The 57,671-nt window shown below is 47.0% G+C and carries 53 protein-coding genes, 5 tRNA genes, 2 rRNA genes, 1 other RNA gene and 3 other annotated features (1 of these 64 running past the window's edge); of the genes, 4 read left to right on the top strand and 57 right to left on the bottom strand.

What is annotated here, in order from left to right; all coding sequences use genetic code 11:
• From A0126_RS15865 to metG, 24 genes are all read right to left on the bottom strand, one after another.
• A protein-coding gene (locus A0126_RS15865) for a type III pantothenate kinase (RefSeq protein ID WP_088835982.1) crosses the window boundary here: on the bottom strand, positions 1-175 show its 5' end (the start). It extends 587 nt beyond the left edge of the window; the window shows 175 of its 762 coding nt (coding positions 1-175); the start codon lies at positions 173-175; the stop codon falls past the left edge of the window.
• A gap of 161 nt (positions 176-336) precedes the next feature.
• Positions 337-2,343 (bottom strand): ATP-dependent zinc metalloprotease FtsH, encoded by a 2,007-nt coding sequence (gene ftsH, locus A0126_RS15860; RefSeq protein WP_088835981.1) that lies wholly within the window; start codon positions 2,341-2,343, stop codon positions 337-339.
• Positions 2,344-2,463: 120 nt separating this feature from the next.
• Entirely contained in the window at positions 2,464-3,009 is a 546-nt protein-coding gene (hpt, locus tag A0126_RS15855; RefSeq protein WP_012368964.1) for a hypoxanthine phosphoribosyltransferase, read from the bottom strand.
• Positions 3,010-3,042: 33 nt separating this feature from the next.
• Positions 3,043-4,287, bottom strand: a complete 1,245-nt coding sequence (gene tilS, locus A0126_RS15850; protein WP_088835980.1) for a tRNA lysidine(34) synthetase TilS — start codon at positions 4,285-4,287, stop codon at positions 3,043-3,045.
• Positions 4,288-4,363: 76 nt separating this feature from the next.
• Positions 4,364-4,435, bottom strand: a tRNA-Glu gene (locus A0126_RS15845).
• Between the two features lie 9 nt (positions 4,436-4,444).
• A tRNA-Met gene (locus A0126_RS15840) sits at positions 4,445-4,521 on the bottom strand.
• Positions 4,522-4,674: 153 nt separating this feature from the next.
• Entirely contained in the window at positions 4,675-5,199 is a 525-nt protein-coding gene (locus A0126_RS15835) for a S1 domain-containing RNA-binding protein (protein ID WP_088835979.1), read from the bottom strand.
• Between the two features lie 83 nt (positions 5,200-5,282).
• Positions 5,283-5,663: an FtsB family cell division protein gene (locus A0126_RS15830; RefSeq protein ID WP_088835978.1), complete on the bottom strand. Its 381-nt coding sequence runs from the start codon at positions 5,661-5,663 to the stop codon at positions 5,283-5,285.
• 65 nt (positions 5,664-5,728) lie between these two features.
• Positions 5,729-6,001 carry an RNA-binding S4 domain-containing protein gene (locus A0126_RS15825; protein WP_088835977.1) on the bottom strand — a complete coding sequence of 91 codons (273 nt, stop codon included), beginning with the start codon at positions 5,999-6,001 and terminating at the stop codon, positions 5,729-5,731.
• Entirely contained in the window at positions 5,998-7,428 is a 1,431-nt protein-coding gene (mazG, locus tag A0126_RS15820) for a bifunctional methyltransferase/pyrophosphohydrolase YabN (RefSeq protein ID WP_088835976.1), read from the bottom strand. The genes A0126_RS15825 and mazG overlap by 4 nt, the downstream gene beginning before the upstream one ends.
• Entirely contained in the window at positions 7,425-8,975 is a 1,551-nt protein-coding gene (locus A0126_RS15815; protein WP_088835975.1) for a polysaccharide biosynthesis protein, read from the bottom strand. The genes mazG and A0126_RS15815 overlap by 4 nt, the downstream gene beginning before the upstream one ends.
• On the bottom strand, positions 8,972-12,490 hold the full coding sequence (gene mfd, locus A0126_RS15810) for a transcription-repair coupling factor (protein ID WP_088835974.1): 3,519 nt from the start codon (positions 12,488-12,490) through the stop codon (positions 8,972-8,974). Before mfd ends, A0126_RS15815 begins: the two co-directional genes overlap by 4 nt.
• 55 nt (positions 12,491-12,545) lie before the next feature.
• On the bottom strand, positions 12,546-13,103 hold the full coding sequence (gene pth / locus A0126_RS15805) for an aminoacyl-tRNA hydrolase (RefSeq protein ID WP_088835973.1): 558 nt from the start codon (positions 13,101-13,103) through the stop codon (positions 12,546-12,548).
• A gap of 100 nt (positions 13,104-13,203) precedes the next feature.
• Positions 13,204-14,160 (bottom strand): ribose-phosphate diphosphokinase, encoded by a 957-nt coding sequence (locus A0126_RS15800; RefSeq protein WP_029332210.1) that lies wholly within the window; start codon positions 14,158-14,160, stop codon positions 13,204-13,206.
• A 69-nt stretch (positions 14,161-14,229) separates the two neighbouring features.
• The gene (gene glmU / locus A0126_RS15795) at positions 14,230-15,579 is read right to left on the bottom strand and encodes a bifunctional UDP-N-acetylglucosamine diphosphorylase/glucosamine-1-phosphate N-acetyltransferase GlmU (protein ID WP_088835972.1); all 1,350 of its coding nucleotides are present in this window, start codon (positions 15,577-15,579) and stop codon (positions 14,230-14,232) included.
• A gap of 326 nt (positions 15,580-15,905) precedes the next feature.
• Positions 15,906-16,217 (bottom strand): septation regulator SpoVG, encoded by a 312-nt coding sequence (spoVG, locus tag A0126_RS15790; protein ID WP_088835971.1) that lies wholly within the window; start codon positions 16,215-16,217, stop codon positions 15,906-15,908.
• Between the two features lie 162 nt (positions 16,218-16,379).
• Positions 16,380-17,219: a pur operon repressor gene (gene purR, locus A0126_RS15785; RefSeq protein ID WP_029332207.1), complete on the bottom strand. Its 840-nt coding sequence runs from the start codon at positions 17,217-17,219 to the stop codon at positions 16,380-16,382.
• A gap of 69 nt (positions 17,220-17,288) precedes the next feature.
• Entirely contained in the window at positions 17,289-18,149 is an 861-nt protein-coding gene (gene ispE, locus A0126_RS15780; protein ID WP_088835970.1) for a 4-(cytidine 5'-diphospho)-2-C-methyl-D-erythritol kinase, read from the bottom strand.
• 96 nt (positions 18,150-18,245) lie between these two features.
• Positions 18,246-18,485, bottom strand: a complete 240-nt coding sequence (locus A0126_RS15775) for a Veg family protein (RefSeq protein ID WP_012368950.1) — start codon at positions 18,483-18,485, stop codon at positions 18,246-18,248.
• 84 nt (positions 18,486-18,569) lie between these two features.
• Entirely contained in the window at positions 18,570-19,448 is an 879-nt protein-coding gene (rsmA, locus tag A0126_RS15770) for a 16S rRNA (adenine(1518)-N(6)/adenine(1519)-N(6))-dimethyltransferase RsmA (RefSeq protein WP_029332205.1), read from the bottom strand.
• Positions 19,445-20,002, bottom strand: a complete 558-nt coding sequence (gene rnmV / locus A0126_RS15765) for a ribonuclease M5 (RefSeq protein ID WP_088838386.1) — start codon at positions 20,000-20,002, stop codon at positions 19,445-19,447. Before rnmV ends, rsmA begins: the two co-directional genes overlap by 4 nt.
• A gap of 69 nt (positions 20,003-20,071) precedes the next feature.
• Entirely contained in the window at positions 20,072-21,352 is a 1,281-nt protein-coding gene (locus A0126_RS19780) for a 3D domain-containing protein (RefSeq protein ID WP_088835969.1), read from the bottom strand.
• Entirely contained in the window at positions 21,349-22,116 is a 768-nt protein-coding gene (locus A0126_RS15755) for a TatD family hydrolase (RefSeq protein ID WP_088835968.1), read from the bottom strand. Before A0126_RS15755 ends, A0126_RS19780 begins: the two co-directional genes overlap by 4 nt.
• Positions 22,117-22,174: 58 nt before the next feature.
• Complete coding sequence (gene metG, locus A0126_RS15750) at positions 22,175-24,127, bottom strand: methionine--tRNA ligase (protein ID WP_088835967.1); 1,953 nt, start codon at positions 24,125-24,127, stop codon at positions 22,175-22,177.
• Positions 24,128-24,468: 341 nt separating this feature from the next.
• On the opposite strand from metG, the gene A0126_RS15745 reads away from it, so the two are divergent.
• On the top strand, positions 24,469-24,765 hold the full coding sequence (locus tag A0126_RS15745; RefSeq protein WP_012368944.1) for a transition state genes transcriptional regulator AbrB: 297 nt from the start codon (positions 24,469-24,471) through the stop codon (positions 24,763-24,765).
• A 41-nt stretch (positions 24,766-24,806) separates the two neighbouring features.
• On the opposite strand, the gene rsmI is transcribed toward A0126_RS15745, so the two are convergent.
• From rsmI to tadA, 16 genes are all read right to left on the bottom strand, one after another.
• On the bottom strand, positions 24,807-25,664 hold the full coding sequence (gene rsmI / locus A0126_RS15740) for a 16S rRNA (cytidine(1402)-2'-O)-methyltransferase (protein WP_088835966.1): 858 nt from the start codon (positions 25,662-25,664) through the stop codon (positions 24,807-24,809).
• Positions 25,661-25,915 carry a GIY-YIG nuclease family protein gene (locus tag A0126_RS15735; protein ID WP_088835965.1) on the bottom strand — a complete coding sequence of 85 codons (255 nt, stop codon included), beginning with the start codon at positions 25,913-25,915 and terminating at the stop codon, positions 25,661-25,663. The genes rsmI and A0126_RS15735 overlap by 4 nt, the downstream gene beginning before the upstream one ends.
• Entirely contained in the window at positions 25,908-26,645 is a 738-nt protein-coding gene (locus tag A0126_RS15730; RefSeq protein WP_088835964.1) for a tRNA1(Val) (adenine(37)-N6)-methyltransferase, read from the bottom strand. Before A0126_RS15730 ends, A0126_RS15735 begins: the two co-directional genes overlap by 8 nt.
• A gap of 49 nt (positions 26,646-26,694) precedes the next feature.
• Complete coding sequence (gene yabA / locus A0126_RS15725) at positions 26,695-27,057, bottom strand: DNA replication initiation control protein YabA (RefSeq protein WP_029332197.1); 363 nt, start codon at positions 27,055-27,057, stop codon at positions 26,695-26,697.
• The gene (locus A0126_RS15720) at positions 27,054-27,884 is read right to left on the bottom strand and encodes a PSP1 domain-containing protein (RefSeq protein ID WP_029332196.1); all 831 of its coding nucleotides are present in this window, start codon (positions 27,882-27,884) and stop codon (positions 27,054-27,056) included. The genes yabA and A0126_RS15720 overlap by 4 nt, the downstream gene beginning before the upstream one ends.
• Before the next feature lie 6 nt (positions 27,885-27,890).
• The gene (locus A0126_RS15715; RefSeq protein ID WP_088835963.1) at positions 27,891-28,883 is read right to left on the bottom strand and encodes a DNA polymerase III subunit delta'; all 993 of its coding nucleotides are present in this window, start codon (positions 28,881-28,883) and stop codon (positions 27,891-27,893) included.
• Positions 28,883-29,212: a cyclic-di-AMP receptor gene (locus A0126_RS15710; protein ID WP_029332194.1), complete on the bottom strand. Its 330-nt coding sequence runs from the start codon at positions 29,210-29,212 to the stop codon at positions 28,883-28,885. The genes A0126_RS15715 and A0126_RS15710 overlap by 1 nt, the downstream gene beginning before the upstream one ends.
• Positions 29,209-29,847 (bottom strand): dTMP kinase, encoded by a 639-nt coding sequence (tmk, locus tag A0126_RS15705; RefSeq protein WP_088835962.1) that lies wholly within the window; start codon positions 29,845-29,847, stop codon positions 29,209-29,211. The genes A0126_RS15710 and tmk overlap by 4 nt, the downstream gene beginning before the upstream one ends.
• Entirely contained in the window at positions 29,844-31,265 is a 1,422-nt protein-coding gene (locus A0126_RS15700; RefSeq protein ID WP_088835961.1) for an aminotransferase class I/II-fold pyridoxal phosphate-dependent enzyme, read from the bottom strand. The genes tmk and A0126_RS15700 overlap by 4 nt, the downstream gene beginning before the upstream one ends.
• 68 nt (positions 31,266-31,333) lie before the next feature.
• Positions 31,334-31,449, bottom strand: a 5S ribosomal RNA gene (gene rrf, locus A0126_RS15695).
• A 56-nt stretch (positions 31,450-31,505) separates the two neighbouring features.
• Positions 31,506-31,802 (bottom strand) — a sequence feature (most likely nonfunctional fraction of RNA operon).
• Positions 31,803-32,197: 395 nt separating this feature from the next.
• Positions 32,198-32,416 (bottom strand): YaaL family protein, encoded by a 219-nt coding sequence (locus tag A0126_RS15690; protein WP_029332191.1) that lies wholly within the window; start codon positions 32,414-32,416, stop codon positions 32,198-32,200.
• Complete coding sequence (gene recR / locus A0126_RS15685) at positions 32,413-33,012, bottom strand: recombination mediator RecR (protein ID WP_029332190.1); 600 nt, start codon at positions 33,010-33,012, stop codon at positions 32,413-32,415. Before recR ends, A0126_RS15690 begins: the two co-directional genes overlap by 4 nt.
• An 18-nt stretch (positions 33,013-33,030) precedes the next feature.
• Positions 33,031-33,351: a YbaB/EbfC family nucleoid-associated protein gene (locus A0126_RS15680; protein WP_012368932.1), complete on the bottom strand. Its 321-nt coding sequence runs from the start codon at positions 33,349-33,351 to the stop codon at positions 33,031-33,033.
• 22 nt (positions 33,352-33,373) lie between these two features.
• A complete protein-coding gene (gene dnaX, locus A0126_RS15675; RefSeq protein WP_088835960.1) occupies positions 33,374-35,056 on the bottom strand; it encodes a DNA polymerase III subunit gamma/tau in 1,683 nt (560 codons plus the stop codon).
• Positions 35,057-35,153: 97 nt separating this feature from the next.
• Positions 35,154-35,420: signal recognition particle sRNA large type (ffs, locus tag A0126_RS15670), an RNA gene on the bottom strand.
• Positions 35,421-35,467: 47 nt separating this feature from the next.
• Positions 35,468-35,974: a tRNA adenosine(34) deaminase TadA gene (tadA, locus tag A0126_RS15665; RefSeq protein WP_088835959.1), complete on the bottom strand. Its 507-nt coding sequence runs from the start codon at positions 35,972-35,974 to the stop codon at positions 35,468-35,470.
• A 110-nt stretch (positions 35,975-36,084) separates the two neighbouring features.
• Here tadA and A0126_RS15660 point away from each other — a divergent pair, with 110 nt between their 5' ends.
• Positions 36,085-36,714: a deoxynucleoside kinase gene (locus A0126_RS15660; RefSeq protein WP_088835958.1), complete on the top strand. Its 630-nt coding sequence runs from the start codon at positions 36,085-36,087 to the stop codon at positions 36,712-36,714.
• Positions 36,711-37,388 carry a deoxynucleoside kinase gene (locus tag A0126_RS15655; RefSeq protein ID WP_029332186.1) on the top strand — a complete coding sequence of 226 codons (678 nt, stop codon included), beginning with the start codon at positions 36,711-36,713 and terminating at the stop codon, positions 37,386-37,388. The genes A0126_RS15660 and A0126_RS15655 overlap by 4 nt, the downstream gene beginning before the upstream one ends.
• A gap of 464 nt (positions 37,389-37,852) precedes the next feature.
• Here the strand turns inward: A0126_RS15655 and A0126_RS15650 are convergent, their stop codons facing one another.
• The 8 genes from A0126_RS15650 to pdxS all read right to left on the bottom strand — a co-directional run bounded on the left by A0126_RS15650 (position 37,853) and on the right by pdxS (position 43,254).
• Entirely contained in the window at positions 37,853-38,317 is a 465-nt protein-coding gene (locus tag A0126_RS15650; RefSeq protein WP_157898458.1) for a DinB family protein, read from the bottom strand.
• A gap of 105 nt (positions 38,318-38,422) precedes the next feature.
• Positions 38,423-38,512: transfer RNA gene (locus A0126_RS15645), tRNA-Ser, on the bottom strand.
• A gap of 34 nt (positions 38,513-38,546) precedes the next feature.
• Positions 38,547-38,637 (bottom strand) — tRNA-Ser (locus A0126_RS15640).
• Between the two features lie 35 nt (positions 38,638-38,672).
• Positions 38,673-38,763: transfer RNA gene (locus A0126_RS15635), tRNA-Ser, on the bottom strand.
• A gap of 137 nt (positions 38,764-38,900) precedes the next feature.
• On the bottom strand, positions 38,901-40,178 hold the full coding sequence (gene serS / locus A0126_RS15630) for a serine--tRNA ligase (RefSeq protein ID WP_088835956.1): 1,278 nt from the start codon (positions 40,176-40,178) through the stop codon (positions 38,901-38,903).
• A 61-nt stretch (positions 40,179-40,239) separates the two neighbouring features.
• Positions 40,240-40,447: a binding site (T-box leader), on the bottom strand.
• 12 nt (positions 40,448-40,459) lie between these two features.
• Positions 40,460-41,704 (bottom strand): D-alanyl-D-alanine carboxypeptidase family protein, encoded by a 1,245-nt coding sequence (locus A0126_RS15625; protein WP_088835955.1) that lies wholly within the window; start codon positions 41,702-41,704, stop codon positions 40,460-40,462.
• Between the two features lie 87 nt (positions 41,705-41,791).
• Positions 41,792-42,373 (bottom strand): pyridoxal 5'-phosphate synthase glutaminase subunit PdxT, encoded by a 582-nt coding sequence (gene pdxT / locus A0126_RS15620; protein WP_088835954.1) that lies wholly within the window; start codon positions 42,371-42,373, stop codon positions 41,792-41,794.
• Positions 42,367-43,254 carry a pyridoxal 5'-phosphate synthase lyase subunit PdxS gene (gene pdxS / locus A0126_RS15615; protein WP_369834776.1) on the bottom strand — a complete coding sequence of 296 codons (888 nt, stop codon included), beginning with the start codon at positions 43,252-43,254 and terminating at the stop codon, positions 42,367-42,369. The genes pdxT and pdxS overlap by 7 nt, the downstream gene beginning before the upstream one ends.
• Before the next feature lie 129 nt (positions 43,255-43,383).
• Here pdxS and A0126_RS15610 point away from each other — a divergent pair, with 129 nt between their 5' ends.
• Positions 43,384-44,775: a MocR-like pyridoxine biosynthesis transcription factor PdxR gene (locus A0126_RS15610; protein WP_088835952.1), complete on the top strand. Its 1,392-nt coding sequence runs from the start codon at positions 43,384-43,386 to the stop codon at positions 44,773-44,775.
• A gap of 144 nt (positions 44,776-44,919) precedes the next feature.
• Here the strand turns inward: A0126_RS15610 and guaB are convergent, their stop codons facing one another.
• From guaB to dnaA, 9 genes are all read right to left on the bottom strand, one after another.
• Entirely contained in the window at positions 44,920-46,386 is a 1,467-nt protein-coding gene (guaB, locus tag A0126_RS15605; RefSeq protein WP_029332179.1) for an IMP dehydrogenase, read from the bottom strand.
• A 158-nt stretch (positions 46,387-46,544) separates the two neighbouring features.
• Positions 46,545-46,660 (bottom strand): 5S ribosomal RNA (gene rrf, locus A0126_RS15600).
• A 58-nt stretch (positions 46,661-46,718) separates the two neighbouring features.
• Positions 46,719-46,817, bottom strand: a sequence feature (23S ribosomal RNA rRNA prediction is too short).
• A 644-nt stretch (positions 46,818-47,461) separates the two neighbouring features.
• On the bottom strand, positions 47,462-48,508 hold the full coding sequence (locus tag A0126_RS15595; RefSeq protein WP_088838309.1) for an HD-GYP domain-containing protein: 1,047 nt from the start codon (positions 48,506-48,508) through the stop codon (positions 47,462-47,464).
• Positions 48,509-48,610: 102 nt separating this feature from the next.
• Positions 48,611-51,259: a DNA gyrase subunit A gene (gene gyrA / locus A0126_RS15590; RefSeq protein WP_088838308.1), complete on the bottom strand. Its 2,649-nt coding sequence runs from the start codon at positions 51,257-51,259 to the stop codon at positions 48,611-48,613.
• 27 nt (positions 51,260-51,286) lie between these two features.
• Entirely contained in the window at positions 51,287-53,200 is a 1,914-nt protein-coding gene (gyrB, locus tag A0126_RS15585) for a DNA topoisomerase (ATP-hydrolyzing) subunit B (RefSeq protein WP_204251446.1), read from the bottom strand.
• 10 nt (positions 53,201-53,210) lie between these two features.
• The gene (gene recF / locus A0126_RS15580) at positions 53,211-54,365 is read right to left on the bottom strand and encodes a DNA replication/repair protein RecF (RefSeq protein WP_029332175.1); all 1,155 of its coding nucleotides are present in this window, start codon (positions 54,363-54,365) and stop codon (positions 53,211-53,213) included.
• A 1-nt stretch (position 54,366) separates the two neighbouring features.
• Positions 54,367-54,588: a S4 domain-containing protein YaaA gene (gene yaaA / locus A0126_RS15575; RefSeq protein WP_029332174.1), complete on the bottom strand. Its 222-nt coding sequence runs from the start codon at positions 54,586-54,588 to the stop codon at positions 54,367-54,369.
• 141 nt (positions 54,589-54,729) lie between these two features.
• Positions 54,730-55,863 (bottom strand): DNA polymerase III subunit beta, encoded by a 1,134-nt coding sequence (gene dnaN / locus A0126_RS15570; protein WP_029332173.1) that lies wholly within the window; start codon positions 55,861-55,863, stop codon positions 54,730-54,732.
• Between the two features lie 186 nt (positions 55,864-56,049).
• A complete protein-coding gene (gene dnaA / locus A0126_RS15565; protein WP_088838306.1) occupies positions 56,050-57,447 on the bottom strand; it encodes a chromosomal replication initiator protein DnaA in 1,398 nt (465 codons plus the stop codon).
• Positions 57,448-57,671 lie beyond the last annotated feature (224 nt).

Raw genomic sequence — 57,671 nt, 5'->3', positions numbered from 1 at the left:
CCTCGATTTCTTCCACGTTTAACTCTGCATCCCGGAACAAGGCTTTGACGAGCATCCCGTACTCATCGGTCGTCCGTGTCCGATCGGTTGCGATCCGCCAATGCTCGACCAATGTCTCGCCAGCATAGACACCCAGTACGATATTCGTATTTCCAACATCAATTACTAAGATCATTTGACTGATTCCCCACTTTTCTATACGATACCTGCAATATACGTTGTGATTATACCACGTCGTCTAAGCTTCACCTACCGAAGTGCGCAAGCATCACGGCATATAAAAACAGGACCAGCACCCGCATAGCGGGTACTGATCCTGTCTCGTTGTGTCAGCGATTAAATTTGATCATCACGGCGTGGTTGATCAGGCTTTTCTACATCCACATTTTGACCTTCGTCGATGACTGAACCACGTTGTGTCGGAGATTCTGTCGGTTCATCGATGACAGGAGTCGTCGATTCCGGTTTTTTCTCGTCTTCTGTTTGTTCAGCTACCACTTCTGGCTCGTTCTTTTTGTATTCACCTGTCTCAATGAGGTGGTGAATTTGTTTTTGATCCAGCGTTTCAACTTCAAGTAACGTTGTCGCAATCAAATCAAGCTGATCACGTTTTTCCGTTAAGATCGTTTTCGCTTTTTGGTAACAGCGGTTGATGATCGCTTGGATTTCTGTATCAATCTCATGCGCAATCGCGTCCGAATAGTTTTGTTCATTTTGGAAGTCACGTCCTAAGAAGACATTTCCGCCTTGACCTGAACCGAACTGAAGCGGTCCGAGTTTTTCACTCATCCCGAACTCCATCACCATCTTCCGGGCGAGTCCTGTCGCACGTTGGAAGTCGTTGCTTGCCCCAGTCGATACTTCACCAAAGACGATATCTTCCGCGACACGACCACCAAGCAATCCGGTAATTTTATCTTCAAGTTCTGGTTTTGTCATGAAGTAACGATCTTCTTTCGGAAGCATGACGACGTAACCGCCGGCATTCCCACGAGGAACGATTGTTACTTTATGCACTTCATCCGCATCATCAAGTGTGACACCGATGATCGTATGACCTGCTTCATGCCACGCAACGATTTTTTTCTCTTTCGGCGAAATGATCCGGCTCTTCTTCGCTGGTCCAGCGATAACGCGGTCAATCGCTTCTTCTAGATCGACAATGGAAATCTTATCCCGGTCGGTACGCGCTGCAACGAGTGCTGCTTCGTTCAACAGGTTTTCAAGATCAGCACCAGAGAATCCTGGTGTCCGCTGTGCGATTGCTTTCAAATCGACTGTTGAGTCGAGTGGTTTATTTCGTGCATGTACCTTAAGAACTGCTTCACGACCGACGACATCTGGACGCTCAACCGTAATTTGACGGTCAAAACGACCTGGACGAAGCAAGGCTGGGTCCAAGATATCAGCGCGGTTCGTTGCTGCGATCATGATGATGCCTTCATTTTCACTGAATCCGTCCATCTCAACGAGAAGTTGGTTCAATGTTTGTTCACGTTCATCATGTCCGCCACCGAGACCTGCGCCACGTTGACGACCGACTGCATCGATTTCATCGATGAAGATGATACACGGTGCATTTTTCTTTGCATTTTCGAAGAGATCACGTACACGTGACGCCCCGACACCAACGAACATCTCAACGAAGTCAGAACCTGAAATCGAGAAGAATGGAACGCCAGCCTCACCTGCTGCTGCACGTGCAAGTAACGTTTTACCTGTACCTGGAGGACCGACAAGAAGGACCCCTTTAGGGATACGTGCACCGAGACGTGCAAATTTACGTGGGTCTTTCAAGAATTCGACAACTTCGACGAGTTCTTGCTTCTCTTCGTCTGCACCAGCGACATCTTCAAACGTAATTTTCTTTTTCTCCGTATCATAGAGGCGCGCTTTTGATTTACCGAAGTTCATCACACGGCCACCGCCGCCGCCACCTTGTGCTTGATTAATTAAGAAGAAGAAGAGAATGAATATGATGATGAACGGGACGATCGTCGTCAGTAACGCGATCCAACCGCCATTCGTCTCTGCTGCTTTAAAGTCCATATTGACACCTTGACTGCGCAATTGTGTATAAAGATCCGTTAACTCCGTATCAACAGCTGGAACAACCGTTTCATACGTCGAATCCTTTTCACGTAAATCACCAGTCACATTATACGTCTGTCCTTCGTACTGGAAGGTAGCCGTCTTAATTTCACCTTTTTCAACCGACTCGACAAACTGTGTGTAATTGATTTCTTTGCTTTTGTTCACTGGACTCTGCAAGTATTGCAGAAACAAGATCAAAGCTAGAAAAATGACCCCAAACACGAGGGTATTCTTCACTGCTCGGTTCATCTTATGCCTCCTCTCCGCACCAACTGACATACCTTCATCAACTGATACGAATCCTGACGCGGCAAAGCGCGCTTTGTAATTGGTTTCATCTTATCATGTGACAGTCAAGATTAAAAATAATTAGCCACCGTAGACTGCCGGCTTCAACACACCAACATATGGAAGGTTACGATATTTCTCTTCATAGTCGAGACCGTAACCGACGACAAACTCGTGTGGAATCACAAATCCACTATAATCCGCGTGAAGATCATTTTTGCGACCTGACGGCTTATCGAGCAATGTCACGATTTTGACAGATTTTGCTTTACGGTACTTGAAGAGATCAACCAAGTATCCAAGCGTCAATCCACTGTCAATGATATCTTCGACAATCAGGATGTCACGTCCTTCTACAGATGTGTTCAAATCCTTTTCGATTTTAACTTCGCCTGTCGATGTCGTTCCACCGTGGTATGTCGAAACATCCATGAAATCCATCTCAAGGTGCATGTCCATCTTTTTGACGAGATCAGACATGAACGGCATTGCGCCTTTTAAGACACAGACGAGCAGTGGAAAACGATCACCATAATCTGCTGTCAGTTCACCCGCGAGTTCACCGACTTTATGTTGGATCTCTTCTTCCGAAATCAGTACTTTCTCCATATCATTCATTAAGGTCATGCTAGGTATTCCTCCTCCATTTTAAACACTACATTACCATTCTATCATTAAATAAGACCGTGCGAGGAGTTCAAATGACCCGAATTTTGCAATTCGATGTCCGACGACCGCTAAAACTTGACCCGTGGCGTCGACGACGACCGGAACTTCTGCCCGAAGATAACGTGGTACTTTCGCATCAATTAGAATCCGGCTTACTTTTTTCGTTCCGATTTCTAGCTGTATCCGGTCCCCTGGCAACTGACTTCGTACCGTCAGCGGGAAAGTAACTTCCGCTAACGGAATCCCTGCATCCCCGTATGAAAACGTCACATCTCGTTCACCATAACGGTATGTTCCCAAATCAGCCCCTACTTGAAACGATTCAAGTGCAGAATCTGTCGTATCTTTCTCGATACAGGTCAAGTATCCGTACGCGCGGCGAATCCTCCAGTTTCCATAATACACTTCGCTCGAGGGCATATCTACTCGGAGCCATGCTAAAAAGCGATCGAAATCCTCTGATGTCAACCGGACATCCGGTAAGAGCACTTGTAAAGCGAGTCGTCTCAAATCTGTCGGCAGCTGGTTGATCTCATCGATTACTATCCCATCCTCCGTCGTATGTCGCGCTACTAATGCTTCGACGTACGCTAAGTGCTCGTCCTGTATCGTTTGACGAAGCCGTGCGGCACGGACCGCCGCTTCTTCGAACCCCGGGCGCACTTGAGCGAGCCTTGGTAAAATATCGTGCCGGATTTGATTTCTTAAGTACTTCGTTTCCGCATTTGTCGCATCCTCACGCCACTCGATTTGTTGACGCGTCGCATAAGCCGTCAGTTCCTGTTTCGTCCAGTTCACCAGCGGACGATGCAACTGACCGGGACCGAACGGGCGATGAATCGGAATCCCGTCGATTGTCGCTTCACCCCGCAACAACTGAATCAATAACGTCTCGAGTTGATCATCACGATGATGTGCTAAGACTAAGTGACTCCGGTTCGTCTCTTCCATTAAATCTTCAAAAAACTGATACCGTTTCTCGCGACAACGGGCTTGACTCACCCGTTGTCCACCCCATTCTAAACGGGTCGTCCGGAACGGGAGATTACGTTCAAAAGCCCAGTTTTCGACAAACGCGGCTTCTTCATCCGATGCTGCACGAAGACCATGGTGGACATGGGCAATTAAAAGATCAAACTTCGCCTCGTGCAACAGATGCGCGAGCACCATCGAGTCGCAGCCTCCGGATACGCCGACGATGAGCGGTTCATTCGGAACAGGAGCAATCGTTTCCATGATGTACGCATCCCCTTTTCGAATCTACTATACTAAAAAAAGCCACCTCTATATAATAGAGATAGCTTTTAAAGAATGACCCGTACGGGAATCGAACCCGTGTTACCGCCGTGAAAGGGCGGTGTCTTAACCGCTTGACCAACGGGCCAAAAAAATATGGTAGCGGCGGAGGGAGTCGAACCCACGACCTCACGGGTATGAACCGTACGCTCTAGCCAGCTGAGCTACACCGCCATATTTTTAACTTGTGCGTCTTAAGCACATTTTCTATAATACGGTGGAGTCAAATGAAAGTCAACGCTTTTTATAAAAATAATTTCAAAAAAATAAAAGATGGAATGAACAGCGTCATTCCATCTCTATTCTTATAAAGAACAGGTCAGCAAGTTATTGACGTTTAGCACCGCGTCCGCCACGTTTTGAATCCGTTTGGCGTTTGAGTGTCGCAAGACGATCTTCACTGTCTTTGAGGAAACTCGTCATCAACGTATCGAACGTTTGCTCTTTACGTGGAGCAGGTGCTCCGCGACCACCTTTGTTGAATCCTCCACGATTTCCACCACCGCCGCCACTGCGCGGTCCTTTGTTATCAAACGGACGTGGTCCGCGATCTTGACCGGCCGGGCGTGGGCCACGGTCGAATTGACGTGCAGGACGAGGACGTTCGCCTTCAGGGCGGTCAACAGCCTTCTTGATTGAAAGACCGATTTTACCATCGTTTTCTACACTCAAGACTTTAACTGTGATTTCCTGTCCAACCGTCAAGACATCATTGATATCTTTAACGTAAGAATCTGCCACTTCGCTGATGTGAACGAGACCGGTTTTCCCAGTCGGTAATTCTACGAACGCTCCGAAATTAGTGATGCCTGTAACTTTCCCTTGCACTTTGCTGCCTACTTCAATCGACATAAATTGTATTGCTCCTTTTTAGTTGATTCATTTCTTATTATACGAGTGATTACATATTTTTTCAATCAATCGGCAACCATCGGTTAATCTTCAGGTGAGAAATAGAAAATTGTTTCGCCTTTTTTCGAGTACAACAACTCACTTCTCGCTAAGTTCGCAACATATTCTTTATCGTTCAGCCGTTCGATTTCCTCTTTCAGGCGTGCCGACTCTTTTTTCGCTTTTGTTTGCTCTTGTTGAGCGACCTGGAACGATTGATTTTGTTCAGCAATCAATTGTTTCTTTTCGATGTATGACCACCCCATGAGAGAAAGGACGATGAGAAAGATTGACATACAAATCAAGAAACGCTTTTTTAAGCGCGATCGGTTCTCAATCGCATTTTGGCTTAATTGCTTTTTACGATCATTGAGCGGTTTAATCTTTGGTGGTGTTTGACGACCTGATTCTAACGGTGCCGGCATATCATCCCTCCTTATCCGAGTGGTCATCTCTGACACTCTTTAGTATACTTCCTTTTTCAGGTAAATTACATTGATTCTTCAGAATTCACTTTTTCTTCACGAATAATCTTATACATGTCCGTCGCTTCTTCTTTTTTCGCATGCTCTTTAATGCCGTCGATTTGAACGGTGACGATTTTGTTTCCGAATCGAATCGTCATCTCATCTCCGACTGCGACGGTACTGCTTGCTTTTGCGACGAGACCGTTAATCGTAATCCGACCTTGGTCTGCTACCTCTTTTGCGAGTGTCCGTCGTTTAATCAAACGGGATACCTTTAAAAATTTATCGAGTCTCATGACTGTTCCTCCTGCTTCGCTTGATTCCATAACTGATCTTGTTCGTCGAGCGACAACTCTTCAATTGGTCGCTTTGCGAGTTGTTCCACCCGCGTAAAACGGCGAATGAACTTATCGTTCGTCAGCTGCAACGCTTCTTCTCCCGATAATCCCATATATTTTCCGACAAGTGCTAACGAAAATAAGAGATCTCCGAATTCAGCAAGTTGTTCTTTTGGCGCTGCTTCTTGTAGTTCACGTATTTCTTCTTGTACCTTTTCAAGCGCACCACTGACTGTGTCCCACTCAAAGCCGACTTTTGCGACTTTTTTCTGAATCTGTTCAGCACGCATCAAGGCAGGTGCCCCTTTTGTGACACCGTCGAGCAGATATTTCCGCTCTGGTTTCTCCTGCGACTTGATCGTTTGCCAGTTCGCAACGACGTCTGCCGCCGAATCAACCGTCTTCTCTGCAAAGACGTGTGGATGACGACGAATCATCTTATCGCTGACACTGCCGATGACGTCCCGGATATCAAAGTACCCTTCATCGAGACCGATTTGTGCATGTAACATGACTTGAAGTAAGACATCCCCTAATTCCTCTATCATTAAGTTATCGTCCTGAAGGTCGATTGCTTCCAGTAATTCGTAAGATTCTTCGATTAAATGTTTTTTGAGCGATTCATGCGTCTGTTCTTGATCCCATGGACACCCTCCTTCACCACGTAAACGGGCGATGATGTCCTTGAGCGTCGCAAAATCCCGATTCAGCGCCTTTTCCTCCGTCACCGGCGGCACATAGACCGTCGTCAAATTACTGAGCATCGTCACACGATCCAGTTCATAGAGCGGAACTGTCATGACGTGTTGCTTGCTCGTCCCCGCTGCTGTGACGAGCGTCACCGGGTGTTCATCCGGATAACGTTCCATCAACATGACTTTCAAGTCACCTGCGACAAACGCATCGTACACTTGTCCGATCAGTACGTGTTGACGAATTTGCGCTTCATCAACACGGAAGGCCGTTGCGTCAAGCAATTGAAATCCTTCAATCGGATCTACCCCGACCGCTGCGAACATCGGATCAAGAAAACTTTGTCCACCGACGATGTCGATGTCAGTCGCACGCGCAAGTAGTTGTTGAACGGTACTTTCTGCTACAAGCGGGTGTCCCGGTACCGCATAGATGATTGGCGTTTGTGTCGCCTGATCAAGCAGTGTTTCGACGATGTCCGTATAGACCGCTTCAAAACGGTCGTGCCGCTCATAAATCGAATCAAACGATGTAAATTTCATTCCCTCTGTCGCCAGTTCTGAAACGACGGGATGATCTGCTGTCCGTAAATAAACAGGTTGTGTTGTTTCTTTCAATAACTTATAAACGCCAAACGGCAATTGCTCTAGTTCGCCAACACCTAAGCCGACGACTGTAATACGGTGTGTCATATGATTTTCCTCCGATGATGAATTCGATAAAGTTTGTCTCCGAACGGCAATAAAGACCACTCCCGCTCTGTCAGGACCCGCCTGCGCAGTGCAAATATACAAAAGATCAATGCACCACCGATGACGAGTAGACCCACTTCAAACATCGCTCCAATCCGCGTCTCGAAACCTGCCCATTGAAACAGACGTTCGACCACGTACAAAAACAACGCCATCGGGATGATTGCTTGGAGCAATCGGACGTAGAAAATTCGTCCTGCTGTTACACGTCCGAATTTCCGATTCAATAAGATGAGTTGTGCTGATGCCATCATCGCGAATCCGCCGAATGTCGCCATTCCCGCCCCGATCATACCATAACGGGGCAACAAGTAGATGTTTAATAACAGCTTGACGACCAGTCCGAGCACGACGCCTGCAAAGGCATATTTTTCAGCATCGACGGACTGGAGACAAGAGATGATAATCATCGAGAGCGATGCCGTAAAGGCCGTCGCAGCAAGCCAACTGAGCGCAATCGTCCCTTTATCATCTTGATAGAGCGCGATGTTGAGTGGACGCATGACACTAAACAATCCGACCGTCGCAGCTGCCGCGACCAATAGACCAGAACGAAGGAGTGTTTCAAGGTGCAACCGTGTCGCCGCGTCATTTTGTTTACGATACTCCGTCAGCAACGTCGGAACACTGGCCAGACTGATTGACGTCGCAAATAAAATTGCGAACTGCAACAATGGATAACCACGATCAAAAATCCCCTTCTCGATTTTCGTCTCCATCGTATCCCCGAGCAAGTTGACGAACGTCAATCCATCAATCAACTGCATCAACAGTAAAGCAAGCGACGCGATACTGACCGCCATCCCACTCGTCAATAAGACTTTCCCGACACGTTTTAAATGACGCTTCGAGACGACCGGGCGACCAATCCGCCCTTTCGCGAAGCGAAGGAGCAACAACAATGAAGCGACGCTGCCACCGAGCGCCGTCACGTGTGCCGCAGCACCGATTTGATAAGGATTCGCTCCGATCGAGACACCATAATACGTCACGAGTAACAATAGACAGACACGCACGGCATTTTCCGTAATTTGTGAAAAGGCGGTCGGTCGCATCTCAAGGTCTGCTTGAAACATTCCTCGTAACACGGCAATGACCGGCAATAAATAAAACGTCAACGTCACAGCACGTAACGGAAGGACGAGCTTCGGATCTCCGAACAGTAAAGCAAGTTCTGGTGCGATGATCCAGCCGAGCAGACCGAACACTAACGAAAGACTCGCAAGGACAAAGAAAATCGACCAGAGAACCTCTCGTTTTTCTTCCGGGTGATGCAACGTCAACTTTGCGACGATGACGGGTAGCGCATAAATCCCCAGTGCTGCCGCAATCGCGAATAATGGATAGACCGTCTGATAGACGTACAATCCAAAATCCCCTGCCATGTTTTGATACGGAATCCTATAAAAAAAGCTCAGCAGCTTTGAGACGTAACTCGAGATCGCCAGGAGCGCTGCCCCTTGCGCAATCGTTCGCCGTTGACTCATCGCATCGAGATCCGGCGGTCAAGTTCAGCGAGCAACCGCTCTGCTTGTTCCGTTGTTTGTTGAACGGTTTGTTTGCCACGGTTCAACGTCAAAACAAGTTTTCCTTCTTGTTGTCCCATGCCGAGTCCGCGACCAATCGGTACCGTCCACTTGACGAAATCCGCAACATCGAGCGTCTGAGTCGTTTGTTCGGATAAGACGATCTCGATTTTCGGGTCCGTTTGTTTGACCCGCTCAATCCGAGCCCGTTCAGCAAAAATCCGCATCCGCGTCAACTGAATCAATCGTGCGACTTCATTCGGGAATTCACCGAAGCGCTCCAGCATCTCTCCTTCGAGTGCATCAAGACTTTCTGTCGTATCAACATACTTCAAGCGTTTATAGAACTCAATTTTCAGTTCAGAATCCGACATATAATGACTCGGAATATACGCATCGAGACTGAACGTAAAGTCTGGTACGAATTTTTGGACACGTTGTTTCCCTTTCATCCGTTCCTTCCGTTCTTCGACGGCTTCCGATAACATTTGTGAATACAAATCGAACCCGACTGAATCGATAAAACCGGATTGTTGGGATCCGAGCAGATTCCCGGCACCGCGAATCGACAAGTCACGCATGGCAATCTTGAAGCCACTTCCAAGCTCCGTAAATTCCTTGATCGCCTGAAGACGACTCTCGGCGACTTCGGTCAACCGTTTTTGCGGACGGTACGTAAAGTAGGAATACGCGACACGACTTGAACGTCCGACACGACCACGCAGTTGGTAGAGCTGTGATAGACCCATTTGATCGGCATCATTGACGATCAATGTATTGACGTTCGGAATATCGATCCCCGTTTCAATGATTGTCGTACTGACAAGAACATCGGCATCCCCCTCGAAGAAGGCAATCAATTGACTTTCAAGTTCCGTCTCCGTCATCCGACCATGTGCCGTGACGACACGTGCTTCCGGAACGAGCGCCCGGATTTCCTCCGCCTTCCGTTCAATCCCTTCAACGCGATTGTAGAGGAAAAAGGCTTGCCCCCCTCGACCAAGTTCACGTTCAAGTGCTTCACGCATGATGATTCCGTCGTACTCCATCACGTACGTTTGGACAGGATAGCGGTTTTCAGGCGGTGTCTCGAGGACCGACAAATCACGAATCCCGATCATCGACATGTGTAAGGTCCGTGGAATCGGTGTCGCCGTCAACGTCAAGACATCGACATTCGTTTTGAGTTGTTTCAATCGTTCTTTATGTTTAACACCGAAGCGTTGCTCTTCATCGATGATCAACAGACCAATGTCAGCGAACTGAACATCTTTTGATAAGACACGGTGTGTTCCGACAACGACGTCGATCGTTCCTTCTTTCAAGCCTTTTTTTGTTGCTTTCAGTTCTGACGCCGATCGGAACCGACTCATGACTGAAACATTGATTGGCCATTCGCTGAATCGCTCGAGCATCGTTTCATAGTGTTGTTGGGCAAGAACAGTCGTCGGTACAAGGAGAGCGACTTGTTTCCCTGCCATAACTGCTTTAAATGCCGCCCGAATCGCGACTTCCGTTTTCCCGTATCCGACGTCTCCACATAACAGACGATCCATCGGACGCGGCCGTTCCATATCTTTCTTAATCTCTTCAATCGACCGGACTTGATCGACCGTTTCCTCGTACGGGAACGAGGCTTCGAATGCCTGCATGCTGTCATCATCTTCCGGGAAAGCAAATCCAACTGCCGCTTCTCGTGTCGCATACAATTTGATTAGTTCATCTGCGATGTCCTCAACTGATTTTTGGACTTTCGCTTTGACTTTCTTCCAGTCCGTTCCGCCGAGTTTATAGATTTTCGGTTCTTTTCCTTCTGCCCCGACGTATTTTTGAATCAAGTCGATTTGGTCAACCGGAACATACAAGGAGTCGTCACCGGCATAGACAAGGTGCAAGTAATCTTTATGGTTCCCTGCGACATCAATCGTTTTGATGCCGTGGTAACGACCAATTCCATGGTGGATATGGACGATATAATCACCCGTCTTCAACTCTTGGTAACTTTTGATCCGTTCCGCGTTCGTCAATTTCGTAGTCTGTTTCCGGCGACGGGTCGGTTGCTTAAAGACTTCTTCTTCCGTCACGACGACGAGTCGTGCATTCGTCATTTCGAAACCACCATGAATGCCACCGATTAAAATCGACGGATGTCCCCGACGCATATCTTCTTCTGCCGTATGCAAGGACGCTTCGACACCGTAGTCGGAAAGTGTCTGCCGCATCCGCTCCGCCCGCTCTTTGTTACTCGCAAGAAAGACCATCCACATGTCTGCCCGGGCATACCGATCGATTTCCTGTTTCAGACGTTCCATTTGGCCATGAAACGGAGCGATCGGTTTGATGTTGAAGTGAATCGCTGCACTTTCAGGGACGCCGCTTCTGCGTGTCGGAAGGAGCGACAAGTAGAGTAGCTGACGTTGTTCGAAGACTTTGAGCATCGGAACCGAGAGAATGTAATCACTAACGCTTTGCCCCCGTTCAATCAACGAAGCCATCCATTCCGCTTCTTCCGCATCCTGAACTTCCGCCGCTTCTTCGATCCGTGCGATTTCATCGACGATCAAGACGGCATCTGTGATATCAGCCAGTAATGTCTTCTGATACAGTAACGGCGCGTATTTCGCGAGTTGTTTCGGTCGCTCCCCACTTTCGAGCAATTCGACGTCATAGGCGATCCCTTCTTCAAGTGCTGCAAGGACTTCCGTACTTTGGACACGTTCTTTCGTCGCTTCATAGAGTGCACGCAACCGTTCACCCGCGGCACGGAGATTTTCCGTCGTCGCAAAGTGTTCAGCTGCCGGTGGAAGCAACGCTTCTGCGACCACACCGAGTGATCGTTGCGTTTCTGCATCGAATGTATAAATCGAGTCGACTTCTTCATCAAATAAATCCAATCGATAGGGACGGTCGACCGTCAACGGATAAATATCGATGATACTCCCGCGAACTGAAAATTCTCCCGGTGTTGTCACGGTCGCCGTTCGCTCATATCCGGCGTCGACTAATTCTTGAATGAAGTCCGGAATTGCCAAGATATCGCCCGGCTTAATCCGTTTCGTATGTGCTAAGAAATCACTTGCAGGTGGAGCATACCGTCTGAGACCGACGAGTGGGATGATTAAAATACCATCATCGGTCGTCAGGAGCCGGTGCCGCGTTTCAATCCGTGTCGCCCGTAATTCCGGGCTCGCCCCGTACGATAATTCAGCAGCTAATGTCTCGTCGACCGGGTAGAGCATCACTTCCTGTTCAGGCACCAGTTCAATCAAATCATCATACAGTTTTTGCGCTTGAAACATATTGTGGGTGACGATGACGAACCTTTTTTTTGTTTCTTGATAAATGCCTGCGACGAACAACGCTTTCCCGCTATTCATCAAGCCTGTGATGAGTTGGGCATCGACCCCTTGTCGAAAACGCTCACGGACCGTTTTTATTTCTGGTATTCCGAGCAACAGATTTTGTAGTTGTTTCATAGTTTCCCCTCCTAAGACGACAGCAAAAACGCTTTGGAATTCCAAAGCGTTTCGTTCAGTTATAGCGATTCATCAAAGCCAAAAATGGTGTATCGGTAAAGTCTGTCGCGATTTTCACAGCGTCCGCCAATACTTCCCGCAAGACAGGTTGTTCTGCTTTTGAGAACGGCATCAAGACCCAATCGATGACTTGAATCGGAGCAGGCGGACGACCGACACCGAGTTTTAAGCGTTTAATTTCTTGTGTGCCTAAATGCTGAATAAGCGACTTGACACCATTATGCCCACCGGCGCTTCCTTTTGAGCGAAGACGCATCTTTTCAAGCGGCAAATCGAGATCATCATAGATGACGAGGACGTCTTCGACCGCGATTTTATAAAAATCCAGGAGCGGACGAACTGCTTCCCCGGATAGATTCATGTAAGTCAATGGTTTGACGAGCACAACACGTTCCCCATTTATCATTCCCGTTCCGAAGACTGCTTTAAACTTCGACTCGGATAATTTTATTCCGTGTTCCTCCGCCAACGCATCAATCGCGAGGAAACCGATGTTGTGACGTGTGTTCGTATATTTAGCTCCAGGGTTCCCTAGACCGACGATACATTTCATATCGCTACCTCCTTTTGTTCATTTCCTTTGATGAAAAAAAAGCACGAACAAGGGTCCGATTTCAAAAAACCGGACCTCATCGTTCGTATCTGTTTGTTGATCAGCTAAAGAGCGGGCTGATTGATTTTTGTTCATGGACACGGATGATTGCTTCTGCAAGTAACCGCGCGACAGAAATTTGTTTGATTTTGCTTGCGCATTCACGTTGCGTCAAGTCGATCGTGTTCAAGACGACGAGCTCTTCAATCGCTGAGTTCTCAATCCGTTCCATCGCTGGTCCAGAAAGAACAGGGTGCGTACAACAAGCATAAACTTGTTTCGCCCCATTTTCGATTAAAGCGTTCGCAGCAAGTGTAATCGTTCCTGCCGTATCGATGATGTCATCGATGATGATGGCGATTTTGCCATCGACTTGACCGACGATGTTCATGACTTCCGCGACGTTCGGTTTCGGACGACGCTTATCGATGATTGCGATCGGTGCTTTTAATTGTTCTGCTAATTTACGTGCCCGTGTAACACCGCCATGGTCTGGAGAAACGATGACGAGTTCATTTGGGTCGATGTTTTTCTTCTCGAAGTAAGTAGCAAGAAGTGGAACACCCATTAACTGATCTACTGGAATATCGAAGAAACCTTGGATTTGAGCGGCATGGAGATCCATCGTGACGACACGTGTCGCTCCTGCGACTTCAAGTAAGTTCGCAACAAGTTTTGCTGTGATCGGCTCACGCGAACGTGCTTTACGGTCTTGACGTGCATAACCATAATACGGCATGACGACGTTGATCGTCCGTGCAGAAGCACGTTTTAATGCGTCAATCATGATGAGGAGCTCCATCAAGTTCTCGTTGACCGGCTGACTTGTCGATTGGATGATGTAGATATCATCTCCGCGAACGCTTTCTTCGATGTTCATCGAGATTTCGCCATCACTGAAGTGTTTGACTGAACTTTCGCTAACGGGAATTCCGATGACCTTAGCGATTTCCTCTGCCAGTGGTTTGTTCGAGTTGAGTGCGAAAATACGAATTTCATGTTCTAAGACAGTAGACATGTTTAGGTGGCCTCCATTTGTTTGGTTTAGACGAGTAGAGCGACAAGTAATGAATAAGGTATAGCTGAATTAACGATAATCAGGTTTTGTCGTTTGACGCTCACGGGCGATCGCAAGACCGTTTTCCGGAACATCATCTGTCACTGTCGAACCTGCTGCGACGAGTGCATTTTTACCGACTCTGACGGGGGCAATCAAGTTGACGTTACAACCGATGAACGCATCATCCTCGATGACCGTTTCGAACTTGTTTGTTCCATCATAGTTGACGGTGATTGATCCACATCCTAAATTGACGTTTTTACCAATCGTTGCGTCTCCGACGTAACTCAAGTGTGCCGATTTACTTCCTTCACCGAACGTCGATTTCTTGACTTCAACGAAGTTACCGACACGCGTGTTCGCTCCGAGCACCGCTTGCTGACGCAAGTGCGCGAATGGACCGACTTGTGCCGCTTGCCCGATCCGGCTATCGGTTACGACCGACTGACGGACGACGGCAGCATCTGCCACTTCACTGTTACGGATGTCACTATTCGGTCCGATGATACATTCAGACCCGATGATCGTCTTCCCAAGCAATTGTGTCCCTGGGTAGAGCGTGGTATCCGAACCAATCGTAACATCTGGTCCGATATAGGTCGATGCCGGGTCGATGAATGTGACACCTTGACGCATCCAATGCTCGTTCGTCCGCTTACGCATCGACGTCTCAGCTTGCGCGAGTGCGACACGGTCATTGACACCGATTGTCTCTTCAAACGTCGGCGCCGCATAGGCAGCAATCGTTTCGCCATCGGCTTTCGCGATTTCGATGACATCCGGCAAGTAATACTCTCCTTGGACATTATCGTTCTTGACTTGTTTTAACGCAGCGAACAACAACTCATTATCAAACACGTACGTTCCTGTGTTGATTTCTTTAATCGCGAGTTCTTGTTCTGTCGCATCTTTATGTTCAACGATTTTTGAAACATGGCCCTCTTCACCACGAATAATCCGACCATATCCAGTCGCATCATCCGCATGAGCCGTCAAGACGGTCACTTTTGCACCCGTTTCTGCATGGTGGTCGAGTAACGCGGCTAACGTCTCACTCGTTAAGAGTGGTGTATCCCCACAGACGACAAGCGTCGATCCTTTTTCGTTTCCAAGTACCGGTTCTGCCATTTGAACAGCATGACCCGTGCCAAGCTGCTCACTTTGAAGCGCATATTCCACCGATGTGCCAAGCACTTCTTTTACAGACTCCGCACCATGCCCAACGATTACGACTTGACGCTTGACGCCAAGTGTCGCGAGTTGGTCCACGACGTGTTGTACCATAGGTTTCCCAGCTACTGGGTGGAGTACTTTGTAGAGTTTTGATTTCATGCGTGTTCCTTTACCAGCTGCTAGAATTACCGCGAAATGATTCATCCTTGTCGCTCCTCCACGTAAATTAGTGTTGATTTCGTTCAGAAATAGTACACTCGTACCAACTATAACGAAAATGAGGCCACTATTCAATCACAGGACCGAGTCAAATTGATGAAACATCCATTAAAAACAGACTGTAGACAACGTGAGGAGGCTGACTCATAAGTCGTTTTAAAATCAACCTTTGTGATGGACGGGCTTTTCTTTTCATTGCTTTCATCGGAAGAGGCACAACCCGTTGTTGTTTTGTAAGAAGATTGCAGCAAACCTTTTTAACAGCAAAAAAAAGACCGGTCCGCCGCAATACGGGAAACCGGTCTCCTCTATTAAGGGCGATCTGTCAATTCGACTGATGTCAGCTCTAAATCGAGCGCCTCTTCATTTTCTTCACGCAACACATATGCTTCTAGTACTGAATCTTCGACCTTTTTTCGCATTAATGCATTGATTGGATGAGCGACATCACGAAAGATGCCTTCTTGCGTCCGTTTGCTCGGCATTGCGACGAAGAGACCACTGTTCCCTTCAATCACACGTAAATCGTGTACTACGAATTCGTGATCGAGCGTAATCGAGGCGAGTGCTTTCATGCGCCCCTCTGCCACGACGCGACGAATTTTAACGTCCGTAACGTTCATTTTGTCCGCACCCCTTTTAGTAACCGATGTCACAACTCTTCGTTGTCTACTTCTACTTACGGTTCAAAACAAATAAAGGTTTAGCTTTTTCCAATCTTTTTAGGCATAATTTCCAAAAGTTTGATAATTACAGTATAGTTTCAAAGAAATCACGTGTCAAATTCAGGTATTCCCATCGCTTGTGAAATACTGGTCGACGTTCCCACGCTTCACTTGAATCTGTCCGAGATCGACATCGACGTCGGCAAGTTTCATTAAGCTGACGTATTCACTGACCATCTTTTTCTCGGCACCTTCTGCTTCAATCAAGACCCCGACACCGGCTACTTTCGCTTCGAACTCGCTCAGTAAACTCATCATCCCACGAATTGTTCCCCCAGCTTTCATGAAGTCATCAATCAACAAGACGTTCGCTCCGCGCGGAAGACTTCGTCGCGCCAGTGCCATCGTCCGAATCGCTTTTGATGAGCCTGATACGTAGTTGATGCTGACGGTCGACCCTTCCGTAACACGACTGTCCGAACGAACGATCACGAACGGTACACCGAGTTGTTCAGCGACGGCGTAAGCAAGCGGGATTCCTTTTGTCGCAATCGTCATGACGACATCCACTTTTTTCTGACTGAAGACAGATGCAAAAACTTGTCCCATCTGCTTGACCATCCGTGGATTGCCAAGTAAATCTGTCAGATACAAATACCCACCCGGCAACAGACGATCTGGCCGTGCGACGCGTTCACATAAATCATCGATGAACGGTAATGCTTTTTCGCTACTCCATGTCGGAATGAACATGACACCGCCCGCAGCCCCCGGGACTGTGACGAGTCGTCCTGTTCCTTCATGCTCTAACATTTCACTCACGATATCTAAATCTTCACTGATTGACGATTTTGCAGATTTATAGCGTTCTGCGAAAATTGTCAATGAGATCAGATGATGCGGATGGTCGAGTAGATAACGTGTCATATCGACTAACCGACCACTTCTCCGAATTTTCATCTAAATTGTTCCACCTCTCCGTAATTCCGAATATTCACTAGTGAATATATCATTTTCATACGGATATTATCAATGGTTTTCGCCTAAAAGACGAACGACGTAGACTTCGTTACAAAAACCTCTTAAGCCATTATAGAGACGTTGGGCCCGGTTTTCGTGTTCCGTCAACGCGAAGACCGTCGGACCACTCCCGCTCATCAAGACACCTTCCGCCCCGCAACTCGTCATGAAATCCTTGATTTGCTCGACTTCCGGGTGCATCGGTAACGTGACCGACTCAAGAACATTTCCGAGTGATTGACAAATCGCCGTAAAATCCTGCTCTTTAACAGCTGTAATCATCGCTTCGACATCCGGTCGTTTGGCCGTCGTCAAATCGAGTGCGCCATAAACGTCTGCCGTCGACACACCAATCGTTGGTTTCGCAAGCACGACCCAGCACGGAGGCGGAGCAATCAATTTTTCAAGCTTTTCACCACGTCCTGTCGCGATCGCCGTCCCACCCATGACACAAAACGGGACATCCGAACCGACTTCCGCGCCGATTTCTGCGAGTTGTTCGAGCGTCAATCCGAGCTGCCATAAATCATTCAAACCGCGTAATGTCGCGGCAGCGTCACTCGATCCACCCGCGAGACCGGCTGCGACCGGAATTTGTTTCTCAAGGTAAATCTCTACTCCAGCCTGGATGTTAAATTTTTTCTTCAAGACGGCTGCCGCCTTGTAAGCCAAGTTCCGCTCATCGTTCGGAACATAGGCGTGCTGTGCATTCATTCGAATCTCGCCTGACGAAAGTTCCGTCAACTCTAAGCGGTCTGCCAAGTCCACTGTCGTCATCACCATATGTACATCATGGTAACCATCTGTCCGCTTCGCCGTCGCATCCAACACTAAATTGATTTTCGCTGGTGCCTTTACAATAATCGTCATCGTGCCGTTCCTCCTCTAGTACGTATCCTGTACGAATTGTATCAACCTTTCCACAAAAAAAGAAGCGAACATTTCTGTCCGCTTCGGAAGGTAAGTTTACGAATTCGCAAATTCGATTTGTACGGAGTCGGTTAACACGTCAGCGTAGCTATAAGAAACTCGCTCGACATTGTGGCGCTCTGCGTCTAGCTTGACTACAAACACCGAAGGATACGTCTCAACGAGCGTTCCGATTCGGGTTACGACCTTTTTACGACCGCCGCTTGCTTTTAGCGTCAGTCTTTCACCAACATGTGTTTCGAAAACATGTCTGATTTCGTTCAACGTCTTTGGCATACGCTTCACCTCACTAATATTTATTATAGCATATTAATTAAATATTAGAAAGGGCAAATATTATATCTTTTCTTCCCGCTACCGTCAACGTTTTTTAATCGGCAAAAGTGCGTCCGCGAGCTGTGCGAATTCCTGCAAGCTGAGCGTTTCACCACGACGTCTTGGGTCGATACCTGCTTCATGCAACGCGGCTTCGACAGCTTCTTTTTCTGCTTTTCCGAAGTGGCTCGACAAATTATTTAAAATCGTTTTCCGGCGCTGGGCAAAACTCGCACGCGCAACTTCGAAGAATAATTTTTCATCTTTCGTTTGGACGGCCGGTTCTTTTCGGATGTTCAAGCGGATGACAGCCGAATCGACGTTCGGAGCGGGAATGAAGACTTGCTTCGGCACCGTGAAACAGACTTCCGCTTCCGCATAGTATTGAATCGCAATCGATAATGAACCATACGCTTTTGTACCTGGTTTCGCACCGATCCGTTCCGCGACTTCCTTTTGAATCATCATGATGAGTGTCCGGAATGGTGCTTTCGCCTCTAATATCCGCATGATGATAGGTGTTGTGACATAGTACGGTAAGTTTGCGACGACCGCAAGATCCGTAATTCCTTCTTGTGTGAACTCCTCGTTGACAATCGTTTCGAGATCCAGTTCAAGTGCATCTCCATGGATGATTTTGACGTTCGGATAAGGTGAGAGCGAATCATCTAAAATCGGTAACAGCCGTTGGTCGATTTCAAGGGCGACGACTTTTTTCGCCTGTTTCGCGGACTGTTCCGTCAACGACCCGATTCCCGGTCCGATCTCAAGAACACCGCTCTCCTTTGTTAACGAAGCAGCGCCGACAATGTTCGCGAGTACGTTCAAATCGATTAAAAAGTTTTGTCCTAAGGACTTCTTAAATGAAAATCCGTGTCGCGCGAGGATTTCCTTCGTCCGGTGTAGTGTTGCGATGTCTTTCAATCTTGTTCCTCCTCTAACTGTCTCAGTGCAGCTTCCCATTCCTCTTTTGTGATCCGAATCGAAGCGACGCGTTTGACGAGTTGTTTCGCATTCGGTTCACCGATTGCGAGCAACTGTCCGAGCCGACGTCTGCGTGACGATGCTGATGGACCACCGATTAAGTCTGCTGCAAGTATCATATCCCGTGTCACTTCTGCGACATGGACTTCTTCTGTTTCATAAACGGCTGCGAGTGCACGTTCGATTGCCTGCGGCGAAGCATGCTCGACACCGATTTTACCGCGTTTATCTTTTGCGTCCGCACGTGGCAGATAGGCTTGTTTGCATCCCGGAACACGTTCATTGATACGTGCGCGAATCCGGTCACCCGGAAAGTCTGGATCCGTGAAGACGATGACGCCTCGGCGTTCGAGTGCTTTTTCAATTCGTTGTAACGTTTGCTCATTGACGGCAGAGCCGTTCGTTTCAATTGTATCGACATTGAATACTTCCTGTAGTCGTGTCGTATCGTCACGTCCTTCGACGACGATGACTTCTTTTAAGCGTTTTTGCATCAATTCTTCTCCACCTTCTTCAAACACTTCCGTAATTGTACCTGTTTCCACGAAAAAAACAAGGAAGCGTCAACTGCCCGCTTCCGTGCCCGACTCATTCGGAATGACCCAAAGCTTGACGGTCTTCCGCCCGAACGTCTTCGCCGTCTGTTCGTCACTGACGAGGACATCAATTTTATTGCCTTTAATGGCACCGCCCGTATCGAGCGCGACCGCCAGTCCGACCCCCTCGACATACACTTTCGTCCCGAGCGGAATTACTTTCGGGTCGACGGCGACGATCGGTAACCCTTGATAGGTGATTGTATCCGTGACATCGTACCCCGTCGCTGTCAATGCGCGCCCATCATACAATTGACTCCCGTTCGATGCCGGGTCATTCGTATAGGCCGTCGCCTCGACCATCAGCGTCTTCGCATTCTTGAAGTCTAAGTCTGCCGTGACTTCCGGTGCGACCGTCAATGGCGTCGTTGCCTCCTCTTCATTGAAGACAGGTGCCGGTGTTTCTACTCGTTCAATCGGTTTTGTTCCGACTTTAATGATTTGTTTCACCGGTTCACTCGTTACTTCATCGGTCAGTAACTTCTTCTCTTTACTGAGCCCGTCAGCGAGCGTCAATTCGTACTTTTGGGTCCGGATTCCAGGACGCCCCGTCGTCGTTACAAGTTGTTGTCCTTTCGGTAATGTCGGATCTTCTACTTGCTCGACATCGAACGGAAGCAACTGTTCTTCCGTTAAGGTCGCCCGTCGCGTCGTATTGACGGTGACGAGCGTATCTTCCGAGACAACGGTATCAAGGCTCGGCGCAACACGGTCTGTTGCTTGTAACGTCACTCCTTGTTTCGCAAGGAGCTCACGGACGGTCGTTTGGTACGTATAGACTTGACTGGCTCGTCCTCCGATGACGATGTCAACCGGAAATGCTTCACGGAATCGGACTGTCATCCCGGTCGTCAAGACGGCATGAATCGAAGGGTATACATCATCGGTATCGGCTTGGACGATGCCACGTTCCTTCAATAAATCCGATACAAGACGAGCATGTGTCCGAACCGTCTGTGCTTGCCCGTATCCGACAATCATCGTAATTTCTTTTGCACGTTGGATGACAATCAAACCATTCTTTGGTAAATCCGCACTGCGCGAAGGTTCGATGTTATCCTCCGCTCGCACTTCGATTCCATTTTCACGTAAGACACCATAGACTGATGTTTCTATCGTCTTGACGTGTTGTTCTTGTCCGTCAATCATGATAGTGACGTCACGCGGATGATCCATCGCCAAGTAGATTAGAATCGCAATTAACAATAAGGCACACCCTGTCGCGATATAAGAGAACGAACGCATCATGGTAAACGGAAGACCCGCTTCGCGTTTTCTGTTGTCGCTTGTTCGATATCGGCATACATCATGCCACGCAGTTGCGCGATTTCTTCCGCCACGAACCGGACGTACGCCGGTTCATTCCGTTTGCCGCGGTATGGTGTCGGTGTCAGGTAAGGACAATCTGTCTCGACGAGTAACCGATCAAGCGGAACTTCTTGAGCGACACGTTTCGGCATCTTCGCATTTTTAAACGTTACCGGTCCACCGAGCGAAATATAAAAGTTCATTGCTAGGCAACGGGGTAAGAGCTCGGCACTCATGCTGTAGCTATGGAGAATCCCACCGACTTCTTTCGCGTCTTCTTCTTCGAGAATACGTAACGTATCTTCCGTTGCTTCCCGGTTGTGAATGACGATTGGCTTATTCTTTTTCTTCGCGAGTTGAATCTGTTTACGAAACGCAGCTTCCTGAACATCTTTTGGTGACGTATCCCAGTGATAATCAAGACCGATCTCACCGAGGGCGACGACTTTCTCATGGTCCATGAGGCGCTCGACTTTCGCGTACGCTGCATCATCGAAATCGATTGAATCGACGGGATGCCAACCGATGACGGCATACAGATCATCATACTGTTCAACAAGTTCCATCGCCCGGTCGATTGTCTTATGATCGAATCCGACGACGATCATTGGTGAGACTCCGTTCGCGCGTGCGCGTTCAATCGTTTCTTCGACGTCTCCGTCGAACTGATCGGAATTTAAATGTGTGTGTGTATCGATTAACAATATCCTCGACTCCTTTTTCAAAAAAATGCCTGTGACGTGAAGTCCACAGGCATCCGAATTATTTTACACTGGCACCGTTCGCCATCGTTGACGGGACGGTCGCTAGTTCAAGTTTACCTGATTTTTCAGCCGCAAGCACCATACCTTGCGATAATTCACCACGGAGAGTGACCGGCTTCAAGTTCGCGACGACGATGACCTTCCGACCGACCAGGTCTTCCGGCTCGTACCATTCAGCGATGCCTGAAACGATCTGGCGTGTTTCTTTCCCCATGTCGACCGTTAACTTTAACAGTTTTTTTGCTTTTTTGATTTTTTCTGCTGTGACGACTTCGCCGACACGCAGCTCAATTTGATCAAAAACATCAATTGTCGTTTCCGGACGAACATCCTCATCTGCTTCTTCGACTTCTTCTTCCTCAACTCGGGCAGCAGACGCCTGTTGCATCATTTCGACGATTGCTTCGACTTCCTCTTTCATGTCGCGGCGCGGGAAAATCGGTTCAGCAATCCCGACTTTTGTTCCTTCTTCAATCGACGCGAACTGTTCGAGTGCTCCCCAGTTCATCGGCTGACCAGCAAGACCAAGCTGACGGAACATCTCGGTCGGCGATTGTGTCATGAACGGTTGCAACATGATCGCGACGTGACGCAGCGTTCCGACGAGGTGGACCATGACCGAGCCGAGTTCATCCGTCTTCGTTTCGTCTTTCGCGAGTACCCACGGTTGTGTCTCGTCGATATATTTATTCGCGCGACTGATTAATTGCCAGACGTGCGCTAAGGCAACCGAGAATTCCATATGCTCCATCGAAGCCTCGACCTTCTCGACTGTTTCTTTCGCAAGCGTCGACAATGTCGCATCGAACGGCGTGACATTTCCCGCATAGGTCGGGATGACCCCATCAAAGTATTTCGTGACCATCGCAATCGTCCGGTTGAGTAAGTTCCCGAGATCATTCGCGAGATCGAAGTTCATCCGCTCAACGAATGCTTCCGGTGTGAACATCCCATCTGAGCCGAAAGGAACTTCGCGTAAGAGATAATAACGAAGAGCATCAAGACCATAACGGTCAATCATCGGAATCGGGTCAACAACATTGCCTTTTGATTTCGACATCTTCCCATCTTTCATCAACAACCAGCCGTGCGCGAAAACTTGTTTCGGCAATGGGAGATCGAGTGCCATCAAGAGTGCCGGCCAAACGATCGTATGAAAACGAACGATTTCTTTTCCGACGAGATGAACGTCTGCTGGCCAGTACTTGTCGAAGTTCCCTTGATCATCCGTTCCGTAACCGAGTGACGAGATGTAGTTCGTCAAGGCATCAACCCAAACGTAGACGACGTGTTTCGGATTCGACGGGACTTTGACGCCCCAGTCAAATGTCGTCCGTGAGACGGCGAGATCTTGGAGACCTGGTCTAATGAAGTTGTTGATCATTTCATTCTTCCGTGATTCCGGTAAGATGAATGATGGGTTCGCTTCAAAGTATTCGACTAAACGATCGGCATACTTACTAATTCGGAAGAAATAACATTCCTCACGGACGAGTTCGACGGGATGGCCGCTATCTGGGCTTTTTCCATCCACTAACTGCGATTCCGTGTAATACGTCTCGTCCGGAATCGAGTACCAGCCTTCATATTCACCAAGATAGATGTCACCTTTTTCAAGTAATGTCTCAAAAACGTGTTCGACGACTTTCTTATGGCGTGGTTCTGTCGTTCGAATGTAATCGTCATACGAGATGTCGAGACGATCCCACAGAACTTTAATCTGCTCGACGACACCGTCGACGAATGCTTGTTCAGAAATACCTGCTTCAGCTGCTTTTTCCTGAATTTTTTGTCCGTGTTCATCCGTTCCTGTTAAGTAACGCACATCGAATCCTTGAAGACGTTTATAACGGGCCATCGCGTCTCCTGCGACCGTCGTGTACGCATGACCGATATGTAGCTTCGCGCTAGGATAATAAATCGGTGTCGTGATATAAAATGTTTTTGACATGTTATTCCTCCGTTCTATTGTTCATTCCATTATTATACGCTGTTCTATCGCCGCTGTCGAAACTCGTTTTTTGTCGAATCAAAACATTTTTTGACATCAGACATCAAATTACAAAAAAACACACTCAATAGTTTGAATTCCTTTAAAAAGGGAAAATCTATTAATAAATCGTTTCAATTATGGCTTTTTTGAGAAATAAATGACATTTTGATTTCAAGCTATTCGGATTGGTTGACTACTTTTGGAAAGTTTAGTATTCTACATTCTATAGAAGTGATGTCGAATTTTGACGATTTTTAAAAAAATATAGAGACTTAGACATCCAGAGGAGGAACAACAAAATGAAATCAACAGGTATTGTACGTAAAGTAGACGAGCTCGGCCGGGTAGTCATTCCAATTGAACTTCGCCGCACACTCCAAATCGCAGAGAAAGATGCACTCGAAATCTACGTCGATAACGAGCAAATCATTCTTAAAAAATACAAACCAAACATGACTTGCCAAGTTACTGGTGAAGTATCAGAAGATAACTTCAAATTGGCAGACGGAAAATTAATTCTCTCTCCAGACGGCGCACAACGTGTCCTCGTTGAGTTAAAAGATTTCCTCGATCGTCATTACGCAGGAAACGAATAAAACCAAGAAGGAAGCGCGCCGATTCGGTACGCTTCCTTTTTTCATTTCGATTCGTGATAAGACAGGTATAAGGCTTGTCGGTCAAGTCCCCGTTCCTTCGCAACACGTTTTAACGCTGCATTCGGTTTTTCACCGTCTGCGATATACCGTTCGATTTGATCGAGTGGATTTGCCTCTTGCTGGATTTCACTCGGACGTTCTTCCGTCGTTCCTTCGACGATGACGACAAATTCGCCCCGGACCTCTTCTGACGCCCAGTCTAACGCTTCCGTCACCGATCCACGAATGTATTCTTCATAACGTTTCGTCAATTCACGGGCGAGCGTGAGTTGGCGATCACCGAGTATTTCGAGGACACCTCCAAGCATTTCCTTTAGCCGATGGGGTGCTTCATAAAATATCAATGTTCCTTGCTCATAACGTAACGTCTCGAGTGCTTCACGCCGCTCTTTTTTCTTGCGTGGTAAAAAGCCGTAATACAAAAAATGTTCCGTCGGTAGACCTGACGCGACGAGGGCCGTCAATGCCGCATTCGCACCCGGTAAGACGACGACCGGAATGTCTGCTGCAATCGCGAGTCGGATTAAGTCGCTCCCCGGATCGGAAATCCCGGGCATTCCAGCGTCGGAGACGAGGGCGACCTGTTTCCCCGACAATAAGTCTTCGAGCAGCCGTTCACCGCTAACTTGCTTATTGTGTTCGTGATAACTGACGAGTTTCGTGTCGATTTCAAAGTGATTGCACAATTTCATCGTCTGGCGTGTGTCTTCTGCCGCGATGATATCGGCCTCTTGTAAGATGCGGACGGCTCGATACGTCATATCCTCTAAGTTCCCGATTGGCGTCGGTACGATATATAAGCCGTTCGTTTGATCCTTAAAACTGCTGGTCGCCTTCATGACGTCCCTCCTTGAATAAGCTGTTCTTTTTTCGCACGCGTCAATTGTTTGATCGCATACTCGCGTTTCAGCGCTTCCGATTTCGTTTCAAACGTCTCTGTGTACGCAAGGACGACCGGTAGCCGCGCCCGTGTGTACTTGGCACCCTGCCCCGTGTTGTGCGTCGCAACACGCTTCTCGACATCGACGGCATATCCCGTATACAGACTCCCATCGCGGCAACGCACGATATACACCGCATGCTTAGACATTCAGATGTTCCCGCATTTGTAAGGTATACGTGTCATCTTGCTCGTAGACGATGAACGGGGGTAACACCTTCAAGCCCGGTTTTGCATCCTTGATGCCTTCAATCAACAGCATATTCGCTTCTTTCCCTGCCTTCGGATAAATCAATTGCATCCGCTTCGGCTCAATCCGGTACTGACGCATCAGCGTCACGATGTCGAGTAGACGTTCCGGACGATGGACGAATGCCGTTTTCCCGCCTTGTTTAAGTAAGTCGGCGGCTGAACGAATGCAATCTTCAAGTGTACATAACACTTCATGCCGGGCAATCGTATAGTGTTCACTCTCATTTCGGTTCGATGATTCATGTGCTAAAAAATACGGCGGATTGCAGGTCACGACATCATAGGCACCGTATCCGAGTTGTTTCCCGGCCGTTTTGACATCCCCCTCAATCATTTGGAGCTGTCCCGCTTTTTCGTTCAACTCGATACTACGGCGTGCCATCTCGACGAGGCGCGGTTGAATTTCGAGTCCCGTGATCGTTCCGTTCGTCCGGTACGATAAAAAGAGCGGAATCGCACCGTTTCCGGCACACAAATCGATCAACTTACCTTGGCGGATCGGGACCCAGACGAATTGCGCGAGTAACGCGGCATCCAGTGAATACGAAAAGACGGTCGGACTTTGAATGATGCGACCGTCTCTTCCGAGGAGATGATCGAGTCGCTCATCTGGTAATAATTCAAGCATAGGTGTCTTCCTTTCTGAAAAAAAGACTGACTCCTAGGAAGTCAGCCTCTCAATGTTTCGTTAACATGGACAAGCAGAACAGGCAATCCCCGTCTTTACGGACTTGACCGTAGTGCAAGTTACAAATGTGGAATCCTTCTTGATAGAGGCGACCGAGGTTATCGTATCCGGCACCTACTAACGCTTCGGCTTCCGCTTCTTCTGTAATCGGTTGTTGTTCGTCTCGCTCCACCTTCTCACGCAGGTGATGATTTTCGAGGTAGAGGTGTTGATTTTCCTCCATCATGTAAGCAAGCTGATCTTTTAATACGCTCAGATGCTCAGTCAGCAAATGAATCTGTTGCTCGATCGCATCGACACGCGTAATGATTTCTTTTTTATCGACTCTCTCCACGCGTATGCACCCCGTCATTCTTTTGGTCGTTTTTGTTTTACGGCACCGACGGATAACAATTCTTCCATCGAATAAGTCAGAACGCGGGAACGGTCTTTCAGTTCAATTTGAACTACTTGATCGAGGATGTTCAATCCGACGACACGACCTTCGCCTTCTGGTACAGTCAGACGTTTTCCGTAATCCGGTAGATCACGTCGCATTTCTTCATACGTATCGTTCTCGTATTTCAAACAGCACATTAAACGGCCACAGACCCCGGAAATTTTCGTTGGGTTCAGTGATAAGTTTTGATCTTTCGCCATCTTGATTGAGACCGGCTCAAATTCACCTAAGAACGATGAACAACAAAGGACACGGCCGCACGGACCGATTCCACCGAGCAATTTCGCTTCATCACGAACTCCGATTTGGCGCAACTCAATCCGTGTCCGGAAGACTGCTGCTAAATCTTTAACGAGTTCCCGGAAGTCGACGCGACCTTCCGCTGTGAAGTAAAAGATGACTTTATTACGATCAAACGTATATTCGACGTCCACGAGTTTCATATCGAGCTTATGTTCGCGAATCTTTTCGACACACACTGCATGTGCATCAAGTGCTGCTACTTTATTTTCACGGACGATCATTGCATCTTTATCATCAGCAATCCGAAGAATTGATTTTAATGGTAAGACCACATCTTCCTCGTCCATTTGTTTATCGGCGATTACCACTTCGCCATATTCAATGCCCCGTACTGTCTCCACGATGACGGCTTGTCCTCGTGATAATGACTCTTGTCCAGGTGCAAAATAATAAATTTTGCCCGCTTCTTTAAAGCGAACGCCTACTACTTCTAGCATATCGCTCTACCCTTTCTGTAAGTCAAACATGAGACGCTCAACTGTTAATTGAGGATTAACATTCGCTTCGACCCGTTTGACGGCTGCAAGTACTGCCTGCAACCAGCGGGTGATCGTCGCCTGACTCTTTCCACCCATCTGCTCAAGTAATGGTCGGCTATTCGTATACGTAATGATCTCCCATGATGGATTCAACTTCAGATGCAAGGCATCTTCGAAGAAACATGTCACGAGTTCTAGACCAATCCGGACGTCTTGCCGATTCTTAAATTGATTAATCCACTTCTCTTGAACGAACAAAGGCAAATCTGCCGGACGATTCGCTAATTCCTCCATCAATTGTAACACTGACGCTCGCGCATTTACAAACCAGTCTTCGATTAAGGCTTGCTCCGCATCATCAATTTTTGAATAGACGCGAGCTGCAAGTTGGGTTAACTCCGCATCTCGGGACGTTTTATCCGATAAAACTTGTCCAATCATCACACGATCGGCCGGTCGAAAACTTAACAGTTGTCCACGAGAACGAATCGTCGGTAATAACAGTTGCGGTTGATTCGTTAGTAGAATCGCTACTTTTCCTTCGCCCGGTTCTTCGAAGAACTTCAATAAACTATTCGCTGCTTGCGGAGTCATCCGGTGCGCTTGCGTCACGACATAGATTTGCCGATCCCCTTCTAACCCCCGAAGTGACAAGTCATGCATCAATTGCTGGATTTGTTCTTTTTTGATGGTTGCCCCATCTGGCTCAATCTGGTAGTAATCGACAAGGTTTCCGCTATCCATCCGTCGACAGCTTCGGCATTCATTACACGGCTCTACTTGATCTTTCCGCTCACAAAATAAACTCTTGGCGAACAATTGAGCCGCTTCCAAAAGAAGCGGCTCATAGTCTCCCGTAAAGATATAAGCATGATTGATTCGATTTGCTCGTAAAGAATTTTGAAGAATCGTCGAGATGACAGATTGTGTTTGTTCGAGCTCATGAAATGTCCGCATCAGAACTGATGAAACCCTTCAATCGGCAAGACAAAGACTGTCGCGCCTCCGACTTGAACTTCAACCGGATAGGGAATATACGAGTCGGCGTGTCCTCCCATTGGTGAGATCGGCGAGACCATTTGATCGCGGCTCGAACAATTTTTCTTGATCAAACGCATCAAATCGTCAACACGTTCACTTTGAACCCCAATCATGAATGTCGTGTTACCTTCTTTTAAAAAGCCGCCCGTCGTCGCAAGTTTGGTTGCCCGAAAATCATTTTCAACAAGCGCTTCTGCTAAACGTAAGCTATCTTTATCTTGAACAATCGTAATGACCATTTTCATGATAATCTCTCCCTTTTCTTCAAATAGGCTAACACATCTTCTAACAATAGCGACTGGACCGCTTCAATCGATTGATTGGCGTCAATTAATCGAATGCGTTCCGGTTCTGACGCGGCTAATGATAAAAAGCCATGATAGACACGCTCTCTGAATGCATCATCACGTTGCTCGATCCGGTCAAGCGCCCCTCGTTCAATCATTCGTCTTTTCGAGTCCATGACCGTCAAGTCAAACAAGTACGTTCGATCAGGGGTTAATCCTCCTGTTGCTTGCTGATTGACGTTACGGATCTGTTCAATTGAATACCCGAGTCCATATCCTTGATACGCAATCGAGGCATCAACGAAACGATCACATAAAACGACAGTCCCAGCTGTAAGTGACGGACGAATCAATTCATTGACGTGCTGCGCCCGTGACGCCGCATACAATAAAATTTCTGTCATTTCATCCATCTCCGTGAAATCTGGATTCAGAATCAACGAACGGATTTCATTCCCAACGCGTGTGCCGCCTGGCTCTCGTGTCATGATGACCTGATAACCCTCTTTTTTTAATGCTTCTGCCATCAATTGAAGCTGTGTCGTTTTTCCTGCGCCATCTGGTCCTTCGACTGTAATAAACGTTCCCTTCATTCAACAAACCCTTCCTCTATGACACGCAACGTACCTTCTTGCAAAGACTCTCCACCCTGAAGATGGACGGATGCGGCTATATGATGCTCAATACATACTATCTGTTCTTTTGTCACACGCTCTCCTCGCAACAAGACTGGAATACCTGGCGGATATGGAATAATCGTTTCAAGTGCAATCTGACCAATCGTTTCACGAAGCGGAAGATTCCGATATTCCCTCTCCTCTAACTGATCCAGTGGGCAAGCGAGTGATGATACTTTTATTTTACCCATAATTGATTGCTCGATATACCTTTTTGAGGGAATTCCTTTCATTTTCAACTTTTCAATCGCATCTTTTACCTGTGTTAACCACTGAGTTCGGACAGTTTCCGATAATTTGTGAAGAGGTAAAATGCAGACGACAAATGAAGCTAAAGCAAACTCTGCATCTATTTTTTCATTGGCTAATGCATCCAGTAACTGTTCTCCGGAATAGTCCTCATAGGAAAGAATCACGCGTGACCAATCATCAAAAGTAAAAGCATGCATTCCATCTAGTCCGTCGAGTTCGTCTTTGAACAGTTGATGACTGTTCCGGACCTCTTCCATTTCATCAATCGTCCACTGCTGTCGATAGTATCGAGCATAATCGAGTGAAGCCATGATGAGATACGAAGGGCTTGATGTTTGAAACGACTGGAGTGCATGGTGGAGCTTACGACGTTGTACATCCGTTAATCGCTCATGAATCCAAGCCCCCATCGTTAATGCCGGTAACGTCTTATGAGCAGATTGGACGACAGCTGTAGCACCCTGTTCAAAGGCTGAACGGATTCCAACTGCTTCTCCAAAATGTGCACCATGTGCCTCATCAACTAATAATGGTATTTTATAACGTGCTGTCACTGCTACGATTTCTTCGATAGCTGCTGTTTCTCCATAGTAACTCGGTGAAGTTAAAAATACCGCGACTCCACCCGGATAAGATGTTAACGCTTCCTTTAATGTTTCACGTGAAACATTGCCGGCGATTTGTGTTTCTTCATCATACTCAGGGCTCATGAAGATTGGAGACAATCCTAACCATTCGAGTGCATTAAAAATCGACTTATGTGAATTTCTCTGAACGTAGACGCGATCTCCTCGTTTAGTCACAGCCGCAAGCATTGCCCAGTTACCACTTGTTGAACCATTGATTAAAAAATGACTATCTTCCGAATCATAGACTTCACGCAACAATACTTTTGCTTCTAGAATCGCTTCTGTCGGATGGTGAAAATCATCTAAGCCAGCTAGTTCTGTTTTATCCCATTCCAAAAAACTAGGTAGACCTAATACGATTGATCCATTTTTATGACCAGGAACGTGCCAAGATGTTGCCTTACGTTCGACATGTCGCTTAAGTGCCTCAATGATTGGAAGCTGACTTTTCATGAAATACACCTCTTGTTTTTAAAATACAAAAGACCGACCTGCAAGATGCAGATCGGTCCTTTTCAATTGCCTGGCAACGTCCTATCCTCACAGGGGGAAGCCCCCAACTACTTTCGGCGTTCAAGTGCTTAACTTCCGTGTTCGGCATGGGAACGGGTGTGACCACTTGGCTATCGTCACCAGACGACGGGCTCGCGCCCTCAAAACTGAAGTCATCAACAAAATCATCTGCTAGAACAAGGCCTCGACCGATTAGTATCACTCAGCTCCGCATGTCACCATGCTTCCACCCGTGACCTATCTACCTCATCGTCTCTGAGGGGTCTTTCTTGATTACTCAAAGGGAAATGCGCCTTTCATCATCGGACCATGCGGTCCGAAGAACTATCCGGTATTAGCTCCGATTTCTCGGAGTTATCCCAATCCTTGAGGCAGGTTCCTTACGTGTTACTCACCCGTCCGCCGCTCATTCCACTTGCTTCCCTCCGAAGAGTTCCGCGAGCTTCCTGCGCTCGACTTGCATGTATTAGGCACGCCGCCAGCGTTCGTCCTGAGCCAGGATCAAACTCTCCATAAAGTGTTTGACTTGCTCGTTTGTGTGACTAAAAGTCACGTTGACGAAGCTTGCGCTTCATTCATTGTTTGTATCCGAAGATACGTTTTTTGCCTCATCGTTCAGTTTTCAAAGTTCGTCCGCGCCTGTTTTGGCGACTCAATTAGAATACCAAGTCTGGAACGATAAGTCAACAACTTTTTAAAAGAAGTTTTTTTCGTTCGTTTCAAGCGTGCGTCCTCTTTAGGACATGAATTAATATACCACGATAGTTAGGGGATGACAACTGTTTTATTAAAATAGTTTCATTTTTTTCGATTCTTCTTTTTAAGAACAGATTAAAGGCTGCAAACCACTCGGGCTCACAGCCTTCACTCGTTCACTTCATCATGATTGAAACGCGTCTTCGTTTTGCTTCGCTTATATAGAAGAAATACAACGACTCGGCTAATTTCATTTGTGCTTCAAGATCACCATAATCATCATAACTAATCTCAAGTAGATGACGTTTCATCAAGTAGTCTTCTTTTGCTTTAGACAATTCTGTAAGGAGACGCTCATCGTATTCGTTTCGGATTTTTTTTCGAAACCAACTCATAGTTCGCGTCTTCCCTCCATCGCACGGGATAATGTAACTTCGTCCGCATACTCTAAATCTCCCCCAACAGGAAGACCATGTGCAATTCGTGTCACACGAATTCCCGTCGGTTTCAGTAAACGTGACAAGTACATCGCCGTTGCCTCTCCCTCAATGTTCGGATTCGTTGCTAAGATGATTTCCGTAATGGCTTCGTCTTCTTGAAGACGTGTCAAAAGACTCGATACGTTAATGTCTTCAGGTCCAATCCCTTCCATTGGACTAATCGCCCCGTGGAGTACATGGTACAACCCTTGATAATCTCGCATCTTCTCCATCGCAATCACATCTCGCGAATCCTGAACAACACAGACAACCGTCCGATTACGATGTTTATCCGAACAAACATAACACGGATCTTTGTCCGTTATGTTTCCACACACGCTACAATAAGAAATATCGCGCTTCGCGCTGACGAGTGCCTTCCCGAACATCAACACATCATCTTCTTCCATGTCTAAGACATGAAAAGCAAGACGAACAGCCGTTTTCGGTCCGATCCCCGGTAGCTTCGTAAAACTTTCAATCAAACGACTGATTGCTTCAGGATATTGCAATTGATTTCCCCCTACAGTTTAAAACATTCCCGGCATGTTCATACCTTGCGTAAATTTACCCATTTTACTTGAAACAAGTTCATCGACTTTTTTCAATGCATCATTCGTTGCAGCGAGGACGAGATCTTGAATCATTTCGACATCGTCAGGATCCACTACTTCTTCTTTGATGATGACGTCGATGATATTTTTATGACCATCAGCTACGACAGATACCATTTCACCGCCAGCTGTACCTGTCACTGTCAAATCCTTAAGTTCTTCCTGAGCTTTCGCCATATCCTTTTGCATCTTTTGCATTTGTTTCATCATATTGTTCATGTTTCCCATACCACGCATATTTGTTCCTCCTCAAGTAAGATTAGTCTTCAAATTCTACGATATCACCAAAACGACCAAGCGTCTCGGATAATAAGCGATCGCTTTCCGATTCTTCAGCGACCTCTTTCTCTTCTATATTACTACTATTTCGCTTTGCAACAAACTCTGCCTTTAATTCATTCCAGTCTTGATCAAGAATTGCGAGAATCTCCCGTTTGACGCCACATACTTCAAACAGGGCTTCTTCGATAACGAAACGCGTTCGTTCATTCGTCATGACTTGTTCGAAATGCCAGCCCTTCCCGTTATCAAACTCAATCAATAACGTATCTCCCGAACACAAGACGGGTTTACTTTCATGGACAAGCGAATAGATCGGACCATCTTGCTTTAAGATGAGTTTTAGAATAGCATCCCAGCGCTCTTGGATTTCAAGCAATTGTGCTTTTTCTGCTCGCATCAGCATTTGTCGAATCCGCTCTTTCGCGATCCGCACGGTCGGACGACCTTGCTTCCGTTTAGCTGGTTGCGCCGCGACTGTTTCTGCTGCCGGTACACCGTTCGCTTTCAACTGATGCATCTGTTCCTTCATTTCTCTTACTTCCTGTTGCAATGACTGGACGATTTGTCCCGTCGTACGCCCCTGTTCCGTAATTTGGATGAAGGCAATCTCGACTAAGACACGTGGATGATTCGTCAATCGCATCTGTTGTTGGCAATCATGCAGTTGTTCGATGACATGGAAACATGTTTCCGCTTCAATCATTTCGACGAACTGTTTGAATTCCTCTGTCGGACGGGCGCGTTCTAACAAATCGACTGCCGTCGGTGAGGCTTTTAGCAGGAGCGTATCCCGATAAAAGAAGACCAGGTCCTCGACGAATCGCTTCAGGTCTTTTCCTGCCCGTTGCATCTGCTCAAGTGTCTGCAATAATTGATCGACTTGCTGATTATGAAGTGCGTTTGCAATCGCGAGCAACGCCTCGTCTTCTACGGCACCCGTTACTTCGAGTACGGCAGCATCCGTCAAATCCCCATTCGAGAAAGCGACTGCTTGGTCGAGTAAACTTAAGGCATCCCGCATTCCTCCGTCTGCTGCGCGTGCAATCAACCGTAACGCCGTCTCCGAGTAGGCAATTTCTTGATCGGATAAGATGAACTGCATCCGTTCGACTAGTTGGTCGACTTCATGGCGTTTGACATCAAAACGTTGGCAACGCGAAATGATGGTCGCCGGGATTTTATGGGGCTCTGTTGTCGCTAAGATGAAAATCGCATGTGCCGGTGGTTCTTCAAGCGTTTTTAATAATGCATTGAACGCTCCCGTCGATAGCATATGCACTTCATCGATGATATAAACTTTATAGGCTGCTTCTGAAGGCGGGTACTTCACCTTATCGCGGATTTCACGAATTTCGTCGACTCCGTTGTTTGAAGCCGCATCGATTTCGAACACATCCGGACTCGATCCTTCCGTAATCGCGAGACATGTCGGGCATTCATTACACGGTTCTTTTACAGGTGCGTGTTCACAGTTGATTGCTTTTGCGATGATTTTCGCAAGACTTGTCTTCCCCGTTCCGCGCGGGCCTGAAAATAGGTAGGCATGTGACATCCGTTCTTCCATCAATGCGTTTTGAATCGTCCGAGTGATATGTGCTTGCCCGACGACTTCATCAAAACGCTGCGGACGATACACGCGGTATAGTGCTTGATAGGCCAAATTTGCGCCTCCTCTTTTTTAAGATCCTTGTTCTATTCTACCTAAAAAAGTCTACAACCGAAACCGGCTGTAGACTTGTTTTATAAAAATTAAACTGCCGCGCACCATATTCTGAAATATGTTCAACATGCGTTACTCACGCAGCCTGCTCAGTTCAAGCACTCCTGCGGCACACAGAGAGCACCACTTAAGGCTGCTTCCTTCCGGACCTGACCTAGTTCATGGGTATCTGTTGCGCAGGACTCAAACGTCAACGCTACTTACGTAAGGCAGACCATACCAATCATATCCCTCGATATGGAATTCAGTCTCGCTATAGCGGATTGCGAGTGACAGGGAACCGCTACATCCCCACCTAGCACGGCAAATGATTTATCGTTTTTTAGTGGCACCCGTTCGAGTGCTTTTTCATTATACTGTTTCGTCTAAATTGTTGCAACCCATTGCACGTTTCTTTGCTTTCTTTTTCGCACGAAGTTCGCGAAAGAACGCCGTTAACAACTCACCACATTCTTTTTCTAATATACCACTCGTCAGACGTGAAACATGGTTAAAGCGCTCATCTTGGATGAGGTTCATCAAAGTTCCGCAACAACCACCTTTTGGATCAACGGCTCCGAAGATGACATGTTCAATCCGCGATAACATGATGGCTCCGGCACACATCGGACACGGTTCAAGCGTCACATACAGTTCGCACCCTTCCAGTCGCCAGTTTCCGAGCTTTTCACACGCTTGCTCGATGGCGAGTAATTCGGCGTGTGCCGTCGCCTGATGATTCGTTTCCCGGTGGTTATACCCGGTCGCAATGACTTGATCGTCTTTGACGATGACACACCCAATCGGCACTTCGCCGATGGCTTCCGCCTTTTTCGCCTCACCAATCGCGAGCTCCATATAATATTCGTGTCGCTCCACTTCTACTCACTCCCTATCTTTACAAAAATTCTCCCTCTGAAACTTCGGCAGGGGTCCCTGCTTTGTGCTAAAATATAAATTGCACTTTGCTGAACGGAGGGTAATTGAATATGTTCATAACGGTTGAAGGACCGATTGGTGTAGGCAAAACTTCACTTGCGAACGCCATCAGTCATCATTTCTCATTTTCTATGTTACGCGAAATTGTCGAAGAAAATCCCTTTCTTGGAAAGTTCTATGAGGACATCGAAGAATGGAGTTTCCAAACAGAGATGTTCTTTTTATGCAATCGCTTTAAACAGCTCGATGATATCGAACGTCACTACCTAAGTAAACAACGCTCTGTCGTCGCTGATTATCATATCTTTAAAAACCTGATTTTTGCTCACCGCTCGCTCAAAGTAGAGCACATCGATAAATATGAACAAATTTATTCGATCTTAACGACGGATATGCCAAAACCGGATGCCGTCATCTACTTGAATGCGAGTATCGATACACTGATGAAACGCGTCGCCTTACGCGGACGTGAAGTTGAAGAACACATGTCACGCGATTATCTCGAGCAACTCGCAGCAGACTACGAAACGTTCGTCACGGAGTATCAAATCAAACACCCGGAAGTCAAAGTCATCCGTTTTAACGGAGATGAACTCGACTTCGTCAAACGCCCAGAAGACTTGGATTATGTCTTAACTAAAATCCGCAATGAATTATATGAAGGAGCGAACCACGCATGAACTCGAAGTTACGTGAAAAATACAATATTCCGGCAGATGCCGTCATTACGATCGGTGGAATGGTCGGAATCGGAAAATCGACGATCACGAATGGTCTAGCAGACGCACTCGGCTTCCGGACATCTCTTGAAAAAGTCGATACGAACCCTTATCTCGATAAATTCTACCACGATTTCGAGCGCTGGAGCTTCCACTTACAAATCTATTTCTTAGCGGAACGGTTTAAAGAACAAAAGAAAATTTTCCAATACGGTGGTGGTTTCATCCAAGACCGTTCCATCTACGAAGATACAGGCATTTTCGCGAAGATGCACTTCGAAAAAGGAACGATGTCACCAACGGATTACGAAACGTACTCCAGTTTGTTCGATGCGATGGTCATGACGCCATTTTTCCCGCATCCGGACTTGTTGATTTATCTGGAAGGATCGTTTGAACAGGTGCTCGACCGGATTCGTCTCCGCGGACGCGAGATGGAACAGCAAACACCAATCGAGTACTGGGAAGAGATGTACGAACGGTATACGAACTGGATCAATAACTTCACGATTTGTCCGGTCCTTCGTTTATCCATCGATGAATATGATCTTCTCAATGAACCGGAGTCGATTGAACGTATCCTCTCGAAAATCGATAAACAACTTGAAGTCGCCCGGATTGCAAAAACACGTTGATTCCTCAAAAGCCCCTCGACAGTCGTCGAAGGGCTTTTGCGTGTAGACAAACTCTTATGAAGCGTGAACATGCGATAACGAAAGACAATCCGGTCGCGCTTCCCTGTCTCGCCTCGTCTTCAAAGCGGCAATCTTCCGCGCCGCTACAGCAAAGCTGCAGGGTCGCGACCGATTGCTTTTCGCGGTTCTAAGCGATTCGAGACGGATTGCGCCCTAAACCGTCTGCATGACTGGCTTTTCGTCATAGTGTTACCTAAAAAGCGTCACGTTTCGTTGACTCCTGCGGGGAAAAGTGCGTGTTTAACGCACGTTCAGAGGCAGGAAAGACCCTGCCTCTTGTCCGTTAGGACGAAGGAGCAACGGCTTGCGCCTCGCCCGAGGAAAGCAACGAAAAAAGACGCTTGATCTCCCGATGGCACTTTGTCTACAGCCTGAGCCCCTCGACAGTCGTCGAAGGGCTTTTTTTAGCGTGCTGTTACTTGTTTGATTTGGTCGATGTGATGTAAGTCGTGCTGTTTCATCGCGCCAAGCAAGTCGACGATCATCATCGTTTTCCCGTTCGAAGTGAACGTATCCATCAAACGTTCTTCCGGAATCAAATCAACGGCCCGGCTTAATAGGTCACGGCTGACTAAGAATTCATCAATCGTTAAGATTCGTTGCTGCTCGCGACTCATCTTCGCCGCTTCTTCGTTGACTTCCTGACTGTTCGGCTTCACACGGAATGGTTCGTCCGCCAACATGAATGGAAGACGTTCTGCCACCATGAAGCGGTCCCACGGTGACAAGTGACCTACGATTTCAGCAATCGTCCATTTGCCTTCCGCATATGAGCTACGCCACGCGTCTTCCGGGATGTGTTCGAGTTCACGGACGAAGTTCATCGTTTCTTTATAGTGAGTGAGTAAGGTTTCTTTTGTATTGGTCATATCAAGTGCTCCTTCTTCCTTTTTACATGTAGGAAAACATAGCATGCGAACGGATCTTGGTGCAATAAAAAAGCACCTCACACGATGTGAGATGCTCGATATAAGCGGAGTCGGTGGGATTCGAACCCACGCGGGCCTTACGACCCCTAACGGATTTCGAGTCCGTCCCCTTCAGCCGGGCTTGGGTACGACTCCATGTTAAATTTATTTTTGGGTAAAAAAAAAGAAGTGGAGGAGGCGGTGGGATTCGAACCCACGCACGGCTTTCGCCGCCTGACGGTTTTCAAGACCGTTCTCTTAAACCACTTGAGTACGCCTCCAAGTTATATGTAGTTTTCAGGTAAAAAAAAAGAAATGGAGGAGGCGGTGGGATTCGAACCCACGCACGGCTTTCGCCGCCTGACGGTTTTCAAGACCGTTCTCTTAAACCACTTGAGTACGCCTCCGTACTTATAATCGAGCAAATTGTAACGTGCTTGCCTTCCTGACATAAATTATAATAGCATCTTGGTTTTACTCTGTAAAGACCTTTTCTAAAAAAACTTTTTAAAAGTATAAAGGGGGAAGGCTCCCCCTTTTCTACTTATGCTTGAATCACTTTGAGTCCACCCATGTATGGACGAAGTACTTCTGGAATAATAACTGAACCATCTGCTTGTTGATAGTTCTCTAAGATGGCTGCGACCGTCCGGCCAACAGCAAGCGCAGAACCGTTTAATGTATGCACGAATTCCGGTTTTGCATTCGCTTCCCGGCGGAAACGAATTTGTGCCCGGCGCGCCTGGAAATCTTCAAAGTTTGAACAAGAAGAAATCTCGCGGTAAACGCCTTGGCTCGGCATCCAGACTTCGATATCGTATTTCTTCGCTGCTGTGAATCCAAGATCCGCTGTACACATGCTGAGGACTTGATACGGTAATTTCAATCGTTTAAGCACTTCTTCGGCTTGACCAGTCAACAGTTCAAGTTGTTCATAAGACTCTTCCGGCTTAACGAAACGAACGAGCTCCACTTTGTTGAATTGGTGTTGACGAATCAGGCCTCGTGTATCACGGCCGGCAGATCCGGCTTCTGAGCGGAAACACTGGCTGTATGCTGCATAACCGATCGGTAATTGGCTTGCTGCCAAGATTTCATCCCGGTGCATGTTCGTCACCGGCACTTCCGCTGTCGGCACGAGGAAGTAGTTCGTCTCTTCGACTTTGAACGCATCTTCTTCAAATTTCGGAAGTTGACCTGTTCCTGTCATTGATTCGCGGTTGACCATGAGTGGCGGTAAAATTTCCGTATAGCCGTTTTCATCTTGATGCATGTCCATCATGAAGTTGATTAACGCACGTTCGAGACGTGCACCTGCCCCACGATAGAAAACGAAGCGACTTCCTGTGACTTTCCCTGCCCGTTCCACGTCGACGATTTTTAATTGCTCCATCAAATCCCAATGCGGGACGGCGTCGAAGTCAAAGGCCGGTTTATCACCCACTTCACGGATGACGACATTATCATCCTCTGAAGAACCGATCGGGACGCTGTCATGCGGAATGTTCGGGATACCAAGCAACAGTTGATTCAACGTCGCTTCGACTTCGCGCAACTCGTCGTCGATTCCTTTAATCTCATCTCCGACAGTTCGCATCGCGGCAATTGCCTCGTCGGCATTTTCTTTATTGCGTTTGAGTTCTGCAATTTTTTTCGTCGCGTCATTTCGTTCCGCTTTTAAGACCTCGGTCCGGGCAATCAGTTCACGACGTTTTTCATCTAACGCGATGAACCGATTCATGTCCGTTAAATCTTCTCCGCGGTGTGCAAGTTTTTCTTGGATTGCGTCAAAATCCTGACGCAGACGTTTAATATCAATCATGTGTATTCCTCCTTTTTTTCAATAAAAAAAGGCAATCCATCCCTCTCCGGTATAAAAACCGAAGAGGGACGAATCACCTGGATCCGCGTTGCCACCCTCATTGCTAGTCGTACTAGCCAACTCAAAGACGCGATAACGGGCGTACCCGCACCTTGTTCGCAAGGTGTGCGATCCGGCTCGATTCAAGGCATCCTTCTGACTAGTTCACACCAACCACTAGCTCTCTTAACAGAATAAATTCCTTTACTTGGTCCGTTCATTGCATCGTTATGAGATTAGCTCTACTTTACACTATCCTGTTTGAGATTGACAAGTCCCGGTTTACGAATCGCATCATCAATTTTATCAGACCAGGCCGCAATCGCCCGGAACAAACGGGTCTTGAAGCTCGCCAAAGCGATTCGCTCCGCACTATAGAGAAGTGATCTCGGCACATCAAACCCCGGCAAGTACATGCCTTCATCCTTCACTTGAACCGTTCCGACACTTGCGCCATTCTTGATTGGAGCATGGGTCAGATTAAACGTAAATACGGGTGGACGGGTTGCTGCGTTCTTCGGCACCGTCACGTAAAGCGATGCATCCGTGATGACGTCATAGTCTGTTTCTTCCGCACCACGAATCGGGAAGACGTCTTTAATCCGCTCGCCTTTTCCGTAATAAGTCAACGGCTCAAACGATGAGAAGCCATAATCGAGTAACTTTTTTGTTTCTGCAAACCGCGCTTGATCGGATGTCGTCCGCATGACGACTGTAATGATCGTCATGTTATCTTTCGTCGCGACACCGGCAAAACAATATCCGGCAAGATCAGTCGTCCCTGTCTTCATCCCACGCATCCCGGGATACGCGTACTTTTGATCTTTCAACATCTTATCGGAGTTTTGGAGTGTGATGCCATCCAGTTTCATCGAAGAACGACTCGTGACATCTAAGACATCGGGATAATCTTTAATAAAACGAATGACGAGTAGTGCAATGTCGGTCGCTGTCATCAAGTTCGTCCCCGGTAAGGCTGCATCGACTGCATCGAGTCCCGATGCATTTGAGTATTCTGTATTGTCCATCCCAAATGTATTCGCCGTCTCATTCATCAGCTTGACGAATTTTTGTTCTATTCCGGCAACGACTTCAGCAAGTAATACAGCCGCATCATTAGCTGACTTGATGAACGCTGCATCATAGAGCTCACGAACGGTATATGTACGATTGCTTAACGGCACCCGTGCCAATCCTGGTGTGCCTGCTAATTTGAGTACTTTTTGGCTTGGTTGAACTTTTTTGTTCCAGCTTAGTTTCTTTTGTTCGATTTGACGTCGGACTAAGTAAAGTGTCATCAATTTCGTCATCGAAGCCGGAGGTAAAGCCAAATCGGCTTGTTCTTCTAACAATACTTTACCGGTCACAGCATCGACCATGATGTAGGATTCTGCCTTGATCGTCGGTACCTCGGCATAACTCGTCACTGGGAGTAGACTCGTCGTCAGTAAAAGGACGCTCAAGAAGAGTATGAAAAGTCGTTTCATCGTTCCTCTCCTTCAATTCATTTATACCCTCAGTGTAGCATAAAAAAAGTATCCGACAGCTTGAACTGAAGGATACTTTTTTTGTCGTTAGATGACGTGAACCGAACGTTGCTGTTTTACTTTTTCAATAAAGTAACGATGCAAACAGGTATCGTTCGTTAATTCCGGATGAAACGAACAGGCGAGATGCATGTCTGTTTCGACGACGACGATCTCGTCGTCAATGCGAGCGAGAACGCGGGTCGCTTGATCGATTCGTTCGACATAAGGGGCTCGAATAAAGACAGCTTCAATGTCCGCCCCGATTCCGTCGACGGCTAGCATCGTTTCAAAACTGTCCACTTGGCGACCGAACGCATTTCGTTTCACTTTCATCGGGATTGCCCCGAGGTGAACATCTCCTTGTTCAAGTTCCGTCGCTAATAAAATCATCCCGGCGCACGTCCCGAACATCGGTAACGTCTTTATTTTTTGTCGAAGGGGCACAAGCAAGGCGTAGCGATCAATCAATCGGCGCATCGCTGTCGACTCACCACCGGGCAAGACAAGTCCGGCGATTCCTTCTAAATCTTCCGCCGATTTGATGATTCGTGTTTTTACACCGAGCGATGCCAACATCTCAAGATGTTCCCTGACTGCCCCTTGTAGACCAAGTACCCCGATTACCATCCTCGTGGTGCCATCCGTTCCTCAAACGGCATCGACGTGACATCAATCCCCTTCATTGCTGTTCCGAGACCTTTCGAGAGATACGCAATTCGTTCGAAGTCATCCCGGTACGTCACGGCTTCGACGATCGCTTTCGCAAATTTTTCCGGTTGCTCCGATTTAAAAATGCCTGAACCGACGAAAACACCGTCAGCTCCAAGATGCATCATCAATGCAGCATCTGCCGGCGTCGCGATTCCACCGGCAGCAAAGTTAACAACGGGTAGACGCCCTTCTTGCTGAATCATCCGTAAGACTTCGTAAGGTGCACCCCACTCCTTCGCCCGTGTCATCAACTCATCCGGATTCGTATGTAAAATCTGGTTGAGTTCAGCTTGAATTTTTCGCATATGCCGGACGGCTTCGACGACGTTACCCGTTCCCGGTTCGCCTTTTGTCCGAATCATCGCCGCACCTTCCGCAATTCGGCGAGCCGCCTCTCCTAAATCGCGTGCCCCACAAACGAACGGTACCGTAAACGTCGACTTCAACAGATGGTACTCTTCATCAGCCGGTGTCAGGACTTCACTCTCATCAATGAAATCGACCCCCATCGACTCAAGGATCCGTGCTTCGACGATATGGCCGATTCGGCATTTCGCCATGACAGGAATCGTGACGGCATTTACGACCTCTTCCGTGATGGTCGGATCTGCCATTCGTGCCACACCTCCATCTCGGCGAATATCAGACGGGACACGTTCGAGTGCCATGACGGCGACGGCACCGGCTGCCTCTGCGATTTTCGCTTGCTCGGCATTGACGACGTCCATGATGACGCCCCCTTTTTGCATCTCAGCCATTCCTCTTTTGACACGATCCGTTCCTTGTTGCCGTTCCATCATTCTAAATTCCCCCTTGAACAATTTGATTGATAGCTCCTTACTTACGTTTTAGTATAGTCTCGATTGACTATTTTAAAAGTATCAGTTTATGATGAAATGAACAGGTCAGTTTTAGGAGGTACTTCAATGGATATGTTATCGTTCGAGTTAATACGAGAGGGCAATAAGCCGTTATACGAGCAATTGTATCAACAGATTCGTCAAGAAATCATCGATGGACGTCTAGAGTATGGTGTCAAATTACCGTCAAAACGAAAACTCGGTCAGTTCTTGAACTTGAGTCAAACGACGATTGAGCTCGCCTATCAACAACTCGTCGCCGAAGGCTATGTCGAGTCAGTTTCAAGAAAAGGGTATTTTGTCTTAGCACACGAAGAGCTTGCTTATGTAAAGAAAATACCACTAGCAACGAAGCAATACCTTTCTCCGTCCACCTATATCCGTCATGATTTCCATCCGAGTAAAATCGATGGATCATCTTTTCCTTTTTCACGTTGGCGAAAACATGCGAAGGATGTCATCGATGAACATAATCAATCCCTTGTTTCTCTCGGACACCCGCAAGGCGATCTCGCCTTACGTGTTGAAATTGCGACCTACCTATATCACTCAAGAGGTGTCATCTGTTCGCCTGAACAAATCATCATTGGGTCTGGGGTCGAACAACTTTTGCCCCAACTGATTTTCCTGCTAGGACAACACGTCACCTACGGAATCGAAGATCCCGGTTATCATGCGACCAGACTCATTCTTGAGAATCATGGACGAACAGCAATCCCGATTCCGGTCGATCAAAGTGGTGTCAAAGTCTCGACTTTAAGTCAGACTGATGTGGATATCATGTATGTGACACCTGCCCACCAATTACCGTCCGGAAGCATCTTATCCGTCAATCGGCGCCGGCAATTGGTGAACTGGGCTGCTGAATCCCCGACACGTTACATCATTGAGGATGACTACGACAGTGAGTTTCGTTATAGTGGCAAGTCGATTCCGTCACTCCACAGCATCGATAGTGAACGAGTACTTTATTTGAGCACCTTCTCCAAGTCGCTCATGCCTTCACTGCGGATTGGCTACATGGTCCTTCCGCCTTCTTTGCTTGAGCGCTATCAGACCGAACTCTCCTATTACACATGCAGTGTCTCACGTTTTGATCAAACGATTTTGACACGCTTTATGAAAGAAGGCGACTTCGAGAAACATTTGAATCGGATGCGAAAGATCTATCGGCGTAAGTTAGACATCGTCGTCAATTCGTTACGTGCTATCTCATCCCTGCGCTTGACCGGCGAAAGTGCGGGTTTGCATGTCGTCGTTTCTGTTGCGAACGGGATGACGGAAGAAGAATTAGTCAGGCGAGCACACGACGCTTCAATTCAGGTCTATGGTTTATCCCAGTATGCACAACTTCCGTTAGAAGCAATGCACCCACAAATCGTGTTAGGTTTTGCAAGTCTATCGGAATCAGATCTTGAAGAGGGGCTTGGGGAGTTGTTACAGTCTTGGCAGTTGTAACAGCAGTCTTTCGGACTGTGAACAAAACCAGCTTGAACGTGTCCGTGATTTTCATATAGGCTATGTCGTGAAACACCTTGAGCCGCCTAACATCATTAATCTATAAACAAAAAAAGGCCCCGCATCATCTGCAGGGCTTTCTTTTTATTGGCGTGTATAGTTCGATGCTTCTTTTGTGATTTGAATGTCATGTGGGTGACTTTCTTGTAAGCCAGCACCCGTCATGCGGATGAATTGTGTGTCTTCTCGCAATTCTTCTAATGAAGCTGCTCCACAATATCCCATTCCTGAACGAATCCCACCAACGAGTTGATAGACAGAATCACCGAGTTTTCCACGGTAAGCGACACGACCTTCAATTCCTTCTGGAACGAATTTCTTATCTGCTTCTTGGAAGTAGCGATCTTGACTACCACGTTTCATTGATGCTTCAGAACCCATACCACGGTATGTCTTAAATTGACGACCTTGGTAGATCTCCATTTCGCCCGGGCTTTCTTCAACACCAGCAAGCAGACTACCTAACATGACCGCATGACCGCCAGCTGCAAGTGCTTTGACGATATCGCCCGAGTACTTAATTCCGCCGTCGGCAATGATGGAGACACCATGCTTACGGGCCTCTGTCGCACAATCAAAGACTGCAGTGATTTGTGGAACCCCCACTCCCGCAACGACACGTGTCGTACAAATTGAACCAGGTCCAATCCCTACCTTGACGACCGATGCACCAGCTTCAATTAAATCGCGTGTTGCTTCTGCGGTTGCAACGTTCCCAGCGATGATTGGAAGATTTGGATATTCATCACGAAGCTCACGTACTTTTAAGAGTACGCCTTCAGAGTGACCGTGTGCCGTATCGACGACGAGTGCATCGACGCCTGCATCAACAAGAAAACGTGCGCGAAGAGATGCATCTTTCGTGACACCGACAGCTGCAGCGACGAGAAGACGTCCGAATTGATCTTTTGCTGCATGTGGATATTGTTCGACTTTTTCAATATCCTTTGTTGTGATTAAGCCTTTTAATACACCGTTCTCATCAACGAGTGGTAACTTTTCAATGCGATGTTTGTGGAGAATTTGTTCTGCTTCTTCGAGTGACGTACCAACTGTAGCAGTGACGAGTTCTTCTGTCGTCATGACCGTCTCAATTACCGTCGAATAGTCTTTAACAAAACGAAGATCACGATTTGTTAAAATACCAACGAGTTTCCGTTCTGTTTCGTTGTTAACGATCGGAACACCAGAAATACGATATTTACTCATTAAATATTCAGCATCGTATACTTGGCGTTCAGGTGTAAGATAAAACGGATTCGTGATGACACCATTTTCAGAACGTTTGACGCGATCGACATGTTCTGCTTGGTCTTCCATCGACATGTTTTTGTGGACGACACCTAGACCGCCTTGACGTGCCATGGCAATCGCCATTGGTGCTTCCGTCACAGTATCCATTCCTGCACTGATCAACGGGATGTTCAGTGTAATCCCTTCGCATAAGGATACAGATAGATCGACGTCACGTGGTAAGACACTTGAACGACGTGGTACAAGCAAAACGTCATCAAACGTCAAGCCCTCTTTAGCAAATTTATTCTCCCACATGTTTATCCACTCGCTTTCTCTTTGATAAAAGAATATTGATGTTATGGTAACAAGGAGAAACAGTCATGTCAATGACTCCAGTAATAATCAGAACAGTCTGAAGTTTCACACAACACAAAAAGACCGACCTGCAAGATGCAGATCGGTCCTTTTCAATTGCCTGGCAACGTCCTATCCTCACAGGGGGAAGCCCCCAACTACTTTCGGCGTTCAAGTGCTTAACTTCCGTGTTCGGCATGGGAACGGGTGTGACCACTTGGCTATCGTCACCAGACGACGGGCTCGCGCCCTCAAAACTGAAGTCATCAACAATCATCTGCTAGAACAAGGCCTCGACCGATTAGTATCACTCAGCTCCGCATGTCACCATGCTTCCACCCGTGACCTATCTACCTCATCGTCTCTGAGGGGTCTTTCTTGATTACTCAAAGGGAAATTTCCCTCCGAAGAGTTCCGTGAGCTTCCTGCGCTCGACTTGCATGTATTAGGCACGCCGCCAGCGTTCGTCCTGAGCCAGGATCAAACTCTCCATAAAGTGTTTGACTTGCTCGTTTTTGTGACTAAAAGTCACGTTGACGAAGCTTGCGCTTCATTCATTGTTTGTATCCGAAGATACGTTTTTTGCCTCATCGTTCAGTTTTCAAAGTTCGTCCGCGCCTGTTTTGGCGACTCAATTAGAATACCAAGTCTGGAACGATAAGTCAACAACTTTTTAAAAGAAGTTTTTTCGTTCGTTTCAAGCGTGCGTCCTCTTTAGGACATGAAATAATATACCATGCGATTTATTATTGTGCAAGCATTTTTGATAATTAATTTTAATTTCATAAAAAATTGTTTTATAACTTTTGACTAGACTTTCATTTTTTGTTGGTATAAGTGGCTTTTGCCACGTCTTCCTGTTTTTGAGCCGTACCTTTCGACTTTTAGCATTCACCTTTTTTAGGACACCTGTCACATACGGCTCAAACAGAAAACTAACCTATTCCTAGCAGATCCACCTAAATGTTTCCCTCTTCATAAAAGTTGATCTACAGACTGATTAAACTACGCGTTTCTTCTATATAGTAAGTCTGCTTTAATCCATCAGCTGCATAATGTTCAACTGCCGGTCTTCCATTAAGTCTTTCACGACTTGCTGGTTCTGCTCATCATAGACGATGACAGGACGATCAAAGATGACATTCTTCCGCACGACAGTTGCAATTTTTCCGTTACTCATCAAAACACGATCTCCGATTCCAATCGGCAATAGAAGTTGTCCGAGTAATGTAACGTACTTCGAATCGTACTGCATCGGCCGCGCTTTTAGGTGAACGTATGCATCGTATGCCGTATAAGCCTCTCGGTATGGACGCCAGCTTGTCATTGCCGCAAAAACATCTGCTACGATGAAAAGACGTGTATGATCCATGATTTTATCACCCGTGGCTTTTAATGGGTAACCGGATCCGTCTAGACGTTCATGGTGTTGGACGATTAAACGTTTGACCGTATCTGAAATGACCGTATCGTTTTGTAAGGCTTGATAAGCCATCGCCGGATGTCGATGGAAAATCTCTTGTTGCATTGCTTCATATCGTTTTGTATGTCGCCACTCCATGATGCGTGCGAGTCCATAGTCTGCAAAGTAAGAGGCTGTCCATAAGTCTTGAATCATCTTTCGTTCTTTTCTGACTGCTTCCGCTAACAGCTGAGCGAGTGCCCCTCGATAAACCGCATGGCGAACTGTATATGCTTCCGTTCCCCGTTCAAGGAAAAACGGTAAAATGTCTTCCCGACGAACTGTGTCTGGCATCGAGTTTTTAACCCATTTCAAAGCTTCATATGTATTCGGGGTGAAACCTTGTTCCCATGAGGTGAAGACTTGATTATAGGAATCAACAAGTTCTTCGAATGGATTTTCGCTTACTTCTTGAAGACGAACCATCTCTTGTTGACTTTCTTCGACTAGACCTTCTGGTCGTTCCTCAATATCGATTTCCTTAATCAAAAACCGTTTCAGGCGTCTTAGTTCGTCTGTCCCTAGTTTTTTTCCAGCTTCGACAATCGGTATATCGGTATGTAAAAAGACTGACTCCGTTACCCGGTCGCCGATGATGAGTCGCTCGCTTGCGATACGCATCTTACCTCGTCCCTTTCTCTCATCAGTTTTATTTGTAGAAAAACAGCAGAGTAGGGACATCTACCGTCCGACTCTGCTGTACCTCTTTATTCCATACTGATGTTATTCTTCTGTTTCTTCGATTACTGTTTCTGCTTCAACAACCGGAGAAACGTTTTCTTCATCCACGACAGTCGACAGCTCATCAACGATCGCTTCTTCGTTTTCTTCTTTTTTCAGTTTCGCGACGGTAGCGACACGGTCACCTTCTTCAATCCGGATGACTTTGACACCTTGTGTGTTACGTCCGACACGTGAAATATTTTGTGAATCGGTCCGGATGACGATTCCGCCTTCTGTCATGATCATGATGTCGTCATCGACGTCAACAATCCGTAGGGCAGCGATTTGACCAATCCGGTCGTTCACTTTACTTGCAATCAATCCTTTACCACCACGCGTCTGGCTTCGGAACTCAGTCATTGGTGTCCGCTTCCCGAATCCTTTTTCCGTGATGACGAGGACATCTTGTTCGTCACGCGCAAGCTCCATGCCGATGACGATATCTTCTTCTGCTAGTTTCATCGCTTTGACACCACGCGCACCACGTCCCATTGAACGAACGTTTGTGATCGGGAAACGAATCGCCTTACCACGGTTTGAAACGGTAAAGACTTCATCGTCTGTCGATGCGAGACGGACAGATGTCAATTCGTCGTCTTCGAACAGACGAATCGCAATCAGACCGTTTTTATTAATCCGGGCATAAGCAGAGAGTGGCGAACGTTTAACGCGTCCTTTACGTGTCATGAAGATTAATGATTTTTGCTCATCCTGCATGACTTCTTCTGCATCAAGTATCTCTTCCGCTTCTTCTTCCGGTGCTACGTCGTCATCCGATTCGATTGTCGCTTCGATGATGGATTCTTCGACGACATTTTGCTCTTCCAGGTATCGTTTAAAGTTAACTGGAATCATCGTCTCGACCTTTTCACCGCGTTCAATCTGAATCAGGTTGATGATCGGCACACCTTTTGAAGTCCGGCTCATCTCAGGTACTTCATACCCACGGATGCGGTAGACTTTCCCGCGGTTTGTAAAGAACAGGATCGTATCATGCGTCGAACACGATAAGAGACGTGTTACATAATCCGCATCATTCGTACCGATTCCTTGGACACCACGACCACCACGACGTTGTGCACGATACGAATCCGTCGTGAGACGTTTAATGTATCCACTGCTCGTCAATGTGATGATGATATCTTTTTCAGGAATCAAATCTTCATCTTCGAATTCGATGTGGTCCATCCGAATTTCAGTCCGGCGTTTGTCGTTGAAGCGTTCTTTCACTTCTTCGAGTTCCGTCCGAATCAATTCAAGCAATTCTTCATCGCTTTCGAGAATTTTTTTGAGTTCCGTGATCAGCTGCATGATTTCATCATATTCAGCATCGATTTTCTCACGTTCGAGTCCTGTTAGACGTTGAAGACGCATATCAAGAATCGCTTGCGATTGTTTCTCAGACAAAGCAAACCGATCCATCAACTGTTCGCGTGCCGCATCAGCCGTTCGGTTCGCTCGGATGATTTTGATGACTTCATCCAAGTGATCGAGTGCGATGCGAAGACCCGCAAGAAGATGTTCCCGTGCTTCCGCCTTCTCAAGGTCGAACTGTGTCCGGCGACGGACGATTTCTTTTTGGTGCTCGAGGTAATGATAGAGCATCTCTTTGAGTGTCAGCGTTTTCGGACGACCACCCACGATCGCAAGCATGTTGACACCAAACGTCGTTTGCATCGATGTCTGTTTATATAAGTTATTTAGGATGACACTTGCGTTCGCATCACGACGAATTTCCATGACGATCCGCATACCACGACGATCGGATTCGTCACGTAAGTCCGTAATGCCTTCAATTTTCTTCTCACGGACGAGATCGGCGATTTTTTCTACGAGACGCGCCTTGTTGACTTGATATGGCAGTTCCGTCACGATGATCCGTTCGCGGTCTTTTTTAGCTTGTTCGATTTCTGCTTTCGCACGAACGATGATTGACCCACGTCCCGTTTCATAGGCACGGCGAATCCCGCTCCGACCTAAGATTTCACCGGCTGTCGGGAAATCAGGACCTGGAATGTGTTGCATCAACTCGGAAATCGTAATCTCCGGGTTATGCGTTAGCGCAAGTACGCCATCGATGACTTCACCTAATTGGTGCGGCGGAATGTTTGTTGCCATCCCGACCGCAATCCCGCTTGATCCATTGACGAGCAAGTTTGGAAAACGCGACGGTAAGACTTCTGGTTCGCGCTCTGATCCATCATAGTTATCTTTGAAATCAACGGTATTTTTATTGATATCGCGAACGATTTCCATCGCGATTTTTGACATACGGGCTTCCGTATATCGCATCGCAGCGGCAGAGTCGCCGTCGACAGAACCGAAGTTTCCGTGTCCATCCACGAGCTCATACCGGTAGCTGAAGTCCTGTGCCATCCGAACCATCGTGTCGTAAACAGCAGAATCACCGTGTGGGTGGTACTTACCGATAACTTCACCGACGATACGGGCAGATTTTTTATGTGGCTTATCTGCGCGGATACCGAGATCGTTCATCGCATAAAGAATACGACGATGTCCTGGCTTCAGACCGTCACGTACGTCAGGAAGTGCACGTGCGACGATGACGCTCATCGCGTAATCCATGAAGGATGTACGCATTTCTTGACTAATATTTATATCTTTAATGATTCCTTGTTGATCGGACATTCGTCTGGCCACCCTCTCTATTCAACGTTAAATATCCAAGTTCTTCACGTAATGCGCGTGCGACTGGATAAAGTCACGACGTGGTTCTACCTGATCTCCCATCAAGATATCGAATACTTCATCCGCTTCGATGGCATCTTGAAGTTCAACCCGAAGCATTTGACGACCACTCGGATCCATCGTCGTTTCCCAAAGTTGCTCTGGATCCATCTCACCGAGACCTTTATAACGCTGAATGTCGTAACGCGCGTTTTCTGGAAGTGCGGCTAAGGCCTCGTTCAGCTCACGTTCGTTATGCACATACGTGATGTTTTTCCCTTGCTTGATTCCGTATAGCGGCGGTTGTGCGATATAGACATAACCATGCTCGACGAGCGGACGCATATAACGGTAGAAGAACGTCAACAGGAGTGTCCGGATGTGGGCACCATCGACGTCGGCATCGGTCATGATGATGACTTTATGATACCGTGCTTTTTCGATGTTGAATTCTGAACCGATACTCGTTCCGAGTGCGGTAATGATCGTCCGGATCTCGTTACTGCCGAGAATTTTATCGAGACGGGCTTTTTCAACGTTCAAAATTTTACCACGGATCGGTAAAATCGCTTGGAAGTGACGGTCACGACCTGATTTCGCAGAACCACCCGCTGAGTCACCCTCAACGATATAAATTTCTGAAATCGTTGCATCCCGCGATGAACAGTCGGCCAATTTACCAGGAAGTGAACTTACTTCAAGGACACCTTTACGACGTGTCAATTCACGCGCGCGTTTCGCTGCCATCCGGGCACGCGAGGCCATCATTCCTTTTTCGACGATTGCACGAGCATTCGACGGGTTTTCCATCATGAACTGTTCAAAGATGGAAGAGAATAACGTATCGGTCGCTGTTCGAGCATCCGAGTTACCGAGCTTCGTTTTCGTTTGTCCTTCGAATTGGGGGTTCGGGTGTTTGATCGAGACGATTGCCGTCATTCCTTCACGGACGTCTTCCCCAGACAACGTACCGTCTGCTTCTTTCATCAAACCGAACTTCTTCGCATAGTCATTGATGACACGCGTCAACGCCGTCTTAAAGCCCGTTTCATGCGTACCACCTTCATGCGTCGGAATGTTGTTCGTAAACGAATAGATGTTGGCTGCAAAGCCATCGTTGTATTGAAGCGCAACTTCGACTTCGATGCCATCCTTCGTTCCGTGGACGTAGACCGGTTCCGGGTGAACAACTTCTTTCGAGCGGTTCAAGTGTTCAACGTACGACTTGATTCCACCTTCGTAATGGAAGTGCCGCGTAATCGGTTCTTCTGCACGATCGTCCGTAATGACGATGTTCAGACCTTTATTCAAGAAAGCGAGTTCACGTAAACGTGTCGCAAGTAAATCGTAATCGTATTCGAGTGTTTCCTGGAAGATTTCACTGTCCGGGAAGAAACGAATCATTGTCCCTGTCTCTTCTGAAGTCCCGATGATTTCGAGATCTTGTGTTGGAACACCACGATGATACGATTGATAATAGAGCTTCTCGTTCCGCTTAACGAATACTTCAAGCTTCGTCGACAACGCATTGACGACCGAAGCCCCGACACCGTGAAGACCACCTGATACTTTGTAGCCTCCGCCACCAAACTTACCGCCGGCATGGAGGACCGTTAAAATGACTTCGACTGCAGGACGTCCCATTTTTTCTTGAATATCAATCGGAATCCCCCGACCGTTATCCTCAACTAGAATCGAGTTCCCTGGTTCAATCGTGACTTTAATCGTGTCACAGTATCCAGCCAGTGCTTCATCAATCGAGTTATCGACGATTTCCCAAACTAAATGGTGGAGCCCTTTCGACGCGGTTGATCCAATATACATACCTGGACGTTTTCGAACGGCTTCAAGACCTTCAAGTACCTGAATCTGATCGGCACCGTACCCTTGTTCCAATTCCATATCTTCATGATTACTCATCGGTTTTCTCACCTACTGTTTCTTTATAGGATGTCTCTTCCAAAATAACTGCTCCTTGTTTCACGTGGAACAACTTCGCTTGTCTAATCGTTTCATGTGCGATTCCCTCGACACTCGTCGTCGTCAGGATCGTCTGAACCTTTTGTTGCATCGTATCGAGTAAATGGGTTTGACGATGATCATCGAGTTCCGATAACACATCGTCTAGAAGAAGTAGCGGGTATTCCCCGACCTCCTCATGAATCAACTCAATCTCTGCTAGCTTCAACGAGAGCGCAGCCGTCCGTTGCTGTCCTTGTGAACCGTATGTCTGGACATTTCGTCCATTGACCTCCATTTCGAAGTCATCACGGTGTGGACCAAATAACGTCACGCCTCGTCTAATTTCATTTTCTTTTATTTTACCAAACTTCTGCGTATAAGAAGCAGTCATTCCTTCGACATCCAGCGAATCATCACTAAATGTATCGGATCGATAGCGTAGAACGAGTTCTTCCTGTCCACGACTGATTCCATCATGAATCGGTCGCGCCCACTTTTCGAGCTGGGCAATGAAATGATGACGGCGTTGAACGATTTTAACGGCAAGCGTAATCATCTGTTCCGTCAAAATGTCGAGGAACGTCTCGTCCCCCCCTTTAATTGACAACTGCTTTAACAACGCATTTCGTTGTTTCAACACTTTCAGGTATTGACTTAATTCATGCAGGTAGACCGGACTGACTTGACCAATCTCCATATCTAAAAAGCGACGCCGTACTTGTGGACTGCCTTTGACGATGTGCAAATCCTCTGGTGCGAACAACACGATATTGAGCGCCCCGATATAATCACTGAGGCGCCGCTGTTCGAGATGATTGAGCTTCGCCTTCTTCCCACGACTCGAAATCTGGATTTCCTGCGAATGGGGACCCATCCGCTTCATGACACGTCCTTCGACGCGCGCTGCTTCCGCATCCCACTGGATCAGTTCCTTATCGTGTGTCGTCCGGTGCGATTTCGCGAGCGCCAATACGTGGATCGCTTCGAGCAAGTTCGTCTTGCCTTGAGCATTTTCCCCGATTAAGACGTTCGTCTTTTCAGAAAAGAACAATTCCAGCGACTCATAGTTGCGATAATGACTGAGTCGTACCGAATCTAGTCGCACGTTAGTTCGCCTCGTTCTTGATGACGAATTGACCGTAGTCTTCTACGTCAATAACATCTCCATCCCGCAACTTACGACCACGTCGCTGATCGACCTCACCGTTGACGAGAATAGGTACCTCCGCTAGAAATGGTTTTGCTTGTCCTCCGCTCGAGATAATATCAGACAGCTTCAAGAACTGACCTAATGTGACATATTCCGACGTGATTTTGATTTGATTCATGGATTGACTCCTCCTACCTACATATTATAAATGACATACTCTTTATTGTACTAAAAAACTCGTGATTTAGCAAAATGAACGAACATATATACGGATTACAAAAAAAACCCAAGAAACCAAGTCGGTTTCTCGGGGAGGGAATCAAGCCGTACGGACAGGTAAAATCAATTGCAAGACGTTATCTTGGTCGACCGGATGGAGAATGAATGGTCGAATCGATCCCGTGAATTGAATTTCAATATCCGTCGCATCAAGTGCTTTTAAGGCATCCATCATGTATTTCGAGTTGAAAGAAATCTTCAGCTCTTCGCCTTCAAGCGACAAGATGCTCACTTGTTCCGAAACTTTCCCAACTTCTGGTGAGTGCGATGAAATTTCGACAGCTGTCGTACCTTCTGCTGCGAACTTGATGACGTTGTTGCGGTCTTCACGTGCAAGAAGTGATGCCCGGTCGATTGCCTGAAGCAATTCCTTTGCATTCATACGGACAGCCGTCCGGTACTCTTCCGGAATTAAACGCGACGTATCCGGATAGTTCCCGTCGAGTAAGCGAGAGAAGAATAGGACATGTTTCATTTTGAAGAGGATTTGCTGGTTCGTGATCGTGACATCGACATGACCATCACCTAACAGTTTCGATAATTCGTTTAAGCTCTTACCCGGCACGATGACATTTTGGAACGAAATCTCGTTCTCTGTCTCAAACTGTGCCCGGCGTAGTGCAAGGCGATGACTATCCGTCGATACGCATGTCAAAATGCCTTTATCTGCTGAGAAGTTAACCCCTGTCAAAACAGGACGTGTTTCTTGAACCGCGACGGCAAAACTCGTCTGACGGATCATTGAACGTAATAGATCTGCGGGTAAACGGAACTGTTGTCCCCCATCGACTTGTGGAAGACGCGGAAACTCGTCTGAATCAAGACCGTTCAGATGAAATTCAGCTGTCCCGGATTGAATCCGTGTCATGAAGTTTGGAGAGACTTCGATGATGACTTCGTCTGTTGGTAACTTTTTAACGATATCACCAAAGAAACGGGCATTGAGGACGACACTACCGGCGCGGTGGACGGTTACATAAGAAGTACCATTCTCTTCCGCATAGATTGTCCGTTCAATTGAAATCTCGGTATCGCTTCCTGTTAACGTCATTCCGTCACCATGCGCTTCAAGTTTGATTCCCGTTAAGATTGGAATCGTTGTTCTTGATGAGACAGCTTTCGCTACGTCCTGGATGGCTTGGATTAAAGTATCGCGTTGAATTGTAATATGCATATTGTCGTTAAGCTCCTCTCAAAATGGGCGTTACATCATCATAACATAATAATATATTTTTTTAATAATAGTATTAGGGGCTGTGGATAGTGTGGATAAGTCGGTGGATAACTTGGTATAGAGCCAAACTGCGTGTGGATAACTTGTGGATAACTAGCCTCTTTTATCCACAGCTTATCCACAGGTTCAGGAATGTTTCAATTCATGCTTAATTTGTTCGATGACTTTTCCTGTTTCTCCATCCGATTTAACGAGCATACTGATTTTCTCATGTGCATGGATGACTGTCGTGTGATCCCGTCCACCAAATTCCTCACCAATCTTCGGTAAAGAGCTTTCCGTCATCTCTCGCGAGAGGTACATCGCAATCTGGCGTGGAAAGGCAATCGATTTTGTTCGTTTTTTAGCCTTTAAGTCGTCAAACGGTAAGTTGAAGTGTTTACTGACGGACTCCTGGATGTCGCGGATCGTGACTTTTCGCGGCTCCGTGACCGGCATGATGTTATGCAACGCTTCTGCTGCAACATTCGGATCAATCGTCCGTCCGACCAGGTTCGCATAAGCGATGACACGCGTCAGTGCCCCTTCGAGCTCGCGGATGTTCGTGTCGATTTGACTCGCGATATAGAGCATGACTTCATTAGAAACATCAAGTTGCTCGGCATTGGCTTTTTTTCGCAAAATCGCAATCCGTGTCTCAAGGTCAGGAGGTGTGATGTCTGTTATCAATCCCCACTCGAACCTAGAGCGAAGCCGATCTTCAAGTGTCGGAATTTCTTTTGGTGGTCGATCACTCGAGATGATGATTTGTTTTTGATCATTGTGCAGGGCATTGAATGTGTGGAAAAACTCCTCTTGCGTCTGCTCTTTTCCTGCGAGAAATTGAATGTCATCTATTAATAGAACATCGATATTCCGGTATTTGTTCCGAAACTCAACGGTTTTATTGTCCCGAATCGAGTTAATGAAGTCATTTGTAAAACGTTCCGAGGAGACATAGGCGATCCGCGTCCCAAGGTTTTGATCTTGGACGTACTGGCCAATCGCGTGCATCAAATGGGTTTTACCAAGTCCGACTCCTCCATAGATGAATAAAGGATTATAGGCTTTCGCAGGTGCTTCTGCTACAGCCAAGGAAGCGGCATGGGCAAAACGGTTACCTGATCCAATGACAAACGTATCGAACGTGTATTTTGTATTCAATTGACCGAGTTCACTCATGACCAGCTCATCGGTTGGTTTTCGTGACGATTGTGCACGATTTGGTGTTTTAGACGGTGGTACCGTCTCAGACGCTTCCTCATTTTGACGATCGAGCATCTTCTTTGCTTGGCCTTCCTCGATAAATTGAATATCAAGTCGACTCCCTGTCACTTCTTCAACCGTATCTTCGAGTAACGATAAGTATTGACGTTCCAGCCAAGTAACGGTAAATGCAGCTGGTGCTGAGATGATCAGTGTCGTTCCATTCAGCGTGACGCCTTCAGTGGATTTTAACCACATGTCATAACTTGCCTTAGGTGTCCGTTCTTCTTCCTCGATCACAGACAATACATTATGCCAAAGTTCGGCAGCGTTTTTCATAAATACCCCCCTTTTTCTATCATGATATAAAAAACTATACACAGGTTTATGCACAGGACAAAGTTAATGAAGAAACTCGACTTATCCCCACAACATAAAAACTGTGTATAAAGTTATCCACAGGCAAGTAAAACTGTGTATAAAGTTATCCACAGGGTGTGTATAACTTGAAAATTCAATTTGGTTCGTATCGTTGTTATGCACAATTAGTGTATCAAATGAAA

The sequence above is a fragment of the Exiguobacterium sp. N4-1P genome, from assembly GCF_002214325.1.
This window is presented reverse-complemented; position numbering and strand designations above follow the sequence as displayed.

Coding starts and splice junctions, on each gene's coding strand:
- ftsH (WP_088835981.1), bottom strand. CDS start 2,343: ATGAACCGAGCAGTGAAGAATACCCTCGTGTTTGGGGTCATTTTTCTA.
- hpt (WP_012368964.1), bottom strand. CDS start 3,009: ATGACCTTAATGAATGATATGGAGAAAGTACTGATTTCGGAAGAAGAG.
- tilS (WP_088835980.1), bottom strand. CDS start 4,287: ATGGAAACGATTGCTCCTGTTCCGAATGAACCGCTCATCGTCGGCGTA.
- A0126_RS15835 (WP_088835979.1), bottom strand. CDS start 5,199: ATGTCGATTGAAGTAGGCAGCAAAGTGCAAGGGAAAGTTACAGGCATC.
- A0126_RS15830 (WP_088835978.1), bottom strand. CDS start 5,663: ATGCCGGCACCGTTAGAATCAGGTCGTCAAACACCACCAAAGATTAAA.
- A0126_RS15825 (WP_088835977.1), bottom strand. CDS start 6,001: ATGAGACTCGATAAATTTTTAAAGGTATCCCGTTTGATTAAACGACGG.
- mazG (WP_088835976.1), bottom strand. CDS start 7,428: ATGACACACCGTATTACAGTCGTCGGCTTAGGTGTTGGCGAACTAGAG.
- A0126_RS15815 (WP_088835975.1), bottom strand. CDS start 8,975: ATGAGTCAACGGCGAACGATTGCGCAAGGGGCAGCGCTCCTGGCGATC.
- mfd (WP_088835974.1), bottom strand. CDS start 12,490: ATGAAACAACTACAAAATCTGTTGCTCGGAATACCAGAAATAAAAACG.
- pth (WP_088835973.1), bottom strand. CDS start 13,103: ATGAAATGTATCGTCGGTCTAGGGAACCCTGGAGCTAAATATACGAAC.
- A0126_RS15800 (WP_029332210.1), bottom strand. CDS start 14,160: ATGTCTACTGTCTTAGAACATGAAATTCGTATTTTCGCACTCAACTCG.
- glmU (WP_088835972.1), bottom strand. CDS start 15,579: ATGAATCATTTCGCGGTAATTCTAGCAGCTGGTAAAGGAACACGCATG.
- spoVG (WP_088835971.1), bottom strand. CDS start 16,217: ATGAACGTTACGGACGTTAAAATTCGTCGCGTCGTGGCAGAGGGGCGC.
- purR (WP_029332207.1), bottom strand. CDS start 17,219: ATGAAAATTCGGAGAAGTGGTCGGTTAGTCGATATGACACGTTATCTA.
- ispE (WP_088835970.1), bottom strand. CDS start 18,149: ATGACGATTATTGTAAAGGCACCAGCGAAAATCAATTTAGTGTTGGAT.
- A0126_RS15775 (WP_012368950.1), bottom strand. CDS start 18,485: ATGCCAAAGACGTTGAACGAAATCAGACATGTTTTCGAAACACATGTT.
- rnmV (WP_088838386.1), bottom strand. CDS start 20,002: ATGCAAAAACGCTTAAAAGAAGTCATCGTCGTCGAAGGACGTGACGAT.
- A0126_RS19780 (WP_088835969.1), bottom strand. CDS start 21,352: ATGATGCGTTCGTTCTCTTATATCGCGACAGGGTGTGCCTTATTGTTA.
- metG (WP_088835967.1), bottom strand. CDS start 24,127: ATGTCAAAAACATTTTATATCACGACACCGATTTATTATCCTAGCGCG.
- A0126_RS15745 (WP_012368944.1), top strand. CDS start 24,469: ATGAAATCAACAGGTATTGTACGTAAAGTAGACGAGCTCGGCCGGGTA.
- rsmI (WP_088835966.1), bottom strand. CDS start 25,664: ATGAAGGCGACCAGCAGTTTTAAGGATCAAACGAACGGCTTATATATC.
- A0126_RS15735 (WP_088835965.1), bottom strand. CDS start 25,915: ATGTCTAAGCATGCGGTGTATATCGTGCGTTGCCGCGATGGGAGTCTG.
- A0126_RS15730 (WP_088835964.1), bottom strand. CDS start 26,645: ATGCTTGAATTATTACCAGATGAGCGACTCGATCATCTCCTCGGAAGA.
- yabA (WP_029332197.1), bottom strand. CDS start 27,057: ATGACGGGGTGCATACGCGTGGAGAGAGTCGATAAAAAAGAAATCATT.
- A0126_RS15720 (WP_029332196.1), bottom strand. CDS start 27,884: ATGCTAGAAGTAGTAGGCGTTCGCTTTAAAGAAGCGGGCAAAATTTAT.
- A0126_RS15715 (WP_088835963.1), bottom strand. CDS start 28,883: ATGCGGACATTTCATGAGCTCGAACAAACACAATCTGTCATCTCGACG.
- A0126_RS15710 (WP_029332194.1), bottom strand. CDS start 29,212: ATGAAAATGGTCATTACGATTGTTCAAGATAAAGATAGCTTACGTTTA.
- tmk (WP_088835962.1), bottom strand. CDS start 29,847: ATGAAGGGAACGTTTATTACAGTCGAAGGACCAGATGGCGCAGGAAAA.
- A0126_RS15700 (WP_088835961.1), bottom strand. CDS start 31,265: ATGAAAAGTCAGCTTCCAATCATTGAGGCACTTAAGCGACATGTCGAA.
- A0126_RS15690 (WP_029332191.1), bottom strand. CDS start 32,416: ATGAGTTGGTTTCGAAAAAAAATCCGAAACGAATACGATGAGCGTCTC.
- A0126_RS15680 (WP_012368932.1), bottom strand. CDS start 33,351: ATGCGTGGTATGGGAAACATGAACAATATGATGAAACAAATGCAAAAG.
- A0126_RS15660 (WP_088835958.1), top strand. CDS start 36,085: ATGTTCATAACGGTTGAAGGACCGATTGGTGTAGGCAAAACTTCACTT.
- A0126_RS15655 (WP_029332186.1), top strand. CDS start 36,711: ATGAACTCGAAGTTACGTGAAAAATACAATATTCCGGCAGATGCCGTC.
- A0126_RS15650 (WP_157898458.1), bottom strand. CDS start 38,317: ATGACCAATACAAAAGAAACCTTACTCACTCACTATAAAGAAACGATG.
- serS (WP_088835956.1), bottom strand. CDS start 40,178: ATGATTGATATTAAACGTCTGCGTCAGGATTTTGACGCAATCCAAGAA.
- A0126_RS15625 (WP_088835955.1), bottom strand. CDS start 41,704: ATGAAACGACTTTTCATACTCTTCTTGAGCGTCCTTTTACTGACGACG.
- pdxT (WP_088835954.1), bottom strand. CDS start 42,373: ATGGTAATCGGGGTACTTGGTCTACAAGGGGCAGTCAGGGAACATCTT.
- pdxS (WP_369834776.1), bottom strand. CDS start 43,254: ATGGAACGGCAACAAGGAACGGATCGTGTCAAAAGAGGAATGGCTGAG.
- A0126_RS15610 (WP_088835952.1), top strand. CDS start 43,384: ATGGATATGTTATCGTTCGAGTTAATACGAGAGGGCAATAAGCCGTTA.
- guaB (WP_029332179.1), bottom strand. CDS start 46,386: ATGTGGGAGAATAAATTTGCTAAAGAGGGCTTGACGTTTGATGACGTT.
- A0126_RS15595 (WP_088838309.1), bottom strand. CDS start 48,508: ATGCGTATCGCAAGCGAGCGACTCATCATCGGCGACCGGGTAACGGAG.
- gyrA (WP_088838308.1), bottom strand. CDS start 51,259: ATGTCCGATCAACAAGGAATCATTAAAGATATAAATATTAGTCAAGAA.
- gyrB (WP_204251446.1), bottom strand. CDS start 53,200: ATGGAATTGGAACAAGGGTACGGTGCCGATCAGATTCAGGTACTTGAA.
- yaaA (WP_029332174.1), bottom strand. CDS start 54,588: ATGAATCAAATCAAAATCACGTCGGAATATGTCACATTAGGTCAGTTC.
- dnaN (WP_029332173.1), bottom strand. CDS start 55,863: ATGCATATTACAATTCAACGCGATACTTTAATCCAAGCCATCCAGGAC.
- dnaA (WP_088838306.1), bottom strand. CDS start 57,447: ATGAAAAACGCTGCCGAACTTTGGCATAATGTATTGTCTGTGATCGAG.